Annotated in this window: 48 protein-coding genes and 11 pseudogenes (1 of these 59 only partly in view); 39 read left to right on the top strand and 20 right to left on the bottom strand. The window is 55.3% G+C overall.

Annotation, left to right across the window (positions count from 1 at the left end):
* Positions 1-880, bottom strand: the 5' portion of a protein-coding gene (locus HA48_RS03015) for a 2,5-dihydroxypyridine 5,6-dioxygenase (RefSeq protein ID WP_128599717.1). It extends 173 nt beyond the left edge of the window; the window shows 880 of its 1,053 coding nt (coding positions 1-880); its start codon is at positions 878-880; the stop codon falls past the left edge of the window.
* A 322-nt stretch (positions 881-1,202) separates the two neighbouring features.
* Here HA48_RS03015 and HA48_RS03010 point away from each other — a divergent pair, with 322 nt between their 5' ends.
* The 8 genes and pseudogenes from HA48_RS03010 (at position 1,203) to HA48_RS02975 (ending at position 9,518) form a co-directional block, all read left to right on the top strand.
* Entirely contained in the window at positions 1,203-2,351 is a 1,149-nt protein-coding gene (locus HA48_RS03010) for an FAD-dependent monooxygenase (RefSeq protein ID WP_128599716.1), read from the top strand.
* Complete coding sequence (locus HA48_RS03005) at positions 2,348-3,169, top strand: alpha/beta fold hydrolase (RefSeq protein ID WP_128599715.1); 822 nt, start codon at positions 2,348-2,350, stop codon at positions 3,167-3,169. Before HA48_RS03010 ends, HA48_RS03005 begins: the two co-directional genes overlap by 4 nt.
* Positions 3,166-3,918: a maleate cis-trans isomerase family protein gene (locus HA48_RS03000; RefSeq protein WP_128599714.1), complete on the top strand. Its 753-nt coding sequence runs from the start codon at positions 3,166-3,168 to the stop codon at positions 3,916-3,918. The genes HA48_RS03005 and HA48_RS03000 overlap by 4 nt, the downstream gene beginning before the upstream one ends.
* A 10-nt stretch (positions 3,919-3,928) precedes the next feature.
* A complete protein-coding gene (locus tag HA48_RS02995; RefSeq protein ID WP_128599713.1) occupies positions 3,929-4,567 on the top strand; it encodes an N-carbamoylsarcosine amidohydrolase in 639 nt (212 codons plus the stop codon).
* A gap of 104 nt (positions 4,568-4,671) precedes the next feature.
* Positions 4,672-5,982: an MFS transporter gene (locus HA48_RS02990; RefSeq protein WP_128599712.1), complete on the top strand. Its 1,311-nt coding sequence runs from the start codon at positions 4,672-4,674 to the stop codon at positions 5,980-5,982.
* A gap of 256 nt (positions 5,983-6,238) precedes the next feature.
* A pseudogene (locus HA48_RS02985) lies at positions 6,239-7,512 on the top strand (nucleoside permease).
* Positions 7,513-7,523: 11 nt separating this feature from the next.
* Positions 7,524-8,552: an ADP-ribosylglycohydrolase family protein gene (locus HA48_RS02980; protein WP_128599711.1), complete on the top strand. Its 1,029-nt coding sequence runs from the start codon at positions 7,524-7,526 to the stop codon at positions 8,550-8,552.
* Positions 8,539-9,518, top strand: a pseudogene (locus HA48_RS02975) (PfkB family carbohydrate kinase). The gene HA48_RS02980 and the pseudogene HA48_RS02975 overlap by 14 nt, the downstream one beginning before the upstream one ends.
* Here HA48_RS02975 and HA48_RS02970 read toward each other — a convergent pair.
* Positions 9,505-10,245, bottom strand: coding sequence for a GntR family transcriptional regulator (locus HA48_RS02970; RefSeq protein ID WP_128599768.1), 741 nt, complete (start codon positions 10,243-10,245; stop codon positions 9,505-9,507). The pseudogene HA48_RS02975 and the gene HA48_RS02970 overlap by 14 nt on opposite strands.
* Before the next feature lie 301 nt (positions 10,246-10,546).
* Between HA48_RS02970 and HA48_RS02965 the strand changes: the two genes are divergently transcribed.
* Both HA48_RS02965 and HA48_RS02960 read left to right on the top strand, forming a co-directional pair.
* Positions 10,547-11,524: a DUF1852 domain-containing protein gene (locus HA48_RS02965; RefSeq protein ID WP_128599710.1), complete on the top strand. Its 978-nt coding sequence runs from the start codon at positions 10,547-10,549 to the stop codon at positions 11,522-11,524.
* A gap of 26 nt (positions 11,525-11,550) precedes the next feature.
* Complete coding sequence (locus HA48_RS02960) at positions 11,551-12,582, top strand: methionine synthase (protein ID WP_128599709.1); 1,032 nt, start codon at positions 11,551-11,553, stop codon at positions 12,580-12,582.
* Between the two features lie 65 nt (positions 12,583-12,647).
* Here the strand turns inward: HA48_RS02960 and HA48_RS02955 are convergent, their stop codons facing one another.
* Entirely contained in the window at positions 12,648-14,606 is a 1,959-nt protein-coding gene (locus tag HA48_RS02955) for a sigma-54-dependent Fis family transcriptional regulator (RefSeq protein WP_128599708.1), read from the bottom strand.
* Positions 14,607-14,792: 186 nt separating this feature from the next.
* Here HA48_RS02955 and HA48_RS22850 point away from each other — a divergent pair.
* The 4 genes and pseudogenes from HA48_RS22850 (at position 14,793) to HA48_RS02935 (ending at position 19,045) form a co-directional block, all read left to right on the top strand.
* A pseudogene (locus HA48_RS22850) lies at positions 14,793-16,239 on the top strand (sugar porter family MFS transporter).
* Between the two features lie 12 nt (positions 16,240-16,251).
* A complete protein-coding gene (locus HA48_RS02945; RefSeq protein WP_128599707.1) occupies positions 16,252-17,265 on the top strand; it encodes a Gfo/Idh/MocA family oxidoreductase in 1,014 nt (337 codons plus the stop codon).
* Entirely contained in the window at positions 17,265-18,044 is a 780-nt protein-coding gene (locus tag HA48_RS02940; RefSeq protein ID WP_128599706.1) for a TIM barrel protein, read from the top strand. The genes HA48_RS02945 and HA48_RS02940 overlap by 1 nt, the downstream gene beginning before the upstream one ends.
* Positions 18,045-18,127: 83 nt before the next feature.
* Entirely contained in the window at positions 18,128-19,045 is a 918-nt protein-coding gene (locus tag HA48_RS02935; RefSeq protein WP_128599705.1) for a substrate-binding domain-containing protein, read from the top strand.
* A 194-nt stretch (positions 19,046-19,239) separates the two neighbouring features.
* Here the strand turns inward: HA48_RS02935 and HA48_RS02930 are convergent, their stop codons facing one another.
* On the bottom strand, positions 19,240-19,551 hold the full coding sequence (locus HA48_RS02930; protein WP_128599704.1) for a hypothetical protein: 312 nt from the start codon (positions 19,549-19,551) through the stop codon (positions 19,240-19,242).
* A gap of 565 nt (positions 19,552-20,116) precedes the next feature.
* Positions 20,117-21,106, bottom strand: coding sequence for an AI-2E family transporter (locus HA48_RS02925; RefSeq protein ID WP_158086954.1), 990 nt, complete (start codon positions 21,104-21,106; stop codon positions 20,117-20,119).
* A gap of 236 nt (positions 21,107-21,342) precedes the next feature.
* Here HA48_RS02925 and HA48_RS02920 point away from each other — a divergent pair.
* The 4 genes and pseudogenes from HA48_RS02920 to HA48_RS02905 form a co-directional block, all read left to right on the top strand.
* Positions 21,343-22,275, top strand: a pseudogene (locus HA48_RS02920) (ABC transporter substrate-binding protein); the annotation flags it as partial.
* A gap of 91 nt (positions 22,276-22,366) precedes the next feature.
* Positions 22,367-23,395, top strand: coding sequence for a FecCD family ABC transporter permease (locus HA48_RS02915; protein ID WP_128599702.1), 1,029 nt, complete (start codon positions 22,367-22,369; stop codon positions 23,393-23,395).
* Positions 23,395-24,150, top strand: a complete 756-nt coding sequence (locus HA48_RS02910) for an ABC transporter ATP-binding protein (RefSeq protein ID WP_128599767.1) — start codon at positions 23,395-23,397, stop codon at positions 24,148-24,150. Before HA48_RS02915 ends, HA48_RS02910 begins: the two co-directional genes overlap by 1 nt.
* Positions 24,151-24,252: 102 nt before the next feature.
* Positions 24,253-24,701, top strand: a pseudogene (locus tag HA48_RS02905) (anti-virulence regulator CigR family protein).
* 72 nt (positions 24,702-24,773) lie between these two features.
* Here HA48_RS02905 and HA48_RS02900 read toward each other — a convergent pair.
* The 4 genes from HA48_RS02900 to HA48_RS02885 form a co-directional block, all read right to left on the bottom strand.
* Positions 24,774-25,463: a DUF421 domain-containing protein gene (locus HA48_RS02900; RefSeq protein ID WP_128599701.1), complete on the bottom strand. Its 690-nt coding sequence runs from the start codon at positions 25,461-25,463 to the stop codon at positions 24,774-24,776.
* A 297-nt stretch (positions 25,464-25,760) separates the two neighbouring features.
* Positions 25,761-25,973, bottom strand: coding sequence for a transcription antiterminator/RNA stability regulator CspE (gene cspE, locus HA48_RS02895; RefSeq protein ID WP_128599700.1), 213 nt, complete (start codon positions 25,971-25,973; stop codon positions 25,761-25,763).
* Positions 25,974-26,314: 341 nt separating this feature from the next.
* The gene (locus tag HA48_RS02890) at positions 26,315-29,428 is read right to left on the bottom strand and encodes a multidrug efflux RND transporter permease subunit (RefSeq protein WP_128599699.1); all 3,114 of its coding nucleotides are present in this window, start codon (positions 29,426-29,428) and stop codon (positions 26,315-26,317) included.
* A 32-nt stretch (positions 29,429-29,460) separates the two neighbouring features.
* Positions 29,461-30,579, bottom strand: coding sequence for an efflux RND transporter periplasmic adaptor subunit (locus HA48_RS02885; RefSeq protein ID WP_128599698.1), 1,119 nt, complete (start codon positions 30,577-30,579; stop codon positions 29,461-29,463).
* Positions 30,580-30,724: 145 nt separating this feature from the next.
* On the opposite strand from HA48_RS02885, the gene HA48_RS02880 reads away from it, so the two are divergent.
* Both HA48_RS02880 and HA48_RS02875 read left to right on the top strand, forming a co-directional pair.
* A complete protein-coding gene (locus HA48_RS02880; protein ID WP_128599697.1) occupies positions 30,725-31,423 on the top strand; it encodes a response regulator in 699 nt (232 codons plus the stop codon).
* The gene (locus HA48_RS02875; RefSeq protein WP_128599696.1) at positions 31,424-32,518 is read left to right on the top strand and encodes an ATP-binding protein; all 1,095 of its coding nucleotides are present in this window, start codon (positions 31,424-31,426) and stop codon (positions 32,516-32,518) included.
* Between the two features lie 135 nt (positions 32,519-32,653).
* Here the strand turns inward: HA48_RS02875 and HA48_RS02870 are convergent, their stop codons facing one another.
* The 3 genes and pseudogenes from HA48_RS02870 to HA48_RS02860 form a co-directional block, all read right to left on the bottom strand.
* Positions 32,654-33,031, bottom strand: coding sequence for a RidA family protein (locus HA48_RS02870; protein ID WP_128599695.1), 378 nt, complete (start codon positions 33,029-33,031; stop codon positions 32,654-32,656).
* Between the two features lie 68 nt (positions 33,032-33,099).
* Positions 33,100-33,231, bottom strand: a pseudogene (locus tag HA48_RS02865) (VOC family protein); the annotation flags it as partial.
* Between the two features lie 160 nt (positions 33,232-33,391).
* Positions 33,392-34,345 carry a LacI family DNA-binding transcriptional regulator gene (locus HA48_RS02860; protein WP_128599694.1) on the bottom strand — a complete coding sequence of 318 codons (954 nt, stop codon included), beginning with the start codon at positions 34,343-34,345 and terminating at the stop codon, positions 33,392-33,394.
* Positions 34,346-34,634: 289 nt separating this feature from the next.
* On the opposite strand from HA48_RS02860, the gene HA48_RS02855 reads away from it, so the two are divergent.
* From HA48_RS02855 to HA48_RS02810, 10 genes and pseudogenes are all read left to right on the top strand, one after another.
* Positions 34,635-34,949, top strand: coding sequence for a PTS sugar transporter subunit IIB (locus HA48_RS02855; protein WP_128599693.1), 315 nt, complete (start codon positions 34,635-34,637; stop codon positions 34,947-34,949).
* A 12-nt stretch (positions 34,950-34,961) separates the two neighbouring features.
* Complete coding sequence (locus HA48_RS02850) at positions 34,962-36,290, top strand: PTS sugar transporter subunit IIC (protein ID WP_128599692.1); 1,329 nt, start codon at positions 34,962-34,964, stop codon at positions 36,288-36,290.
* Positions 36,291-36,305: 15 nt separating this feature from the next.
* A pseudogene (locus tag HA48_RS02845) lies at positions 36,306-37,705 on the top strand (glycoside hydrolase family 1 protein).
* Entirely contained in the window at positions 37,702-38,004 is a 303-nt protein-coding gene (locus HA48_RS02840; RefSeq protein ID WP_128599691.1) for a PTS lactose/cellobiose transporter subunit IIA, read from the top strand. The pseudogene HA48_RS02845 and the gene HA48_RS02840 overlap by 4 nt, the downstream one beginning before the upstream one ends.
* A gap of 160 nt (positions 38,005-38,164) precedes the next feature.
* Positions 38,165-39,547 carry a carbohydrate porin gene (locus tag HA48_RS02835; protein WP_128599690.1) on the top strand — a complete coding sequence of 461 codons (1,383 nt, stop codon included), beginning with the start codon at positions 38,165-38,167 and terminating at the stop codon, positions 39,545-39,547.
* 220 nt (positions 39,548-39,767) lie between these two features.
* Positions 39,768-40,330, top strand: a pseudogene (locus HA48_RS02830) (fasciclin domain-containing protein).
* A gap of 42 nt (positions 40,331-40,372) precedes the next feature.
* Positions 40,373-40,927, top strand: coding sequence for an RNA polymerase sigma factor (locus tag HA48_RS02825; RefSeq protein ID WP_128599689.1), 555 nt, complete (start codon positions 40,373-40,375; stop codon positions 40,925-40,927).
* Positions 40,924-41,571, top strand: a complete 648-nt coding sequence (locus tag HA48_RS02820) for an anti-sigma factor (protein WP_128599688.1) — start codon at positions 40,924-40,926, stop codon at positions 41,569-41,571. Before HA48_RS02825 ends, HA48_RS02820 begins: the two co-directional genes overlap by 4 nt.
* Positions 41,572-41,711: 140 nt before the next feature.
* Positions 41,712-42,568, top strand: a pseudogene (locus HA48_RS22905) (manganese catalase family protein).
* Positions 42,569-42,772: 204 nt separating this feature from the next.
* Positions 42,773-43,177 carry a cupin domain-containing protein gene (locus HA48_RS02810; RefSeq protein WP_128599687.1) on the top strand — a complete coding sequence of 135 codons (405 nt, stop codon included), beginning with the start codon at positions 42,773-42,775 and terminating at the stop codon, positions 43,175-43,177.
* Positions 43,178-43,301: 124 nt separating this feature from the next.
* Here HA48_RS02810 and HA48_RS02805 read toward each other — a convergent pair whose 3' ends face one another.
* Both HA48_RS02805 and HA48_RS02800 read right to left on the bottom strand, forming a co-directional pair.
* Entirely contained in the window at positions 43,302-43,859 is a 558-nt protein-coding gene (locus HA48_RS02805; RefSeq protein WP_244182786.1) for an NUDIX domain-containing protein, read from the bottom strand.
* A gap of 92 nt (positions 43,860-43,951) precedes the next feature.
* The gene (locus HA48_RS02800; protein ID WP_128599686.1) at positions 43,952-44,443 is read right to left on the bottom strand and encodes a glutathione peroxidase; all 492 of its coding nucleotides are present in this window, start codon (positions 44,441-44,443) and stop codon (positions 43,952-43,954) included.
* A gap of 291 nt (positions 44,444-44,734) precedes the next feature.
* Between HA48_RS02800 and HA48_RS02795 the strand changes: the two genes are divergently transcribed.
* Entirely contained in the window at positions 44,735-44,950 is a 216-nt protein-coding gene (locus HA48_RS02795) for a YdgH/BhsA/McbA-like domain containing protein (RefSeq protein ID WP_128599685.1), read from the top strand.
* A gap of 85 nt (positions 44,951-45,035) precedes the next feature.
* Here the strand turns inward: HA48_RS02795 and HA48_RS02790 are convergent, their stop codons facing one another.
* Positions 45,036-45,422, bottom strand: coding sequence for a VOC family protein (locus HA48_RS02790; RefSeq protein WP_128599684.1), 387 nt, complete (start codon positions 45,420-45,422; stop codon positions 45,036-45,038).
* 232 nt (positions 45,423-45,654) lie between these two features.
* On the opposite strand from HA48_RS02790, the gene HA48_RS02785 reads away from it, so the two are divergent.
* Entirely contained in the window at positions 45,655-46,104 is a 450-nt protein-coding gene (locus HA48_RS02785; RefSeq protein ID WP_128599683.1) for a carboxymuconolactone decarboxylase family protein, read from the top strand.
* A gap of 28 nt (positions 46,105-46,132) precedes the next feature.
* Here HA48_RS02785 and HA48_RS02780 read toward each other — a convergent pair whose 3' ends face one another.
* Positions 46,133-47,068 (bottom strand): LysR family transcriptional regulator, encoded by a 936-nt coding sequence (locus HA48_RS02780; protein ID WP_128599682.1) that lies wholly within the window; start codon positions 47,066-47,068, stop codon positions 46,133-46,135.
* Positions 47,069-47,164: 96 nt separating this feature from the next.
* On the opposite strand from HA48_RS02780, the gene HA48_RS02775 reads away from it, so the two are divergent.
* Positions 47,165-47,656 carry a GNAT family N-acetyltransferase gene (locus HA48_RS02775; RefSeq protein WP_128599681.1) on the top strand — a complete coding sequence of 164 codons (492 nt, stop codon included), beginning with the start codon at positions 47,165-47,167 and terminating at the stop codon, positions 47,654-47,656.
* Between the two features lie 222 nt (positions 47,657-47,878).
* Positions 47,879-48,604 (top strand): pirin family protein, encoded by a 726-nt coding sequence (locus HA48_RS02770; protein WP_128599680.1) that lies wholly within the window; start codon positions 47,879-47,881, stop codon positions 48,602-48,604.
* A gap of 107 nt (positions 48,605-48,711) precedes the next feature.
* Here the strand turns inward: HA48_RS02770 and HA48_RS02765 are convergent, their stop codons facing one another.
* The 4 genes and pseudogenes from HA48_RS02765 to HA48_RS02750 form a co-directional block, all read right to left on the bottom strand.
* On the bottom strand, positions 48,712-49,533 hold the full coding sequence (locus tag HA48_RS02765) for an alpha/beta fold hydrolase (protein WP_128599679.1): 822 nt from the start codon (positions 49,531-49,533) through the stop codon (positions 48,712-48,714).
* A 45-nt stretch (positions 49,534-49,578) separates the two neighbouring features.
* A pseudogene (locus HA48_RS02760) lies at positions 49,579-51,209 on the bottom strand (MFS transporter).
* Positions 51,196-51,617 (bottom strand): annotated as a pseudogene (locus HA48_RS02755) (DoxX family protein). The pseudogenes HA48_RS02760 and HA48_RS02755 overlap by 14 nt, the downstream one beginning before the upstream one ends.
* A 5-nt stretch (positions 51,618-51,622) precedes the next feature.
* On the bottom strand, positions 51,623-53,500 hold the full coding sequence (locus HA48_RS02750) for an amidohydrolase (protein WP_128599678.1): 1,878 nt from the start codon (positions 53,498-53,500) through the stop codon (positions 51,623-51,625).
* Positions 53,501-53,822: 322 nt separating this feature from the next.
* Between HA48_RS02750 and HA48_RS02745 the strand changes: the two genes are divergently transcribed.
* From HA48_RS02745 to HA48_RS02725, 5 genes are all read left to right on the top strand, one after another.
* Entirely contained in the window at positions 53,823-54,515 is a 693-nt protein-coding gene (locus HA48_RS02745) for a hydrolase (RefSeq protein WP_128599677.1), read from the top strand.
* Between the two features lie 55 nt (positions 54,516-54,570).
* Positions 54,571-54,813, top strand: a complete 243-nt coding sequence (locus tag HA48_RS02740; protein ID WP_128599676.1) for a DUF1427 family protein — start codon at positions 54,571-54,573, stop codon at positions 54,811-54,813.
* A 2-nt stretch (positions 54,814-54,815) separates the two neighbouring features.
* On the top strand, positions 54,816-55,070 hold the full coding sequence (locus HA48_RS02735; protein ID WP_128599675.1) for a DUF1427 family protein: 255 nt from the start codon (positions 54,816-54,818) through the stop codon (positions 55,068-55,070).
* Between the two features lie 43 nt (positions 55,071-55,113).
* A complete protein-coding gene (locus HA48_RS02730; RefSeq protein WP_128599674.1) occupies positions 55,114-55,500 on the top strand; it encodes a response regulator transcription factor in 387 nt (128 codons plus the stop codon).
* Positions 55,497-57,066 (top strand): serine/threonine protein kinase (locus HA48_RS02725; protein WP_158086953.1); only part of this gene is annotated, 1,570 nt, incomplete at its 3' end. The genes HA48_RS02730 and HA48_RS02725, both read left to right, overlap by 4 nt.

Raw genomic sequence — 57,066 nt, 5'->3', positions numbered from 1 at the left:
CGCGGGCATCCATACACATGCCGTCGTTTTTGTCGTGCAGACCCATAGCCGTCCACTGCGCGCGCGGCTGTAAACCCCAGCCGATGTGCGAAATACCATACACTTCCGGATCGTTGAAGTAGCGCATGTAATCGCGCAGATACTCCGCCTCAAAGCCACCGTGAATTTGGGTCACAAAGCCTTTCTCAATCTCCAGCGTAATGCGTTCGCGGGCATAAGATTTAAACGGCAACAGGATGTCGCCCACTTCCAGCACCAGCACACCTTCAGCCTGATCCTCGTTCGGCCAGGTGAAGAGAAACCCGCTTGGCCAGTGATCCCAGCGTCCTGGCTCATCGGCAAAACCGTATTCGGTCACGGTCGGATATTGACCCAGCGGCGCACGGAAATCGCTGCCCGCCTGCGACGTCACCGTCATCATGCGCGCTTTTTCCAGCACCGCCGCTGCCGCCAGCACGCGCGACTTATCCTCTTCACAAGGCAACATGCGTGCCAATACTTCCGGCGGTTCAACTGCCAGCAGGATGCGCGTGCCGGTTTTAAGGATCTGCTCCTGCTCCGGTGAGTGCAGCAACATCATGGTATCGACAATCAGGTCGGCCGCTTCCAGCGCGCGCTGGGCGGCAATATTACCGGTCAGTGCCGTATCGCCGCAGTAGGCGGTCATATCGTTACCCATCGCGGTCGGATGGTTAAACGCCGGAAGCTCAACGCTATACACCTTCGCGCCCAGTCGTAGTGCAGCATCGGTTGCCGCCTGCACGGTTCGTGCATCGGAATAGTGACTTTTCAGGATGGCGACGCTCTGGGTGGCATCGACGTTAGACAAACGCAAAACCTGCTCAAACATCTGCCCCAGCTGACTTTGATTCACTGCCATTGCGGTTTCCTCTCGGTGTGATGTCAGACATATGTGCCGGTTAAAAAACCAGCTTTTTATAGCGAATACGCTAGATATATTTGTTATAGACGTGTTGCAAAGAGGAGTGCAAGCATTTCTTTTTGTCATAAGAAAAGCCTATTTAACCTTGTTATCAGGCTGTGATTAACATCATATTATCCAGTTATTGCGGAAAATACGCTTGCAATTCATCCGCACCTGACCTCAATTAATAAAGTGTACACACTATAAAAACAGGCCGGCCATTCGGCAGCGAACGTGGCGTGTACTTTCAAATCAGCATCGGTTTTGAGAGGAAACTATGAGCAATATGAAACACATTGCAGTGATTGGCGCCGGACTGGGCGGCCTCGCTGCTGGTTCGCTGTTACAGAAAGCGGGTTTTAACGTTACGGTCTATGAGCAGAGCCCGGCCTTTGCGCGCCTTGGCGCCGGTATCCACATGGGGCCAAATGTGCTCAAAGTGTTCCGCCGCATGGGCATAGAGCAGCAGCTGGAGGATCTCGCTTCGCATCCGGATTTCTGGTTCAGCCGTGATGGCGAAACCGGTGATTATCTGTCGCGTATCCCGCTTGGTGCCTGGGCGCGCAAAGAGTATGGCGCCGCCTACGTGACCGTGCATCGCGGCGATCTGCAGGCCATGCAGATGACCAGCCTGCAGCCCGGAAGCGTGCAATTTGGCAAGTGCCTGAGCAGCGTGGAGGACAGCGGCAGTGATGTGGTGCTGCGTTTCCAGGATGGTAGCGAAGCGCGTGCAGACATTGTGATTGGCGCGGACGGCATCAACTCTAAGCTGCGTGAGCATCTGCTGGGGGTGGAAGCGCCCACGTACAGTGGCTGGGTCGCGCATCGGGCGCTGATTCGCGGCGAGCAGCTGCGCAAGTACAACCTCAGTTTCGAAGATTGCGTGAAATGGTGGTCGGAAGATCGCCATCTGATGGTCTACTACACCACCAAAGCGCGTGATGAGTATTACTACGTCTCCGGCGTGCCCCATCCGGCATGGGATATCAAAGGCAGCTTCGTTGACAGCAGCCAGCAGGAGATGCTGGAAACCTTTGGTCACTATCATCCGGTGGTGCAGGCCCTGATTGAGTGCAGCGAGTCAGTGACCAAATGGCCGCTGCTGAATCGTAAACCGCTGCCGGTCTGGAGCGAAGGGCGCATTGTCCTGCTCGGTGATGCCTGCCACCCCATGAAACCGCATATGGCGCAGGGGGCCGCAATGGCCATTGAGGATGCCGCAATGTTAACCCGCTGCCTGACAGAGACCGGTTTAAGCGATTACGCCACCGCGTTTCGTCTGTATGAAGCCAACCGCAAAGAGCGTGCCTCGCGCGTGCAGGCCGTTTCCAATGCCAACACGTTCCTGCGTGCGCAGGAAGATCCTGCCTGGGTTTACGGCTACGACGTATTTGCCGCGCCGCTGAAGAGCGAGGTGACATCATGAGCCGGCTCGTCTGCGGCGGCCAGGTGCAGGCTAATGGCATCCGCCAACACTATCTGCGCTACGGCGGAGCAGGGCCCACGCTGATTCTGGTGCCCGGCATTACCAGCCCGGCCATCACCTGGGGCTTTGTGGCTGAAATTTTTGCCTGCCATTTTGATACATGGGTGCTCGATGTGCGCGGTCGCGGTTTATCCGACAGCGGGGAAGGGCTGGATTACGGCATGGAGAGCTGTGCCGATGACATCAATGCTTTTGCAGAGGCGCTTGGACTGCACCGTTATCACCTGGTCGGCCACTCAATGGGTGCCCGGTTTATTATGCGGGCGGCGGTGAAGCAGCCTGATGGCGTGCTGTCGCTCTCGCTGATCGATCCGCCGGTGTCCGGACCCGGCCGTCGTCTCTATCCGGGCCAGTGGCCGTGGTATCAGGACTCGATCCGTGAAGCGATCAGCGGTATGGACGCCGAAGCGATGAAAAAATATTGCCCGAGCTGGAGCGAAACACAGCGCCAGCTGCGCGCCGAGTGGCTGCACACCTGCTATGAGCCGGCGATTCGCCGCGCCTACGACGATTTTCACCAGCTCGATATCCATCAATACTTCCGCCAGCTGCCGGCAAAAACGCTACTGATGGTGGCGGGTAAAGGCGGGGTAATTCAGCCGGAAGATGAAGCGGAGATCCGCGAACTCTGTCCGGATATCACCATTACACATGTGCCCGATGCGGGGCATATGATCCCGTGGGATGACTTCAGCGGGTTCTTCCAGGCTTTCGGCAACTTTCTTGGCGCACCTCTGCACACGGAGACCCAATCATGACGCGCACCTACCGTATCGGCCAGATTGTACCGAGTTCAAACATCACCATGGAAACAGAAATTCCTGCGATGCTGCAGGCGCGCCAGATGATCCGCCCGGAGCGCTTTACCTTTCACTCCAGTCGGATGCGCATGAAGCACGTTAACAAAGATGAGCTGGCGGCAATGGATAAGGAGTCCGATCGCTGTGCACTGGAGCTCTCAGATGCGCGCGTGGATGTGCTGGGCTACGCCTGCCTGGTGGCGATTATGGCGATGGGGCCGGGTTACCACCGTCAGTCGCAGCAGCGGCTCACCGCCGTCACGCGTGAAAACGCTGCGCTGGCGCCCGTGATCACCAGTGCCGGAGCGCTGGTTGATGCGTTACATATCATGGGCGCAAAAAAGATCGCGCTGGTGGCGCCCTATATGAAGCCGCTTACCGAACTGGTGGTCGATTATATCCAGCGTGAAGGGATTGAGGTGAAACAGTGGCGCGCGCTGGAAATTGCCGATAATCTCGCCGTCGCTCAACACGATACGGCAAATCTGCCCGGCATTGTTGCCGATATGGCGCTGGACGAGGTGGATGTTGTAGTGCTTTCAGCCTGTGTACAGATGCCGTCGCTGGCGGCTGTGGCCCGCGTCGAAGCGCAAACCGGTAAACCCGTGATCACTGCGGCGATCGCCACCACCTATGCGCTGCTGAAAGCGCTGGAGCTGGAGCCGGTCGTGCCGGGCGCAGGCGCGCTGCTCTCCGGTGCCTGGTAAGGAGCACGCAATGAGCCAGAGTGTGAGTGACAACTACGCCGGCGTCTGGGGCAACCGCATCGGTTTTGGACAGCGTCCGGCCCTGCTGATGATCGATTTTCTGCAGGGTTACACCACGCCAGGGGCTCCGCTGTATGCGCCCGGCGTGACAGAGGCTGTGGTGCAGGCTGAGCAGTTGCTGGCGGCTGCGCGCCAGTGCGGTATCCCGGTGATCCACACGCAGATTCGCTATCACCCTGGGCACCAGCGGGATGGCGGAATCTGGGTGCAGAAAGCGCCGGTTATGCGTGACATGGTTGAAGGCAATCCGCTGGCGGATTTTTGCCCTGGCGTACAGCCACTGGCAGAGGAAGTGGTAATCACAAAACAGTACGCCAGCGCATTTTTTGGCACGTCTCTGGCATCGCTGCTGGTGGCGGAGGGCGTTGATACGGTACTGATGGCTGGCTGTTCCACCAGCGGCTGCATTCGTGCCAGCGCAGTGGATGCCCTGCAGTATGGCTTCCGCGCCATGGTGGTGCGTGAATGCGTAGGCGACCGTCACGATGCGCCGCACCAGGCCAATTTGTTTGATATCGACAGTAAATATGGCGATGTGGTGAGTAGAGCCGCAGCGCTGGAGTATCTCGGGAAGTTTAGCGCCCGCTGAGGGCGCGTTTCACCTGCACGGAGTGCGCACCCATAGCCCGTTTCGGCGCAGGCTGAAACGCATAACAACATATCCTGACGGGGTTATTGCGCCCGGAGAACACCATGACTGACGTTTCAACCCGTCCTGCTGCGCTGGCAGCTGAGGACACTGCTTCGATTTATCGCAAAATCACCTGGAAGCTGATCCCATTTCTCTGTCTGTGTTATCTCGCAGCCTATCTCGATCGCATTAATATCGGGCTGGCGAAGCTGCAAATGGCCAGCGATCTGGCGCTGAGCGAAACGGCATTTGGCTTAGGTGCCGGACTGTTTTTTGTCGGTTACATTCTGTTTGAAGTGCCGAGTAACCTGATTCTGCAGCGGGTAGGGGCGAAAATCTGGATTGCCCGCATCATGATCACCTGGGGATTGCTCTCTACCGCCACGCTGCTGGTACAAACCGCCACCCAGTTCTACATCATCCGCTTCTTCCTGGGTGCCGCCGAGGCGGGTTTTCTGCCGGGCGTACTGTTCTACCTGACGAAATGGTTTCCCTCCTGGCGTCGCAGCCGCATCATCGCGCTATTTATGATCGGCCTGCCGCTCTCCAGCCTGATTGGCGGACCGCTTTCCGGCTGGATCATGGGGCATTTTCACGAGGCTTACGGCATGCGCGGCTGGCAGTGGTTATTTTTACTGGAAGGCTTGCCCAGCGTGCTACTGGGGGTAATGACCTTCTGGCTGCTGCCTAACAGCGTTGAGAGCGCCAGCTGGCTGAGTAGCAGTGAAAAGCAGGCGGTGCTGCGTGAACTGGAGAGTGATGAGAGCGAAGCCAAAGGGGTCAAACACAGTCTGCGTGATGGGCTGCTGAATATCCGGGTGGTGATGCTGGGCGGCATCGATTTCTCCATTCTGCTGAGCGCATACGCGATGGGCTTTTGGATGCCAACCTTTATAAAAAATGCCGGCACCACGGATATCACCACTATTGGCTACCTGACGGCCATCCCCAGTCTGGCGGCGCTGATTGGCATGCTGGCGATCGGCGCCAGTTCTGACCGTATGCGTGAACGCCGCTGGCATATTATTGTGCCCTTTATCATCGGTGCGATAGCGATGGGGACCAGCACGTTCTTTTCACATAACGTCGCGATCACCGTGCTGCTGTTCTCCATTGCCCAGGCGATGATCATTGGTGCCGTGCCGGTATTCTTCAGCCTGCCCGCGACCTTCCTGAAGGGCACCGCTGCTGCAGCGGGATTTGCACTGGCCTGTTCCATCGCAAACATTGCGGGCCTGGTGAGTAACTCCGTCATGGGCGTGGCGCTGGATCTGACCGGCAGCAGTAACGGCGCGCTGTGGTTCTTTGCGGTTTGCCTGCTGCTCAGCTCTCTGCTGGTGATTGCGCTGCCGGCAAAACTGGTGAACCGGTAACGCTCCTCCAGGCCGCCTTTCCGGACGGCCGCTGTAAAATATCCTCTCCTGCGTCATGGCGGCCCGTCAGGGTCGCCAGCCATGCCTGCCAACACGCTCTGCTGAACAGCCGCCAGCAACACCCTAATCCGCGCTTGTATCCGTTAACCATAGGTTAAAAATATTGCGGCACAGCTCAAACTATCCGCTAAAGGTATTATAAAGGTATTGTTTATGGTGTTAGATTGGGCTCACCAACACCGGGGAGTACTATTCAATGAAAACTATAATTCCAAAGCTTTCTTTTATGATGTTCCTGGAGTGGTTCATATGGGGGGCATGGTTTGTGCCGCTGTGGGCATTTCTCAGTAAAAACGGTTTTTCGCCGGTTGAGATTGCCTGGTGCTATGCCTGTACCTCCATTGCTGCCATTCTGTCGCCGATTCTGGTGGGATCGCTGGCTGACCGCTTCTTCCAGGCGCAAAAGGTCCTGTCACTGCTCACCCTTGCCGGCGCGGTTCTGATGTTTTTCGCCGCGCAGCAGACTCACTTCAGCGGCTTCTTCCCACTGTTGCTGCTCTATGCGCTCACTTACATGCCCACCATTGCACTCACCAACAGTATCGCTTTCTCACATGTGGGTGACGTTGAGCGCGACTATCCACGCATTCGCGTGATGGCACTTTAGGCTGGATTGCCTCGGGTATCGCCTGCGGTTTCCTGCCGCCTCTGCTCGGCTTCGGCGATATCTCGGCCAGTAATGTACCTTTGCTGATTACCGCAGCCAGCTCGCTGTTACTCGGCCTGTTCGCGCTAACGCTACCCGCTACCGAGCCGAAGAGCACCGGCAAATTTAGCCTGCGCGTTGCGCTGGGGCTGGATGCGCTGCACCTGTTGAAAGATCGCAGCTTCCTTGTATTCTTTGTCTGCTCGTTCCTGTTCAGCATGCCGCTGGCGTTCTATTACATCTTCGCCGAGGGCTATCTGACCGAAGTGGGACTACCGCACGCAACCGGCTGGATGACGCTGGGGCAGGTCTCGGAGATCTTCTTCCTGCTGGCGTTACCGTTCTTCATCAAACGGTTCGGCATTGGCAAAGTTCTGCTGCTGGGCCTGGTAACCGCGGCACTGCGCTATGTGTTCTTTGTCTTCGGCAGCGATCAGAACATCCTGACGTTTGGCTTGCTGTTCATGGGCATACTGCTGCACGGTGTCAGTTACGACTTCTACTTCATCACCGCCTATATCTATGTTGATAAGAAAGCACCTGTGGCGATGCGCAATGCTGCCCAGGGACTGATTACCCTGGCCTGTCAGGGGATTGGCAGCCTGCTGGGCTACCGTCTTGGCGGCTATCTGATGCAGGAGATGTTCGCTTACGATCAGCCACGTAACGGCCAGACCTTCAACTGGGCAGGGATGTGGATGTTTGGCAGCGTAATGATTGTCCTGATTACCCTCGCTTTCATAGTGCTGTTCCGCGACGGTAAAAAACGCAGCGATGAATTAACCGCATTCGAAAATTCAGCTCCCGCTGAAAGCCATAAATAAGAGATGTAACCATGACGATGACTCACCAGGAAAAACGGATTTTAGGCGCGTTCTATGGCCAGGCGTTGGGCGATGCCATGGGCATGCCCTCGGAGCTGTGGCCGCGCAGTCGGGTAAAACAGCACTTTGGCTGGATTGACCGCTTCCTGCCGGGACCGGCAGAGAACAACGCAGCCTGCTACTTCGGGCGGGCGGAATTTACGGATGACACCTCAATGGCGCTGGCATTGGCAGATGCCATTGTCAGTCACGAGGGCGAAATCAACGCTGAAACCATCGGCGCCAATATTCTGCGCTGGGCTGAAGCGTTCGATGCATTCAATAAAAATGTGCTGGGCCCGACATCGAAAATCGCCCTCCGGGCGCTGCAAAACGGCACGCCCGTGGCAGAGCTGGAGAACAATGGCATGACCAACGGTGCCGCAATGCGCGTGTCACCGCTGGGTTGCCTGCTGCCCGCCCGCGATCTTGATGCATTCATTGAGGCCGTGGCGCTGGCATCCAGCCCGACGCACAAATCGGATGTCGCCATTGCCGGTGCGACAGCCATCGCCTGGGCCGTATCGCGTGCCATCGAGGGTGCCAGCTGGCTAACGATTCGCGACGAGTTACCCGCCATTGCGCGGGCGGCACAGGAGAAGCGCGTGACGACCTTTAGCGCGTCGATGGCAGCCCGCATTGAGCTGGCGCTTCAGGTGGCTACGCAGGGCAGGGGCGTCGAATCCACCCTGCAGCAGATTTATGATCTGGTGGGCACCGGCACCGGCACCATTGAATCAGTGCCGGCGGCCATTGCGATGGTGGAGCTGGCAGCAACCGATCCCAATCGTTGCGCCATTCTGTGTGCCAACCTCGGTGGTGACACCGATACCATCGGTGCGATGGCGGTTGCCATTTGCGGTGCGCTGCAGGGCATTGATGGCATTGATCCACAGCTGAAAGCGGAGCTGGATGCGGCAAATGGGCTGGACTTCACGCACTACAGCCGTGCGTTTGTGCGTTTCCGCCAGCAGCGCGAGGCTGTTTATGCTGACGCCTGATGATTTGGACCGGCTAACGGGTCATCTGCCGGTTTGCGTGGTTGGCGCAGCGTGGTCGATGTGATTGCCGATGCGTACTCGCTGCCGCACCGCGGCAGTGATATTGAGCTACATCAGCAGGGCGTTAACGTCGGCGGCTGCGCGCTCAATGTCGCGATTGCGCTGCACCGCCTCGCGATCCCGTCAATCAATGCGCTGCCGCTGGGGAGTGGCATCTGGGCGACTATCGTGCGGCAGAAACTGAACGAATATGGCATCCATAGCGTGCTGGAGACGGCGAAAGGGGATAACGGCTGGTGCCTGGCGCTGGTCGAACCGGATGGTGAACGCACATTTCTGTCAGTGAGCGGTGTGGAGAACCAGTGGGATGCGGCGCTGCTCGGCACGCTGCCGCAGCCCGCCGGACGCTGGATCTATCTCTCAGGCTATCAGCTCACCAGTAAGAGCGGTGAGGTGCTGATTGACTGGCTGGAGCAACAGGTGCAGCCGTATCAGCTGCTGGTAGATTTTGGTCCCCGACTGGCGGATATTGGCCAGCCGGCGTTCAACCGGATTATGGCCCTGCAGCCACTGATTACAGTGAACAGGCAGGAGGCCGAGCTGCTTTGGCGCGAGCGCTTATGCCGGCCCGAGCCTTTTGATGCGCAGCAGCTGATGACCGAGTGGCAGCGCCGTTTTGGCGGTGCGATGGTCGTCCGACTGGACAGCGAGGGCGCGGGCTTCGTCAACGGGCACGAACAGCGCTGGGTGCCGGCGCTGCCCACGACGGTAGTGGACACGATTGGTGCCGGTGACAGTCATGCCGGTGGCGTGCTGGCGGGGCTGGCATCCGGCTGGTCACTCGGAGAGAGCGTGGCGCTGGGCAACGCGGTGGCTTCTTATGTGGTGTCGCAGCGCGGCGGCGACTGTGCGCCGGATCGCGCGACGCTAAAAAGCTACTGGCACCAGCGGCTCACTCAGCAATAAACACGTACATATCGCTACGGCAGTAGCTGATGCTGTACTCCAGCGGATTGCCCTGCGCATCAAGCGCCAGCTGCTTTATCACCAGCACTGGCACCGTGGCGGGCAGGGCGATTTGCTGCTGCAGCGCCTCATCGGGCATTCGCGCGCTGACTCTGCTTTGCGAGGTCACCGGCATGATCTGCCGCTGACGAAAGTAGTCATACAGGGAGATGCCGATCTCATCAGCATCGGCAATATAGCGTGCCGGAACCCACGACTCCTCCACTGAGACTGCCTGTTGGTCAACATACCGGATACGTTTCAGCAGCCAGACATCGCTGCCCGTGCTCAATCCCAGCTTCTCACCAATTTCGGCGTTGCAATGAATTTTGCTTTTATTGATCCACACCGTATCGGGCTTTTTGCCGCGCAGGACGGCTTGCTGTGACAGGCCTTTTGGCTCTTTCAGCGAGTATTCGAACTGGCTGCAAATTTGCGTGCCGTAGCCGCGTGAGCGAAACACCACGCCCTCCCGCTCCAGCTCATCCATCGCTTTACGCACGGTAATGCGTGAAATGCTTAGCGACTGACTGAACTCACGCTCGCCCGGCAGAATCTCTTCGTGCACCAGCGTGCCGTCGCGCACCGCGTCTTTGATGGCGCTGGCGAAGCGTTTGTACAGCGGCGTGCGGCTCGCTTCTGCCAGCGTGGTGGTAAGCCGTGAAAACAGGGCGTTGTATTCGGTCATAGCAGCAGGATACTCAGTCAGGTAAGCGGCAGAAGGGCTATGATACTGAATTTTCGCCGGCCGCGTAGTGAGTTCAACATGCGCTTTGTGGTGGGCGATCACGTGAACGTGACAAAACATGAAGATGACTCATGCTGCATTGAAATTTAATCACTTTAACTCAACCTGTGACTCAGGCATAAAAGATGCATTGTTTATAACTTTAAACAACCTGAAAACGATTGAGTAACTCACTCAGAACATGTTTAACCGCTTCACACAGTTTCAGGTTGCCGATCAAATCTCAGGATGCCAGAACGCAATGAACAACGATTTCAGCTTTACCGTTAAGAGCTCGGTTTTCGACGAAAATTATAACCCTTCCGGGAATACGCGTATCACCACTAACTTCGCCAACCTTGCCCGTGGTCAGAACCGTCAGGAGAACCTGCGTAACGCACTGACCATGATCGATAATCGTTTCAACGCGCTGGCAAACTGGGATAACCCGCAGGCGGATCGCTATGCTGTCGAGCTGGAGATCATCTCTGTTGAGCTGGATATCGAAGGCAAAGGCAACACCTTCCCGGTTATTGAAATTCTGAAAACCAATATCGTTGATAAAAAAAGCAGCCAGCGCATTGAAGGTATTACCGGCAACAACTTCTCCTCCTACGTGCGCGACTACGATTTCAGCGTGTTACTGTCAGAACACAATAAAGATCGTACCGCGTTTACCACGCCTGATGATTTCGGCGATCTGCACGGCAAGTTATTCAAACACTTCGTGAATTCCGATGTGTATAAAAGCAACTTTAAAAAATCGCCGGTTATCTGCCTGAGTGTCTCAAGTAAAAACATTTACCGCCGGACCGGTAATCAGCATCCGGTGCTGGGCATTGAGTATCAACAGGATGAATACTCAATGACCGATCACTATTTCAATAAAATGGGCTTAAAAGCGCGCTACTTTATGCCTGCAAACAGTGTCGCGCCCCTGGCCTTCTACTTCACCGGGGACCTGCTGAGCGACTACACCAATCTTGAACTGATCGGCACCATCAGCACGATGGAGACGTTCCAGAAGATTTACCGCCCGGAGATTTACAACGCTAACTCAGCGGCCGGACTGTGCTATCAGCCCAGCCTGAATCATCAGGACTACTCACTCACACGCATTGTTTACGATCGCGTAGAACGTAGCCAGCTGGCTGTGGAGCAGGGAAGGTTTACGGAAGAAAACTTCATTAAACCCTATAAAGCGATTCTGGAACAATGGTCCGCTAATTACGCTCTTTGATTAAAAAAAAGATAAGGTCACCTGTTATGAAAAGATTATTACCCACGTCCACCGCCGGCAGCTTACCTAAACCTTCGTGGCTGGCCCAACCTGAAACGTTATGGTCGCCGTGGAAATTGCAGGATCAGGAGTTGATCGATGGCAAACATGATGCCCTGCGCTTAACCCTGCAGAACCAGCTTCAGGCCGGTATTGATATCGTCAGCGACGGTGAGCAGACGCGCCAGCACTTTGTCACCACCTTTATCGAACACCTTGATGGCGTCGATTTTGAAAAACGTCAGGTAGTCAAAATTCGCGATCGCTACGATGCGAGCGTACCGAGCGTTGTCGGGGCGGTAAGCCGTCAGAAGCCTGTGTTTGTTGAAGATGCTAAGTTTCTGCGCCAGCTTACCCAACAGCCGATCAAATGGGCCCTGCCTGGCCCGATGACGATGATCGATACGCTGTATGACGGTCACTACAAAAGCCGTGAAAAACTGGCGTGGGAGTTTGCCAAAATTCTCAATCAGGAAGCCAAAGAGTTAGAAGCCGCCGGTGTGGATATTATCCAGTTTGATGAGCCTGCTTTTAACGTATTTTTTGATGAGGTGAATGACTGGGGTATCGCTGCGCTGGAGCGCGCCATCGAAGGACTGAAGTGCGAAACGGCAGTGCATATCTGCTATGGCTACGGCATCAAAGCCAATACCGACTGGAAAAAGACGCTGGGCACCGAATGGCGTCAGTATGAAGAGGTGTTCCCGAAACTGCAGACCTCGGGTATCGATATCATCTCTCTGGAGTGCCAGAACTCGCGTGTGCCGATGGACCTCATTGAGCTGATCCGCGGTAAAAAAGTGATGGTAGGCGCTATCGATGTGGCAACCAATACGATTGAGACGCCAGAGCAGGTCGCAGATACCCTGCGCAAAGCCCTGCAGTTTGTGGATGCCGATAAGCTCTATCCATCCACCAACTGCGGCATGACGCCTCTCTCCCGCCAGGTGGCGACAGGCAAGCTGCACGCCCTGAGCGCCGGCGCTGAAATCGTTCGTCAGGAACTGCTGGCGAAATAACGCTGCGCGTGATGGAAGAGTCTGCATCAGGCAGCCGACAGGCTGCCTTTTTTATTGCGGATTGGTTATTCAGCGCGTCTGCGCGCACGGTAGTCGATACCCCATACGTTCAGTTTGTTATACAGCGCGGTACGGGAGATCCCCAGCTGCTGAGCTGACTGGCGCAGGTTGCCCTTGTGCTCATCAATCACGCGTAATATGTGTACGCGCTCCAGATCGTGCAGCGACGCAGGCGTCTGGCCGGGTGCGCGACTCTCCGGCACACTCTGCAGCGGCTCAGGCAGATCGGCACGATTGATCTCCAGCCCTTCACAAAGACTGACGACCCGCTCGACCACATTCTCCAGTTCCCGCACATTACCCGGCCAGCTCCACGCCTGCAGACAGGCCATCGCCTCAGAAGAGACGGTTGGCGGAATGCGTTTCTGACGGGCGCAGAGAGACTGAATAAAGGTATTAATCAGCTCCGGAATATCCTCCAGACGGTCGCGCAGTGGCGGGATCGCCAGTGAAATAACGTTCAGGCGATAGTAGAGATCGCGCCGGAACGCACCTTTTTCCACGGCGTCCGGCAGGTTGCAGTGGGTCGCGGCAATAATGCGCACGTTGACCTTAAGCGGATGCGCCGCACCGATACGCAGCACTTCACCCTCCTGCAGGACCCGCAGAAGACTGGTTTGCGCTTCCAGCGGCATCTCAGCAATCTCATCAAGGAACAGCGTGCCGCCGTCAGCCAGCTCAAATTTACCTGCCGAGCCGCCCCGGCGCGACCCGGTAAACGCGCCGTCCGCATAGCCAAACAGCTCGCTTTGCACTAAATCACGCGGCAGCGCCCCGCAGTTCAGGGCGATAAACGCCTCCTGCTGGCGCGGGCTGGCGTTGTGAATCGCCTGCGCAAACAGCTCTTTGCCGGTGCCGCTTTCGCCGCTGAGCAGCACCGTGCTGTCGCTTCGGCTGCTGGTTCGGGCTTTCTGAATCGCCTGCTGCATGGCGGGGGCGTGGCCGCGAATCATATCAAAGGTATAGCTGGCGTTAACGCCCATCACGCGCCGGGTAATAGCACGAATACGCTGATTTTCGCGCAGCGACAGCACGCGTCCGCCATCCGGTGCAGGCATCAGAGAGATCAGGCAGGAGAGGGGCGCCAGGCCGGCCGGCATAAACTGCAGCTCGCGGTCGTTGCAGAACGGCATGGTCAGCAGCGATCCGCCCTGCGGCTGCAGCAGCACATCAATGGGCGCAGCGTGAGGATCGAGCGTGCTGAAGATCTGCCGCGCATAGCGATTGAGCGTTTTAATGCGCCCGTGTTTATCGCACACAATTACGCCTTCATTAAGCGTCTCCAGAATGGACTGCTGCTCAGCCAGCAGACGCTGCAGCGCCAGCTGCTGGCCGACCGCCTCCGCTGCCGCCTGTACCGTGCCCAGGGTATGCGCGTTGAAATTATCCGGCGTAGCGGTCAGCGTCAGGACACCAATCAACTGACCGCTGGCATCGCGCACGGGCGCGGCCGCGCACTGACGATGGCGCTTACGCAGAGCGATCTTCCAGTTCTCGCCGCTCAATACATACACCAGACGCTGCTCAATCAGGCAACGCGCGGTGCAATTGGTGCCGAGTACCTCTTCCCGCAGAATGCTGCCAACCGGCGTCAGATCCGCGCCGCAAAAATGCAGCGTCACGCCCTGCGCATCGGTGAGGTTGATGTGCCCATCCGGATTGTAAGCCAGCAGATTCTCCATGATGCTGCGCGCCACCCGAATCAGTTCAGCGTTGTGTTCCAGAATGGCGTGCAGTTCAGGTTCTGGCGGTGAGATATAGACAAACTGATTGGGGTCGATACCGCGCTGCTGCGAACGTTGCCACGACTGCAAAATACTGCCGCGCAGCGATGGCGGCTGTTCGCCCTGACTAAAACGCTGCCAGCTCTGCCACAACAGGGCATCCCAGCTGGCAACTTCCGCGCTGTCCGGCAGGCTGAAAATAGCATCACTCTCTTCTTTTAATGGCAGACGCTGGTTCATCACGTACTCCGGATAAATGGAGTGTTCATTTTATTGACATGTAAAGTTGACATGTAAATTTTATTGCCGCTTTGTGACTTATCCCTGTGTTCGCGATCACAAAATTACCCTGTTTTCAGTTGGCATCGCCTTTGCAATAGAGCATTCAGCGATACGAAACGAACTTACAAAGGGAAATAAGCTGTTATGCGGAAACACAATTTACGTTTGATTCTGTTTGTCTGTGCCATCGCTTCGCTCAGCGGCGTTATCCTGGGTTATGACGCCTCCGTCATCTCCGGCGTGATTGATCCGTTGACGGAACATCTGCATCTGACGCCGTGGGAGAGTGGTTGGGCCGTTTCAAATGTCATCCTCGGCTGCATCGCGGGGGCATGGGGCGTGGGCTATATCTCTGACCGCATCGGCCGTAAAGCCACCCTGATTATCACCGCCGTGCTGTTTGTGGTGTCAGCGGTAGGATCGGCGCTGGCGAGCTCGCTGACGGATTTCGTGATCTGGCGCTTAGTGGGCGGTCTGGCTGTTGGCATGGCATCCGCGATTACGCCGCTCTATATCGCCGAAGTTTCCCCGAAAGACTGGCGTGGACGCATGCTGGGCCTGCAGCAGATGCTGATGGTTGGCGGCCAGGTAGCGGTGTATATCGTGAATTACCTGATTGCACGCGGTATGCCGCATCAGTGGATCGTCAGTGAAGGCTGGCGCTGGATGCTGGCCTCCGGCGTGGTGCCGTGTGCGCTATTTTTGCTGCTGGTGCCGTTCATGCCAGAGTCGCCGCGCTGGCTGGCTCTGAAAGGGAAAACCGATCGCGCCCGGGCGGTGCTAACGCGCCTGTCCAATGCCCGGCATGCTGAGCATCTGCTGGCTGAAATTCTCGCTTCAAAACAGCCTGAGAACGACCAGGCACAGCATAGCGGTATGCTGCGTGATGCGCGTGCGCGCTACATCCTCCTGATTGGCTGTGCCATTGCCATTCTGCAACAGATATCCGGCATCAACATCCTGCTCTATTACGCCCCGTCGCTGCTGCAAAACATCACAGCCAGCACTCAGGCTTCACTGTTCCAGAGTATCTTCCTTGGTCTGGCGCTGCTGGTAGGCGTGGCGGGCTGCCTGTTCACCATTGACCGCGTCGGCCGTACGCCGCTGCTGCGCTGGGGGCCTGGGCTGCGCGCTGTGCCTGGTGTTTACCGCGTGGGCCTTTATTGCACAGGTTGGCGGCGTGCTGCCGGTTATCGGGCTGGTGGCATTTGTGCTGATTTTTGGTCTGTCCTGGAGTCTCGGCGCCTGGCTGCTGATCTCCGAAATCTTCCCGAACCGTATGCGGGCTGTCGCGATGGGCTTTGCGTTTGCCTCAATGTACGTCGCGAATTTCATCGTGACGCAAAGTTTTCCCATGATGAACCGCAGCAGCGTGCTGATGGCCAATTTCCACGGCGCGTTCCCGCTGATGCTGTGCGCAGTGGGTTGTCTGGTCGCGTTCTGGTTTGTACGCCGATTTTTGCCGGAGACCCGTGGCGTCTCCCTTGAACACATTGAACCGCTGATGCTCTCCAAATCCCGTCGCTTTGCCGCTGAGGCGAAACGCGCTGATGAACACCCCTCTTCGCCTGCGTGGGCGAAAGCAAAATAACAAGGAGTCTTTATGAATAAGCAAACAGTCCGTATTGGTTTAATTGGCGCAGGGCGCATGGGCAGCTTTCATGCGGAGAACCTCGCGTACCGCGTGCCCGGTGCCACGCTGGCGGCAGTAGCCGATCCTCTTCCGGGTGCGGCAGAGAAGCTTGCCAGCCGCCTGGGCGTGAGCAAAGCCTATAGCGATCTGCAGGCGTTATTACAGGATCCGGAGATCGATGCGGTAGCCATCGCCGCACCGGCGCGCACCCATGCTGAGTGGGTGATTGCCGCGGCTAATGCCGGCAAGCATGTGTTCTGTGAGAAACCAATGGCCGTCACGCTGGAGGAGGCCGACCGCGCTATCGCGGCTGCCCGACAGGCTGGCGTAGTGCTGCAGGTGGGTTTCAATCGCCGCTTCGACTCCGGTTTTGCTGCGGCGATTGAGGCCGTAAAAGCCGGCGAGAACGGCACCACTCAGCTGAGCCGTTCGGTAACACGCGATCCGGGGTTACAGGATCCGGCACCGATTCCGCAGTGGACCATCTTCTTTGAGACGCTGATCCACGACTTTGACACGCTGCTGCACTTTAACCCTGGCGCAAAACCGGTTGAGGTGTATGCACTGGCGGATGCGCTGGTGCGCCCTGATTTTAAAGACAGAGGGCTGCTGGATACGGCGGTTGTCACCCTACGCTTTGATAACGGAGCAATCGCCATTGCCGAAGCGAACTTCCAGGCCGTGTATGGCTATGACGTACGCGGCGAAGTGTTCGGCAGCAAAGGCATGCTGCAGGCGGGCCATATCAACGCCAACCACTGCGTGCGCTATACCGCCAACGGTATTGCAGTAGACACCTCACGACTGGATTCGGATCTGCTGCGCGAAGCCTACGTGGCGGAGATGGCGGAGTTCGCCCGCTGTATTCGCAGTGGTGAAACGCCGCGCGCTACGGGTGAAGATGCCCGCAACGCACTGGCGATCGCTCTGGCCTGTATTGAGTCAGTACAGCGCAACCAGCCTGTCAAACTGGAGGCACGCTAATGGCCGGTTATCAACTCTCGGTGTGCGCCGAAATGGTGTTTCTGGATCTGCCATTGATTGAGCGGGTAGCGCGTATTCATGAACTGGGGTTTGGCGTCGAGATCTGGGGATGGGCGGACAAAGATATTGATGCGCTGGCTGCCACCGGTGCACGTTTTACCTCAATGACCGGCTATCTCAGCGGCAATCTGACTGACGATGAAGAGATCGCACAGCTTCTGCAGAGCGCCGAAGCCTCTCTGGCCGTGGCCGCACGGCTTAACTGCCCGGTGCTCAACCTGCACGGTACCGGGCTTAATGATATAGGCCTGCCGGTGAAACCCGTCCAGGTGGTAACCGGCGCGATGTGGCTGAAAGCGGCGGATACGTTGCGCCGCGTGGCGCAGCTGGGCGAGCGAGCCGGACGCGTGTTTACGCTGGAAAACCTTAATCTGCCGGTTGATCACCCCGGAACGCCGTTTGCGCTGGCCGCCGATACGCTGGCGCTGGTAGAGGCCGTGAACAGCCCGGCGCTGAAGATGAACCTCGACCTTTACCATGCGCAGATTGGCGAAGGTAACCTCATCGCGCTGATCGGGCGCTGCGGTAAGGCGATTGGTGAGGTTCAGGTCGCTGATGTACCGGGCCGCCAGCAGCCGGGGACAGGCGAGATCAACTATCGCGCAATCGCCCGTGCGCTGCAGGAGGCAGGCTATCAGGGCACCGTGGCAATGGAGGGCTGGGCCAGCGGCGACAGCACAGCGGCGCTGCAGCAGTTCCGCGAGCACTTTACCGTATAGCCTTACCACGTCGGGTATTTGCCTGTTGCCCGACGTGAAAAACCCGACAAGAAAAATACCCTCAACCCTACAGGATAAAAACGATGAACATCAGACCCCTCATCATTGGCGTGTGCGCACTGCTCCTGAGTATGAGCGTCAATGCGAAAACTTTTACCGTTGGCGTGGCGCTGGCCAATTTTGACCTGAATTTTGTCTCTATTTTACGTACGCAGATGCAGCAGGAGCTCAAGGCAAGCCAGCTCGACAGCCAGTTTGTTGATGCAAAGGGTGATGTCGCGCTGCAGGTGCAACAGGTCGACGATTTTATCAACCAGGGCGTTGATGCCATCATCCTTAATCCGGTTGATACCCAGGGCGTGTTGCCGATGATCAATGCCGCTAAGGGCGCCGGTATCCCGCTGGTGTTTGTGAACCGTAAACCGGAGGTGAAGCTGCCGGCAAACATGGCTTATGTGGGCTCAGATTCGGCGCTGGGCGGTGAGATGCAGATGGAAGCGCTGGCGAAGAGGATGAATTTCAAAGGCAATGTGGCCATTCTGATGGGCGCGCTCTCCAACGAAGAGGCGCGCGAGCGTACCCGTGCGGTGGAAGCGGTGATCGCCAAATATAAGAATATGAAGGTGATTGAGAAGCAGAGCGCAAAATGGCAGCGCAATGAGGCGGTAGATGTGGTCTCCAGCTGGCTGCTCAATCAGCGGCCGATTGACGCTATCGCGGCTAACAATGATGAGATGGCGATTGGCGCTATCATGGCGCTAAATCAGGCGAAAAATGAGAAGATCCTGGTCGCCGGTATCGATGGAACACCAGATGGACAGCAGTTTGTGAAGAGCGGCAAGATGGCACTCACCATATTTCAGGATGCCAAAGGGCAGGCAACGGGCGCGGTTCAGGTGACCAAAGCACTGCTGAACAAGCAGCAGGTACAGGCGTATAACTGGGTGCCGTATCAGGTTATCACTCCGCAGAGCGGCAACGCGCCTGCCGCAACACAATGATTATTCGCTGCCGGCTGCTAACGCCGGCACTTTTTTACACTATTCCGGCCTGGGCGCATAACACTGACGTCAGGGGGGATAGAGGAACACGCGCTTTTTACTGCCTGCGGCATACATCAGGCAATTTACGCCACCAAAGAAATAGGTTCATGCACGCTCCTGATTGAGGGCTGTGTCCGCTTAATGCGCGGCGATCACTCCTCTTCCACGCTACGCAGCGGGGCACTCTTATCGCTTGCGGAAGTCAGCGCCGACGCGGTTATCCAGCTTTTCGCTGTCTGATAGCGGTGACCGGCATTAAGGTGATCCTTCAGCCAGTAGCGGGCATCTGAAATCAGCGAAAGGCGCTCGTCGCACGCTTCATGCTCGGACATCGCAATCAGCTCTTCAATCAGATTGACAACGGTAACCTGCTGAGCCTGGGTAATGAGGCGAAAGGCAGCCTCGCCAATTATTTTATGGCCTTGCACATCGTCGTGATAAAACATCGCGTTTTTTATTCTCATATTTTGAGCGGATGAGGACATTGTATTAAACCGCTTAAAATCAACAAGCGTAACGGCAACGGGCTGAGGGAAAAAGCGAAAAAGTGCTGAAAGAGTGCCGTAAAGTGCAGAGATTTTGATTGATATCTAATGTGATCTGGCACAGAAGATGAAAAATACCCTCCTCGCGTTACTTTATCAATAAGCCTGAATCTGTTTACTGCCAATCTTTCAGCGTAAATATTTGGCAGATATTCTGCTCAAACTTATTGAACAATTTTTATCCGCAGTGATTAAGTTAGTGATTAGTAAACGTAACAGTGAGGTATATGCAGAACTGCAGATATTGTCACACGACTGATTGACGCTCTATTCTGTTTTTGAAAGGGAGAATTGATAAGAAACATGATACTGTTCTCCGTGGGTTGCATATCGGAGTGCGCTATACTGCAGCCAAAGATGAAATTTTCTTAACTAAGTAAATTGAGTATCAAACAGTAACAACTTGCCGCGCTCATAAAGCACAGTTTATAAACCAGGCCACCAGAAGCGGAGACCCTTACTGGCCTCCTCCCGCGTAGCGCATCTAAATAAGCTGCTTCCGAACCAGTTCAACCTTAAGCCAGGCGTAAAAGATTGGTGCAGCGACCACGCCTGCAATACCAAACAGGGATTCGAAGATCAGCATGGCCAGCAGCAGCTCCCAGACGGAAGACTGAATCTTTGCACCAAAGATGCGGGCATTAATAAAATACTCCGCCTTATGAATCAGGATCAGGTAGATGATCACAACGATAGCCGCCTGCAGGCTCACCGAGAGTGCAACCAGGGTTACCAGCGTATTGGAGATCAGATTCCCCACAATCGGCAGCAGGCTGCAGAGAAAGGTGACAAACGTCAGCGTCTTGGCATAGGGCAGGTGATAGCCCAGCAAAGGCATTACCAGATAGAGGAATACGCCGGTGGCAAGGGCATTAAAGGCAGCCACTTTCACCTGGGCGGTGACAACGGCGCTGAATACTTCACGGAAGGTTCTGAGGCGCTGCAGCAGATGATATTTCAGACAGGGCGCCGTGCGTGCTTCATTGCCTGATGCGAGAGAAACCAGAATCGCCAGGAAGATGCCGACAAAGGTGACGGCGAAAAAGTGCAGGGTTTTCTGCCCGGCGTTTTGCAAAATATAGATATGCGTCTGCAGCCAGGTGAAGGCGGTCGTTTCGATGTCCTGATAAGTTCTGGGCATGTAATCACCCAGCACCGGATAGAGTTTGTCATGCGCTTCCCGGACAACGTCATTCAGCTTGCGATAAAAATCGCCTTCGCTGGTAAAGTCCAGGGTAAACACGTTGTAGAGCAACATAAAGAGGCCAAAAACGGCGGCAATTACCACCAGGCTGATAAACATCACAGCCAGCCAGCCGGAAACCTTTGAGCGCAGATATCCCTGAGAACGGACCCGGAAAGCATCAATGATCTCAAATGTCACCATGCCCGCCAGCAGGCAGGGCAGCAGCCTTAGCGGAAAGATCAGTATCGCGGCTGTAGCAGCGATAAGATACGAAGCGAGGACGCACATGGCCTCCTTCCTTGATTCAACATTCATTATTTACTAAGCCCTATCTCTCTTCATTTGTCAGCTGCGTGCGGTTGTCACACCAGCCCGAAAGTTTGCACGTCCCGATCATTCTCTCGCATGCCTGCACATCACTCCACTGCATTTTGTTGCGCCCGGGTTAGGGTACTTGCTTCATTCCGCAATGGATTGACAACAAAACATGAAATGCGCATATTGTTACGTTATAACATATCAATATGAAGTCAGTAATGAAACGAACGATCAACCTCTTTATCTGCGCCATGCTCTCTCTTCCCGTGCTCAGTACTCACGCCGCGAACTGGCCATTCACTGTGGAGAACTGCGGGATGTCTGAAACCTTTACGCATGTGCCGGAACGCGTCGTCACGGTAGGACAGCATGAAACGGAGCTGATGCTGGCGCTGGGACTGGGTTCAAAAGTAGTCGGGACCTCAGTCTGGTTTGGTGCTCTGCCGGATGAACTGAAGCAGCAGGGGCAGCATCTGAAGCGCCTGACGGAGAACGCGCCGGGATTTGAAGCGGTGGCGGCACAGCGGCCCGAACTGGTGCTGGCGCAATATAGCTGGCATGTGGGGCCGCAAGGGGAAGTGGCCACGCGCCAGCAGTTTGAACAACTCGGGATTAACACCTGGATCTCGCCTGCGGACTGTACTGCGAAAGCCGTGACCGCGACCTCCAACGGCGACGGGGCACGTTCCGCGCCGTACTCGATCAACGTTATCTACGATGAGATCACCACGCTGGCGCGCATTTTTGATGTCGCAGTACGCGGAGAGGCGTTAAAACAGCAGCTGGCCAATCGTATCACCGCCGCGCAGCAGCATCTGAATACCCACCGTTCAGCGCCGCTTAAAGTGGTGTACTGGTTCTCCAGCCCGCGTTTAAAAGGTGATCCATGGGTAGCAGGCAGCAAAGGTGCGCCGGGCTGGATCACACGTACACTTGGTTTGACGAATATCATCGCTTCCGATGAAGAGTGGCCAGCGGTGACATGGGAGCATATTGTCCAGGCGCAGCCGGATGTGATTGTTATCGCCAGCATGGAGAGACGGCTCTATCCCGCAGATGATGTCGCCGTTAAAAAAGCGTTTCTGGAGAGCGATCCGGTAACCCGTGAGATGCCGGCGGTGAAGCAGGGCCGTATCGTGGTAGTGCCGGCGATGTCGCTCAACCCCTCACTGCGTAATGTGGAAGCGGTAGAGCTGATCGGTCAGCAGATCAGCGCCGGTAATCAGCCTGATGGTTACACACGGTACGGGTTACTGGCCTGGTTTTATCATTATCGTCGGTTTGCTGAGCCTGCCGTTGATGATTGTGCTGGCCGCGGCCACCGGCGATATGGCCATCTCATTCGCAGATACGGCGCGGGCGATCGCGAATGGCCTGGGTATCGCGCATTACGATCTGCCTGCGGTGGAGGCCGGCATTGTCTGGCAGTACCGCATGAGCCGGGCATTAATGGCGGCCAGCAGCGGCGGCGGTCTGGCGCTGTGCGGACTGGTACTGCAATCGCTGCTGCGCAATCCGTTGGCCGATCCCTATCTGCTGGGTATCTCTGCCGGCGCTTCAACCGGTGCAGTAAGCGTCATGTTGCTGGGTTTGGGCGGCGGCGCGCTTAGCGTGGGCGCCGGGGCATTCTGCGGTGCCTGCCTCGCGTTCGCGCTGATTGTGCTGCTCTCCGGCGGGATGCGTGAGAACACGGCACGCATCATTCTCGCCGGTATCGCCGGTACTCAGCTATTCAATGCGTTGACGTCGTATATCGTGAGTACGGCGGCCAACGCTGAGCAGTCGCGCGGCGTGATGTTCTGGCTCTTGGGCAGCCTGAGCGGCGTGCGCTGGCCTGACGCGCTGCTCTGTTCGGCGGTGACGGTTGCCGGATTGCTGGTAGTGATCTGTTACGCTCGCTCACTGGATACCTTCACCTTCGGCACGGAGGTCTCGGCTACGCTGGGCACGCGGGTCTTGCGGGTGCGCATTGTACTGCTGTTGATCACGGCGCTGGTGACGGCGGTCATTGTCAGTGCAATTGGCGCGGTCGGATTTGTGGGTCTGGTGATCCCGCATATCACGCGTATGCTGGCCGGGCATCGTCACCTGATTAGTCTCCCGTTAACCTTTCTTGCCGGTTGCCACTTCATGATCCTTGCAGACCTGGTCTCACGCACGCTTATCAGCCATCAGGTGCTGCCGATTGGCGTAGTGACCGCGCTGGTGGGTGCGCCGGTATTCGCTTTTATTCTCTACCGCAACCGGGAGAAGTCGTGATGCATGTGACAATCGATAATCTGAGCGTGACGCTTCAGGCGCGACGGGTGTTATCAGATATCAGTTTTGCTGCGCCGCGCGCGCAAACGGTGGGGCTGCTTGGCCCCAATGGCTCCGGTAAATCAACGCTGATTCGCGCAATGGCAGGCGTGCTGCCCTGCGCCTATGCGGGGGTGAAAATCGGTGGTAAATCAACGGGTGAAATGAGTCGGCGGCAGCTCTCACGCACGCTGGCATTTGTGCCGCAGCATGCGGAATCCGAGGCCGGGATGACCGTTGCAGAGATTGTCCGGCTTGGGCGATCGCCACACCGTAGCGCATTCAGCACGTGGCGCACGGGGGATGAGCAGGCGGTTCAGCAGGCACTTTCGCTGATGAAGCTGGATGCGCTGGCCAATCGTCCCTGGCAGCGCTTATCCGGTGGCGAGCGGCAACGTTGTCAGATTGCGCGTGCGCTTACTCAGCAGCCCGATATCCTGCTGCTGGATGAACCAATTAATCATCTGGACATTCAGTTTCAGCTGGAGCTGATGCGGCTGATCTCCTCGCTGCCGGTTACGGTGATTGTGGCGCTGCACGATCTCAACCTGGCCGCCAAATATTGCCAGCAGCTAGTGGTGCTCCATCAGGGGCAGGTAGTGGCTTCAGGCGCGCCCGATAGCGTCTTAACCCCTAACCTGATTAAGCGCACATGGCAGGTTGATGCCACCATTCATCGCACCGGACGCGGCGATATGAACATCCTGTACGCCTAAAAATGCGTGATGCGAACCGACTTCAACAACGGCTGTGATGGTAGAGATGCGGGCTTTGTCATATGTTTAAATTGGGTCTTCTTTCCATAAGGGATAAACAACATGTTCAAACGTCGCATTTCTGTAGCTGCACTGGCGGCGGTTCTCTCCTGCAGTTTTATTGCTGCGCCGGCACTGGCCGATCCGGGTAACGGCCACGGCGGTGGCCATCCGGGAAACAGTGGTCACCACGGCAATAAGGGGCAGGGCAAACACTCGCACGCTGGCAAACCGGACCAGATCAATGTTGATATCAGTTTCTCGCGGGCGCGTTCACTGGCGGTGAATCATGGCCTGGTAGGATATCAGGCGCTTCCGCCAGGCATCGCTAAAAATCTCGCGCGTGGAAAACCCCTGCCGCCGGGGATTGCGAAAAAAACCTTGCCGGCATCAATGATCAGGGATTTGCCCTACTATCCGGGCTACGAATGGCGCGCGTGGGGGATGATCTGGTGCTGATTGCGTTGAGTACGGCGGTTGTCACGGCCATCATCAATGGTGTGTTTGATTAAGCTGCGCTTCTTCGGTAAGCCTCGCACCGGCGAGGCTTCGGTTGAACAAAATGATGAACGGCAAGCGGTGAATCAGGTGCGAACCGAGCGCAACGCTCGCGACCACACGTTACGGTCACACTCCGGGCAGCGGCACTGTTCGCCGCTACGCAGATTTTTAGTCAGGCCACAGCGGTTACAGGCATACAGATCATCATCGGGCATTACCGTAAAGCAGGGGCGATGTTCGGCTGGCAGCACCGAAAGGCCGGGCACAACATCTTCGTCTTGATAGAAGTAGAGACTCAACTGACCATCGACTTCCACCAGCCCGAGGCGAATCTGACCGAGGTGTTCAGCACCGTCATGCCGCAGCTCCATCAGAAACTCATCTTCAGAGATATTGAGTTTGTCGAGATTGGCGGACACGTATTTACCGTGGGCAATCAGCGTGACCACTTCCCCTTCAATCAGCTTTGACAGCGCAGGGGATTTTGACATCGCCAGGGTTGTAAGCCGGTAGAGCATCAGCAGTACAACGAACACCAGAATAACCGGTAGCACCGGTACATCATCATAAAACGTGACATCACCGGATGCCGACCCCAGCGTCAGAATGATCACCACCTCAAACAGTGACAGCTGCTGCACACCCCGCCGGCCAGAAATTTTGAGAAAGGTGAACACCACAATATAAGCAATAAAGACGCGAACGATGACTTCAAAAAGGAAAGTATAGGGCTGGTCATTAATCAGAAATTTATGCAGGTCGAAGTCGGCCATAAGTGCTCCTGGAGTGTATGCGCATGCGTTATTGGTTTTCCCTTAAAAATGAGTGTAGACCAGGCAGTGGAGCGGGCTGTTTTTAACAATAAAAGAGCGGGGAATAGCGTCTCGCTTGCGAAAGCGTTATTAAAACAGCACCGTTACGCGCGGGGGAAATAAGCAAAGCGCAGAACTTCCGGAATATTAAAAAGCAAAAAACCCGCACAGGGCGGGTTTTTTCATTATCAGCAGAGCTTAGCTGCTCAGACTACTGTCTTCATCGCGATTGTAAGTGTCGCTGATAATTAGCGCGACTTACAGAGCGGTAACGTTCGCAGCTGCAGGGCCTTTAGCACCATTTTCGATGGTGAAAGAGACCTGCTGACCTTCGTCCAGCGTTTTGTAGCTGTCGCTCTGGATTGCAGAGAAGTGTACGAATACATCTTTGCTGCCGTCGCTTGGAGAGATAAAGCCGAAGCCTTTATCAGAGTTGAACCATTTTACTAAACCAGTCATTTTGTTAGACATAGAAAATTCCTTAATTGATGAGCCACAGAAGCGGCAATAATGGCCTGTAATTAGATTTGCTTATTGGGCAATTAGGAGGAGGCTCTCGAAGAAGGATATCTTTGGATAACACTTGAACTGAGGACTGCTTTACTAAAACTGCTTTCATAAGGTCTGTATTCCAAACCGATGGCGTTATTAAGACACAGCTGATTTTATTACGCAAACTTTAATTAATTTATTTTAAGCGCCTATACGTTCAGACGGCTGTCCGGGCAACGATAAGCACTGCCGAAACCGGCTGCGGCAGTGCGTTGTGATACCGCATTGTAAGCCTGTAACCGGCGCACAATGAGGCCTCTTCACCGTTTACATCGGCGCAGACGCTGCTTAATCTGCTCATTCAGCGTCATAACGAAGATAAAAAAGGCCGGGACAAATATCACGGCCAGTATTGTACCGCTGATCATCCCGCCGAAAACACCCGTACCAATAGCATGTTGCGTGGTCGCGCTGGCACCGGTTGCCAGCATCAGCGGCACCACACCCAGCGTAAACGCCAGCGACGTCATCAGAATAGGGCGCAGACGCATGCTGGCCGCCTTAAGGGTCGCGCGGATCAGGTTGCCCTCCTGTTCATAAATCTGCTTCGCAAATTCGATGATCAGTATGGCGTTCTTAGCGGACAGCCCGATGATGGTGATCATGCCCACTTTGAAAAAAACATCGTTAGACATGTCGCGCAACATCACGGCGGCCACGGCGCCCAGCAGACCAAGCGGCACTACCAGCATCACCGAGAACGGGATGGTCCAGCTCTCGTACAGCGCCGCCAGTACTAAAAACACCACCAGCATGGATAACAGCATCAGCATCGGTGCCTGTGAGGCGGACGCCTTCTCCTGCAGGGACTGGCCCGTCCATTCGATGGCAAAACCAGCGGGCAGCTGTGTGGCCAGCTTCTCCATCTCTGCCATCGCCTGGCCTGTGGAGTACCCGGGTGCCGCGTCACCGGTTATGCGAAATGCCGGATAGCCCTGATAACGCAGCAGCTGCAGCGCCGAGGTTTGCCACTCGCCTTTAACAAACTCCGAGAGCGGCACCATGCCGCCATGTTTATTTCTGACGTACAACGCCAGCACGCTCCGGAGCTGCATACGGTAAGGTGCATCCGCCTGGACGATCACCTGCTGAATGCGACCGTTATTGGGGAAATCATTAACGTACGTCGATCCCATCGCGCCAGATAGCGTCTGGCTGATATCGCTGAAGGAGACGCCCATGGCCTCGACTTTTTCACGATCGATGGTGAGATTAATGCTGGTGCCATCAGGCAGGCCATCCTGATAAACGTCCCGTACAATGCTGCTCTGCGCAGCGGCTGCAAGCAGGGTTTGCAGCGCTGCCTGCTGGGTTGGGTAATCATGGCCGGCGCGATCTTCCAGCTGCAACGTAAAGCCTGATGAGTTCCCCAGCTCGGCGATCGGCGGAGGAATCAGGCTCATAACGGTGGCATCGGGGACGGACGCCATCGCCTGCTGGACCCGCGCGGCTTCATCCCGTGCGGTCGCGCCGTGGCGGTTATCCCAATCCTTAAGCAGCGTGAACGCCAGCGCAGAGTTGGAGCCGGAACCGGCAAAACTAAAGCCAAGGATAGAGAGGTTACGATCAATGCCGGCACGATCGGCGACCACCGCTTCATACTGCTTGATCACATCTTCGGTGCGCTCAAGCGTTGCATCAGCCGGCAGCTGAATTGACGAGATAAAATAGCCCTGATCCTCTTCGGGCAGAAAAGCTGACGGCAATTTGCTGAACCCAAAGGCCAGGACGGCACAGAGGACGACGTAAACCAGCATCATCCGGCCGCTCTTTCTGACCAGCCGACTCAGGCCTGAGGTATAGCCGGTGGTTGCGCGCGCCAGATTGTGGTTAAACCAGCGGAAAAAACGGTTTTTGCGGTGCGCGTCGCGCGTCGCCGGCTTAAGCAGCGTGGCGCATAGCGCGGGGGTCAGCGTGAGCGCAAGCAGGGCAGAGAACAGGATCGATACCGCCATTGAGAGCGTGAACTGGCGGTAGATGATGCCTACCGATCCGCTGGCCAGCCCCATCGGTATAAATACGGCCGTCAGCACCAGCGTGATGCCTGTAATGGCGCCGGTAATTTCATGCATCGCTTTTTCGGTGGCTTCGCGCGGTGAAAGACCCTCCTCTTCCATCAGCCTCTCCACGTTTTCGACCACCACGATGGCGTCATCCACGATGATGCCAATCGCCAGCACCATGCCGAACATGGTCAGCACGTTGATGGAGAAACCACACAGCAACATAACGGTAAATGTCCCAAGCAGCGCAACAGGCGCCACGATCGCCGGAATAAAGGTGTAGCGAACGTTTTGCAGGAACAGATACATCACCAGGAAAACCAGGATCATCGCCTCGATAAAGGTATGAATAACCTTTTCGATGGAGATCTTCACAAAAGGAGAGGTGTCAAAGGGCACCGAATAGTGCATACCTGCAGGCATTGACTTCGCCAGCTCCGCCAGCCTGGCCTGTACCGCTGCCGAGGTTTTCACCGCGTTGGCACCCGGTGCCAGTTGTATGGCAGCGGCGGTTGAAGGGCGGCCGTTTTCACGCGTCGCAAACGAGTAAGTCTGTAAACCCAGCTCCACCCTGGCGACGTTGCCGAGCGTCACCTTCGCCCCATCTGTGCTGGCTTTCAGTACAATACGGCGGAACGCTTCCGGTGTGCCCAGCTGTCCGGTTACGGTCAGCGGGTAGGCGGATCGCTGCCCGCTGGTGGCAGGGGCGTCCCCAATACGCCCTGGCGCTATCTGGGCGTTCTGCTGACTAATCGCGTCTGTAACATCGTTAACCGTCAGGTTCCAGGCGATGAGCTTTGCCGGATCCAGCCAGATGCGCATCGCTTTTTCGGCACCAAATGATTGAACCTTACCCACGCCCTCTACACGGCGCAGCTCTTCGGTCATATTGCGCGCAAAGTAATCACTGAGATCCGCCTCCGTAAAGGCCGACCCTGACGCGTTCAAGCCAACAATCATCAGAAAGTTGGAGGATGCGGCTTCAACCGTCAGGCCATTTTGCCGTACCGTCTGCGGCAGACGCGACTCCACAATTTTGATCTGATTCTGAACATCCACCTGTGCCAGCTTGATATCCGTGCCCGGTTTAAAGTTGACGGTGATGGTCGCCATGCCGGAGGTATCGCTGGAGGATTCAAAATAGAGCAGGTCATCCACGCCGGACAGTTCACGCTCAATCAGGGAGATCACCGATTCATTCATCATCTGCGGCGTAGCGCCCGGGTAGCTCACCGAGATAGAGACGCTGGGCGGTGCCACCGGGGGATATTGCGCAATCGGCAACTGCGGAATGGCGAGGGCGCCGAACAGCACAATAAAGAGCGCGATGACCCAGGCAAAAATGGGGCGCTTAATAAAAAAATGCGACATGATTAAATCCTGTTTAATGAGGCGGAGCGGCATTACGCGCCGGATTTCCACGGCTTAGCCTGCACGTCTGTGCCGTCCTGCAGCTTCTCCTGACCCTCCACCACCAGCTTCTGCCCGGCCAGCAGGCCGCTGCCGACAACCTGTCCACTGGCCGTCTGCCCGTTCAGATGAACCTGAACGCGCTGCGCTCTGCTGTTTTCATCCAGCGTCCAGACAAAGGTTTTTCCGTCCTGATGCTGGATAGCCTGTTCCGGAATCACGATGCCGCTGTCGCTGAGGTGACGCGTAATCTTCACGCGTACGAACATGCCTGGCATTAGCAGGTGGCGGGGGTTTTCTGCTTCGGTTCGCAGTACCACATCTCCGGTTTCGTCGCTGACGCTGGCGCCGGAGAAGAGCAGGTGCGTTTTCACGTCATAAGGCTGGCCGCTGTCATCCAGAAGCGTCAGCGTTAGCGCGGCACCGCTTTTTTGCCCATCCAGAAGAGGGCGCACTTCAGAAGCGGGTAAGCGGGCATCGACATAGACCTTATCCGTTTGCTGCACAATCGCCATCGCCTGAGAATCTGCCGCGCTGACCAGTGCGCCTTCAGTTACGTACTGCTGGTCAATGCGCCCGCTGACCGGGGCGCGTACCGTGCTATACGCTAAATCGAGTTTTTTACGGTTCAGCGCTGCTTTCGCTTCTGCCACGCCGGCTGCCGCCTGTGCAGCGTTAGCCCGTGCATCGTCATAATCCTGGCGACTGATCGCGCCGGTTCCCTCCAGCTTGCTCAGGCGCTGGCTGCGCAGGTTCAGCTGGCGGAAAGAGGCTTCGGCGCGGGAGAGTGCCGCTTCAGCCATCTCCACATCTGCTTTGAAAGGTGCCGGGTCAATCTGAAACAGCGGCTGCCCGGCAGAGACCTCCGACCCTTGAGAAAAGAGGCGTGCCGTCACGATACCGCCCACCTGTGGCCGTATCTGCGCTGTTCTCAGCGCGATCACCCGGGCGGGCCAGGTCTGCGCGATCCCGACGCTCTGCGGCGCCAGGGTGACGATCGCTACCTGCGGTGCTGCCGACACCGACGCCTGCGCAGCTTCATCGCTCTCTCTGCAGCCGTTGAGCAGCATCAGGGCTAATGACAGCGCAACAGCCACCCCGATTGGTTTCATATTGGTTCTTCCTGGTATCAAAATTAAACCGGCAGGTTACTGTGTCTCTATTGAGGAACGGTGGATGTTTTGTGGAGGGCGTATGGAGATGAAAAAAATAAAAAATCGCTTTAACAGGCGGATCGCGATGCAATAAGGTACAGCCATGAACAGTCACTTCTTGATTCTTGTTGTTGAAGACGATGCTGAAATTGCCGCTATCGTCACGGCCTATCTGCAGCGCGACGGCTTTCGCACCCGCCACGCTGCCGATGGTTTGCAGGCGCTGGAGCTTTACGCGCAGGAGGCGCCTGCGCTGGTGATTCTGGATATTCGTATGCCGGGCATGGATGGCTGGCAGGTGTTGGCCGAGCTGCGCCGGCGTGGCAATACGCCGGTATTGATGTTAACCGCCAGCGATGACGTTACGGATAAACTCTCCGCCCTGCGCATTGGCGCAGATGATTATGTCATCAAGCCTTTTACTCCGGCAGAAGTGGTGGCGCGTACGCACGCTATCCTGCGCCGCGCGAGTTCGCAGGCCATGCCTGCCGAACCGGGCGTGCTGGTCAGTACGCGGCTTAAGGTCTACAGCGATGAGTTCCGCGTGGTTGATCCCCGAACGGAGCAGGCGATCGCCCCCGGCCTGACCACCACCGAATTCCGCTTACTGGCCTGGCTGATGCGCTATCCACGCAAAGTGTTCAGCCGCCAGGCGCTGCTGGAGAACTGTCTGTCCGAGGGGGAAACGCTGGAGCGGACGGTAGACAGCCACATCAGTAAGCTCCGCCGAAAACTGGAAGAGGCGGGTATCACGGGCGTGCCGGAGAGTGTGCGCGGCGTCGGTTATCGGCTGGGGGATTAAGTGAATAACGCAGGATTAAGCCGCCACCTGGCGTGGCTTCTGGTTCATGTCACGGCCGCCTCGATTGTGCTGTCGTTTTTGGTCTATTACGTCTGGGACGCTATCTCGTCGCTGATTGATCCGGCAACGATCGAAGGCAATGAGGCGACCACCAGAGACTGGATCATGTTCGCTATCTCCACGCTGCTTTCTCTGATGGTGGCGGTGTTTGCCGCCATGCGCTTTGCCCGCAAGCTGTTACTGCCGCTCAATTCGCTGGCGGAGAGCGCCCGTAAAATAGCGGGAGGCGAGCTGAGCGCCAGGGCGCACAACGGCGATCACCGCCTGCGGGAGATCTCGGCGATGGTGGCGGATTTCAACTCCATGGCCGCACAGCTGGAAAAAACATCGGGTGAAATAACCACCTGGAACGCGGCCATCGCGCATGAGCTGCGCACACCCGTAACTATCCTTCAGGGCCGGCTGCAGGGCCTGGCAGACGGTGTATTTACCCCCGATCATGCGCTGTTTGTTAACCTGGTTAAACAGACCGATGGGCTCGCCCGTCTGATTGAAGACCTGCGCACGCTCAGCCTGGCGGACAGTGGCCACATGCTGTTGCATCCCGAATACGTTGTACTGGACAGAGAGATCCGCGCGGTAGCCGAGCTGATGCGCGCCTCACTGGCTGAGCGCAATCTCTCTCTGGTGCTTGAGCTGGACGATGTCACGCTGCATGGTGACGCCGCGCGTATCCGGCAGGCGCTGCTGGCGTTACTGGATAACGCCCAGCGCTACGCCACGCCGGGCATCGTCAGAATCGCCTGTTATCAGCAAAAAGCGTGCATAGCAATCAGCGTGGAGGATGAAGGTCCGGGCATCCCCGCAGAGATTGAGACATCGCTGTTCGATCCCTTTACACGTGGCGATCGATCGCGCTCTCGCGCCAGCGGTGGCACGGGCCTCGGGCTGGCGGTGGTTAAAGCGATTATTACCGCGCACGGTGGCGCTATCACTTGCAGCGCGGGCATAATGGGCGGCACACGCTTTACGCTGCTGTTACCCTGTGATCATGATGGCAGCGAAAGAGGCAGCGCAATGCCGGACGGGCGTTAAGCATAAAGCTGCATGTCTTTTCAACGCATTGAGATAGTCGTTTTTCGCCGCAGTATCGGGTGGCGGACCTGTTCCGGCACACAGCCGTGAACCTGATTGCCGGAATCATTGATAAGGCGGCCATGATGCAAACGTTCAGAGCCCTAAAATAGCCTCAATCTCAATTTTAAGATCAGGTGAAAAGAGACGGCTGACTTCCACCAAAGAGCTGGCAGGTAAATGTTCACCATAGTTGCGATAGAGTACCTGCCGCAATTCAGTGATTTCATCGAACGACGTGATGAATATTGTCACTTTAATCAGCGCCGAAAAATCTGTGCCCTCAGCCCGGGCAATCTTTTTCATCTGGCTAAATACCTCCTCAGCCTGCACGGTAATACCAGCAGACTGAGCAGCAGTGCCAAACGCGGTTAATCCGGAAATATAGAGTGTATTACCTTGTTTTACTGCATGCACATACGGGGCTTTAACTTGACCTAATTCCGGATAATTCTTTCGTACTAAGTCCTTCATACCGAACTTCTAATAAGAGAGCACGCCAAAGCTTAAGTAATTTATTCCTGTGTATTTTGGTAAAGATCCCAACGTTTACCCGGTTGTGGGGTATCTTCGACGAGGGTAAAGCCCAGTTGGTTTGTGTAATATTCAATGGCCCGATCGTAATCATCCACCACGATGGCAACATATCCCATACACCTTTTTTGCGTTCTCATTCTTTGCTCCTTCAGGTTTCAGGCATAAGCCTGGATTACCCTTTTAGCACAAATGCCCTTTATGTGCCGTCACAGTCTTCTTTCACATACGCTTTAGCCAAGCCTGAAATTTACGCATCACTCTTTTGCGAATAACGGTGGTTTATTCCGCCAGCGCCCGTTAGCGCTTACGCATATCCGGAATAATTAAATCACCCCGCAGCACGGACGATCCCAGCATCGTCTGCGTTTTCGTCGTCAGCCAGTTCACAATCCTTGCCGCCATCGCATCCATGGAGTACTCAATCGCAGGAATCACAGGCACACCGGGCAAATTCAGCGAACCGGCCAGGCTAAATACCATGATGTCGGTGGGGACGGATTTATTGAATGCCTGTAACTGGGCGATGACGTTTTGCGCTTCCTGTTCATTGGCCACCAGCAGGGCGTTGAAATTCCGGGTGCTGGCGTTGTTCAGCAGCATTTGGATAGCAACAGAGGAGGAGACGGAGTCTGTGATCACCAGATTACGGTTGAAGGGCAGAAAATTCTTCTCCAGCGCCAACTTGTAGCCATGTAACACCGGCTCGGCCGAGCCATGCTCTTCCGGATGGATAAGTGCGATCTGGCGCTTACCCTGATTGATCAAATAATTACAGGCCGTTTCGGCGGCAAACGCGTGATCAAACTGAATGCTATTTGGGCCTTCCGCTTCAGCGCAATCCACCAGCACCACATTTTCATCTTCAAGGTTCAGCGGCAAGCGTGCGCCAATGATCAGCACGTCGTCGCACAGTCCGCAGTTGAGTTCATCCAGCGCATTCATGATCTCCGCTTTGCTATTGGCAAAGCGCAACAGCAGATGTTTCTGATGCTGGCTTAACTGCTTCTCCAGTGCGTAAAGGTAAGCGGTGGTCTGGTTAATATTATCCTGCGCGCAGATAACGCCAATGCAGTTAGTGGTCTGGCTATACAGGGATTGCGCGATAACGTTAGGACGGTATTTCAACTCTTCCGCCGCTTTTAACACAGCAAGACGGCTGGCTTCCTTAACGCCGCGCGAGCCACTCAACACCCGTGAAACTGTGGCTTTTGACACCCCAGCCAAACGCGATACATCGTTGATAGTAGACATCTTTCTCCCGTAAAACCTGCGTGTGACTTCAAGATAGTAATGCTGGCATTCGTGCATTTATTCACCGCAGAAGTATAGCCAGTTTTCCTCAATCCTGGAAACAGATTTTCCATATCGCTGCTTACGCTATCCATAAAGCCCGAAATTTTGTGACTCAAATCGTATTAAGAACTGCCCTTAACCCCAGATATTGATAAGCATCACAGTTCTATCCTTCACTCATGAAACGTTCCATATGATATCCAATCGTCGCCACACTAATACGTAAAACCCTGAGGATTGGATGGCGATGTACAAGATAATGTTGTGTTGCTCGGCAGGGATGTCCACCAGCATGCTGGTGCGGAAAATGGCTGACGTAGCTCAAGAGAGAGGCTTAGCGGTTGAAATTAAAGCCTTTGGCGTGGCGGAGTTTGACGAGCAGTTCCCGCTTTATCAGGTGGTACTGCTCGGACCGCAGGTGAAATACATGCTGAAAGCGCTGGCAGAAAAAGCAGCCACCCGTGGCATCCCCGTTGAGCCCATCGACATGATGGACTACGGCATGCAACGCGGTGATAAGGTTCTGGATTACGCTCTGTCGCTCATTGAAGCGGCTAACTAAAAAGGTGCGCTTATGAGTTCGTTATATCAATCAATGGTTGCGGTTATTGAGCACTCCATCACCCCGCTGGCGGGTCGGCTTGGGCAGCAGAAATACGTCATCGCTATCCGCGATGGCTTTACCGCTGCACTGCCGTTTATGATTATTGGCTCTTTTATGCTGGTCTTTATCTTTCCGCCCTTTTCGGAAACGACAACGAACAGCTTTGCCCGCGCCTGGCTGGACTTCTCCATTACTTACCGCGAGCAGCTCATGCTGCCGTTCAATCTGAGCATGGGCGTGATGACGTTCTTTATCTCAGTAGGAATTGGCGCCAGTCTGGGCCGGCAGTTCTCGCTTGACCCGGTGATGTCGGGTTTGCTGGCATTTATGGCCTTCCTGCTGGTTGCCGCGCCTTACTCTGACGGCACGATTTCCACGCAATATCTCTCCGGACAGGGAATTTTTACCGCGCTGATCACCTCAATCTATTCAACACGTATCTACGCCTGGCTTAAGCAAAACAACATCACCATTCGGTTACCTAAAGAGGTGCCAACCGGCGTTGCGCGCTCGTTTGAGATCCTTATTCCGGTAGTGGTGATCATCGGCACGCTGCATCCGCTGAACTTATTGATCGAAGCGAAAACCGGCATGATTATCCCGCAAGCTATCATGCATGTGCTGGAGCCACTGGTCTCGGCGTCAGATTCGCTGCCGGCTATTTTGCTCTCCGTCCTGCTGTGCCAGATCTTCTGGTTCGCCGGCATCCACGGCGCGCTGATTGTGACGGGCATCATGAACCCGTTCTGGATGGCCAACTTATCCGCTAACCAGGCGGCGCTGGCGGCGGGCAGTGCACTGCCGCACATCTATCTGCAGGGGTTCTGGGATCACTTCCTGCTGATTGGGGGCGTAGGTTCCACGCTGCCGCTGGCCTTTCTGTTACTGCGCAGTCGCGCGACGCATCTGCGTACCATCGGCAAAATGGGCATCATCCCCAGCTTCTTTAACATCAATGAACCGATTCTGTTCGGTGCCCCGATCATCATGAACCCGCTGCTGTTTATCCCGTTTGTCTGCGTGCCAATGATTAACGCTGTTTTGGCCTATACCGCAACCAAAATGGGCTGGCTGGCTCAGGTCGTCTCCCTCACGCCCTGGACAACACCTGCGCCCATTGGTGCCTCATGGGCGGCCAACTGGGCGATCAGCCCGGTCGTGATGTGCCTGATTTGTATGGTGCTCTCTGCCCTGATGTATCTGCCTTTCCTGCGTGCTTACGAACGCTCTCTGATGAAAACCGAAGAGCAGAAAGCACAAAATCGCAGCCCCGTTGCTGAAACCCTTGGCACGCATTGATGCCGGAGAGAAACCATGAAGTATGTATTTCCTGAGAATTTCTGGTGGGCAGTGCCAGCTCCGCGTTACAGACCGAAGGTGATAGCCTGGCGGGTGGCAAAAGCGCCACCACATGGGATGTCTGGTATGCGCAGCAGCCCTGGCGCTTTCATCAAAATATCGGGCCGGCAAATACCTCCACCTTTTACCAACACTGGCGGCAGGATATCGCCCTGCTAAAGCAGCTCAACCACAACAGCTTTCGGACTTCACTGAGCTGGTCGCGGCTGATTCCGGACGGCACCGGTGAGGTGAATCCGGAAGCGGTCACCTTCTACAATAACGTGATTGATGAACTGCTGGCGCAGGGCATCAAGCCCTTTATTACGCTGTTTCACTTTGATATGCCGATGGTGATGCAGCAAAAAGGCGGCTGGGAGAGCCGCGAAGTGGTGGCTGCCTTTAGCCGTTATGCCCAAATCTGCTTTGACCTGTTCGGCGATCGCGTGCTGCACTGGTTCACGTTTAACGAGCCGATTGTGCCGGTTGAGGGTGGCTATCTCTATGATTTCCACTATCCCAATGTTGTCGATTTCAGGCGTGCGGCAACGGTGGCGTATCACACGGTGCTGGCGCACGCGTCGGCGGTGCGCGCGTATCGGGCAGGGCAGTACCGCGGTGAAATTGGTATCGTGCTGAACCTGACGCCCTCTTATCCACGTTCGCAGCATCCGGCGGATATCACTGCCGCCCACCATGCCGATCTGCTGTTTAATCGCAGCTTCCTCGACCCGGTTTTACGCGGCGAATATCCGGCGGATCTGGTGGCGCTGCTGCGCCAGCACGATCAACTGCCTGTCACGCAGCCAGACGATTGTGCGCTCATCGCCGAGGGTAAAATCGATCTGCTGGGCGTCAATTACTATCAGCCACGCCGGGTGAAATGCCGTGACAGCGCGGTTAATCCTGAATCGCCATTTATGCCGGAATGGTTTTTTGAAAACTATGAGATGCCTGGCCGCAAAATGAATCCGTATCGTGGTTGGGAAATTTATGAACCCGGCATCTATGACATCCTGACCAATTTACGGGTTAATTACGGTAATCCGCGCTGTTTTATTTCAGAGAACGGCATGGGCGTTGAAAATGAGCAGCGCTTTGTGCAGGAGGGCATAATTGACGATCAATATCGGATCGATTTTATTACTGAGCATTTAAAATGGCTGCATAAAGGCATCAGTGAAGGTGCACATTGCCTTGGCTATCACATGTGGACCTTTATCGATAACTGGTCATGGTGTAACGGTTATAAAAACCGTTATGGCTTTGTGCAGCTTGATTTAGCCACTCAGCAGCGCACCGTGAAAAAGAGCGGTGCATGGTTTGCCGCGACGTCGGCTAATAATGGTTTTAGTGAGCAGGAGCAGAGCAGATGATTGATTTAGAAGAAGCGGTGATGGAGATCATTGTGAACTCAGGGCACGCCAGAAGCCTGTGCTTTGAGGCGCTGCAGGCTGCGCGTCAGGGAAGTCCTGAAGAGGCGCAGAAACTGTTACAGGAGTCGGATACCTTTGCCCGGCAGGCGCATAAAATGCAGACAGCATTAATTGAGCAGGATGCAGGCGAGGCAAAACAGCCGATGACATTAATTATGGTGCATGCACAGGATCATTTAATGACGTCGATACTGGCGCGTGAATTATCTGCTGAGATTGTTCATCTCTATCAGCGTTAATAGATTATTCGCGGGCCGGATGAATAAGCAGTACCCAATATGTAATGACGAAACCTCTGTGAGTTAAAAAATAAACTGCGCTCCCGGGCGACGGCATGCTTTTGTGCTGCGTCCGGCGAGAACGCGATGACCTGAAATAACTGATGATATCGGGACAACAATGAAAAAGAATATAAAGCTGCCGGCGTCGCTGCTGGCTATAGCTTCGCTTTGCTCTGGAACGGTAGCGGCACAGGAGTTCACGCAGGAACAAATTGACGCCATTGTGGCAAAAGCCGTTGATAAAGCCCTGGCCGAACGGCAGGCCAAATTGGATACCGCAGTAAATAAACAGGCTGATGTTATTAATGAACCACAAAGTCCGGCGCAATCTCCGGATCTGGCTATTCCCTATGGGGTGAAGTTCACGGGCTATGCCCGTTACGGCGCGCACTTCCAGAGTGGCGATCAGAAATATGTGGGTGTAGACGGCTCTTACAATGGCGCTTCGGCCATCGGGCGTCTGGGTAATGAAGGCAATGGCGGCGAATTCCAGCTTTCCAAAGCGTTTAAAGGGGATAACGGAGCCATCTGGGACGTCAACGTGATGATCGATCACTGGGGCGACGAGGTTAACCTTAAAAAAGCCTATGCCGGCGTAACTAACATTCTCGCCTCCAATCCCGACGCCTATATCTGGGCGGGACGCGATTTCCACCAGCGTCCGCAGCAGGGCATCAACGACTATTTCTGGATGAACCATGATGGTCAGGGAGCGGGGATTAAAGACTTTGATCTGGGTGGGGTGAAGTTTGACGTTGCCGCTGTCGCTGCTGTGGAGTCGTGCAGCCCGGAAGTGATGGAGGATGAAGCCAATCCGTCGCGCATTACCTGTACCGGGGGCTCAGGCACCGGTGATAAAGGCAACTATGCGCTGACATCAAAAATTCACGGTATGAAGGTGGGTCCGCTGGATCTGGAGATCTATGCAAACTATGGCTTTGACTCTAAAGCGGTTGAAGATCAGGAGCGTCTGAAAGCCTGGCAAGGCGCGTTTGTATTAAGCCATACCGGGGATAACAGCGTAAATAAAGTGATCGCCCGCTACTCTGATAACGCCGATAACAGCGTTTACAATAAAACCGACGACTTAAAAACACTATATGCCAGCTTTGAGGGTAGCTATAAATTTACGCCACAGGCGCAGGTGGAATATCTGCTCGCTTTCCATGATTACGACAACAGTGCCGATCAGAGTGAAAACCGTAAAAACTACGGCGCCATTGTACGGCCGATGTACTGGTGGAACGATGTGCACTCGACCTGGCTGGAAGCGGGTTATCAGCGCGTTGATTATGATATGGGCGGTGATAACCACGGCTGGAAGCTGACGTTATCGCAAAATATCTCTATCGCCATGGGACCAGAGTTCCGTCCGATGCTGCGTTTCTACGTCACCGGCGGTGAAGTGGATAACAAGCGTACCGCACGCGTGCAGGGCAGCAATGATAATACGCAGCTGGATTCATTCAACGTTGGCGCAATGTGGGAAGCCTGGTTCTAATCTGCAAGGTGAAAAAACAGGCAGCAGCTAAGAGGTCGCTGCCGGTTGTAAACCATAGATGTTACAGCCACTTAGCAGTTTTTGTGGCGCGCTCATTTCTGGTGCCGTCGGGGAAAACAGCTATATTTAAAAATTTTCGCGATCCGCTGCATCCGTTTACGCTGCTTTTCCGTATATCCCATTGTGAGCAACTTCATTGCTCCTTAATCGAGGATATATGATGAAAAAGTTAACCCGCCTTTCCGTTGTATTCGCCGCACTTTTCGTCTCAGCAGGCTCCTGGGCCGCCATGAACAACAACACTGTCATGGTAGGTGGCGCGGCAATGTATCCGCAAAAAGATATCGTTGAAAATGCTCTCAACTCTAAAGACCACACTACGCTGGTCGCGGCCGTGAAGGCAGCGGGGCTGGTTGAAACACTACAAGGTAAAGGTCCGTTTACGGTATTTGCACCGACAAACGCTGCGTTTGCCAAATTGCCGGCGGGCGCGGTTGATACACTGCTTAAACCGGAAAATAAGGCGAAGCTGAGCAGCGTACTGACTTACCATGTGGTTGCCGGCAAATATGACATGAAAGCGCTGGACCAAAAGATTAAACAGGGCGGTGGTCATGCCGAACTAAAACGGTAAACGGTAAGCCTTTATGGATCATGAATAACGGTCCGCACAATATTCAGCTCAAAGATGGGCAGGGTAATATTGCCAATATCAGCACGTATGATGTGTACCAGAAAAATGGTGTTATCAACGTCATTGATACTGTTCTGATGCCTGAATAAGTGCCTATACTCGGATTGGATTTACACCCATCCGGACACTCTATGGACGCAGCCCAGGCGCAAGAGCTTAATACTTTGATCAAGGCGGTCGTGAATGGCGACCGCCGTGCCTTTGAACGGCTCTACCGGCTCACATCGCCACAGCTGTTTGCTGTGGCATTGCGCACCTTGGGTAATCGCGTTTGGGCGGAAGATGTTCTGCATGACTGCTTTATTACGGTGTGGAACAGTGCCCCATCGTTTAACCCTGCGCTAAGTTCCCCTATGACGTGGATGACGCACATCGTGCGCAACCGGTGCATTGACTGGCTGCGGAGCAGCTATATCCGACAGGTACGTAACAGCGAGCCGATTACTGATGAAGGGTTTAAACCCTCAGGTGACGAGCAGAATGACGCACGCGATAAAAATCAGGCTGAGCGTTTACATCACTGCCTGCAAAATTTAAGCAGTGAACAGCGGCAAAGTATCTCTCTGGCCTACTATCAGGGGATGTCTCACAGTGATATCGCTGACTGGCTGCAGCAGCCTGTCGGCTCGGTTAAAAGCTGGATTCGCCGGGGTCTGGCGCATCTGCGGGAGTGCGTGGGCTTATGAACACACATCAACAGCGCGATGAAGCTCTGGCTGCGGAGTATGCGCTGGGTACACTGCGCGGTGCGGCCAGGTTACGTTTCCAGCGAAGGTTAAAAACGGAGCCTGAACTGGCCGCTGCAGTGGCGCGCTGGCTAAATCTGTTGAGCGGTATGGATAATCATCTGCAACCGATCGCGCCGCCTGAACGCGTATGGAAAAAAATCGCGCTCGCGCTGCCGGAGAAAGCCCCCACGCATCACTATCCGCGTTCACTTCCCTGGCTTACCGCGGCCGGGCTGGTCTTCGCTGTACTTCTCTATACCTTTGTCATCCGTCCGTCTGCGCTTGCGCCATTGACGGTGCTCAATGGCGAGCAGCATAGCGGCCAGTGGGTTGTTAGCGCCAGCAGTACGCGCGATCGCCTCGAGCTTACACCGGTAAATGTTACGCGTGTCGCTTCAGACAAGAGTCTTGAGCTATGGGTGATTCCGGCCGGGCGCGCTCCGGTTTCACTGGGCCTTATTGAGGGTGGATCAGCCCGCACCATTGAGATTACAAAAGCGATCTCTATGGAGAATGCTGTGCTGGCCGTGAGCCTGGAACCCAGGGGCGGATCAACAACCGGGCAGCCCACAGGGCCGGTGTTATACAGTGCCAAACTATAGGTCTGCCGGAGCATAACCAATAAAAGGCGCGACCGGTCGCGGTGCGCTTATTGAAAATGATTCTCGTTACGCTTTATTTATCCGGTTTCACCAGCCAGGCTTTTTCCTGCCAAGATATTTAAATCTACCAGGAGAAAGTCATGTTTCATCACTCATCTAAAATGCAATTCCCCGTTCGGGTTGAAAAGGCAGATCCTGAATTCGCCATGCTGCTGCAACAGGCTATCGGTGGCGTAGAAGGGGAGATTCGTGTAGCAATGCAGTACTTCTTCCAGGCGATGGGCGCGCGTGGCGATGCCCGCATCAGAGATCTGTTAATTTCCACGGCAACCGAAGAGCTTAGCCATATTGAGATGCTGGGCTATGCCGTTGCCCTGAATCTTGAAGGCGCGCCGCTCTCCTATCAGGAAGCGTCGGCAAAAGATCCATTGTTAACGCGATTCTGGGGGGCATGAATCCTCGTCATATTCTCTCTTCGGGATTGGCAGCAATGCCGGTCAACGCCAACGGCATGCCTTTTGATATGAGCCATATCTATGCCTCCGGTAACGTCGCTGCGGATATGCTGGCCAATGTCACGGCGGAGGCAACCGGGCGCGTACTGGCGACCCGACTGTATAACCTCACCGAAGATAAAGGCATGAAAGATTTCCTCTCATTCCTTATTGCCCGCGATACCATGCATCAGCAACAGTGGCTGGCAGTGATTGAGGATATGGGTGGCCTGAACGCCTCACTGCCGATTCCAAACAGCTTCCCGCAGGAGAGTGAAGCGCAGGAGCACTCATACTATTGCCTGAACACCTCCCTGGATAAACCACTGCCAAAAGGTCGCTGGAGCGAGGGCCCGGCGTTTGACGGACGCGGCGAATTTACCGCTAAAGAGCAGCCTGACATTTTAGGCCAGGAGCCTGTACTGGGCCCTGCACGTCCGGGATCCGGTGCACAGCAGGAGCAAATCGAGGGAGTTGTACCACCGGTAAACGGACCGGTTTAAAGCTCTTCTGCTCTAAGCTGAACAGAGCCAGAGCACGTTATCCGCAGGGGCTTTATATCAGGCCCCTGTACTGTTTTTTGTGCGGGTGAATAATAAAGGGTTGAGCCCGGTAGAATTTCTTAATACACCCCTCAGTAAGCCGATATGCCTGCATCAGCTACACTTCCGCCTGACAATACAGAGATCTAACGAGCAGGAGGAGTCATGACGGACGATAAGCGGTCATCAAATGAAGGCACCACAGAGATTGAGCATAAGCGGGTACTGCAAAGCGGAACCGCATGGAACGGACAACCCTATACGAAGTATCCGGAAGGTAAGCCCTCAATATCTGTCATGCGCATGTCTTTGCCTGCGCACAGTGAACTGCCGTGGCACATCCATGCTATGCCGAATACAGCCTATGTTCTGTCCGGCCAACTGACCATCGAAGACAAAGAGACGGGAGCTACCTGCTGCGTTAAAGCGGGTGAGGCCGTAAATGAAACCGTCAACAGTGCGCATCGTGGTTATACGACTGAACAGGCGACGGAGCTGGTGATTTTTTATGCCGGTTTCGAAGGGCAGGAACTCTCTGAGCCGCTACCCGGTGAAGAACCTGAATTTTAATCCTGACAGGCTCAGGAACAGCAATATCAGGCGTTATCTGTCCGCTTTATAAGAGAAGCGGGCATGATACTCTTCATTAAAAAGGAAGATATCCATACTGTGAAACCTAACCTTTTCATCTCGTTTATTTTGAGCCGCTGCATGAGAGCATATTTTTTGCCGTCGCCAGCAGGAAAGCGGTCACGGAAGTCGCATCAGTGATTTCGCCATCACATATCAATTGAGAAAAGACACTGATTTTGATTTTTTTCACCGTCAGGTCGTACTCTTCTTCGTCAAGTTGCTGTCCGGTAAACGTTAGCTGTGTGGCAAGGTAGATATGATAACCCTGCGCTGAGTAGCCCTGTGCGAGCTTCTGATATCCGACATACGTCATTTTACCCGCGCTCAACCCCGTTTCTTCTTTTAATTCGCCTCTTGCGATGTCTTCAGGCGCAGCATCGGGAGAGCACTCCCAACTTCCCTGTGGCAGTTCTGTGGTTCTCTGGCCCAGCGGATAACGGTATTGCTCAACCAGATAGATTTCATCATTCTCAACCGGAATAACAACCACGAAATCATCTTTTTCAATCACGGAGTAGAGCCCCTCGCTACCGTCGGCTCTTAAAATGCGATCTTCCTTAAGCGTCATCCAGCGGTTGCGGTAAATTTGTCTGGATGCCAATGTTTTTATCTCTCTCACTCTATCCTCCTTATTTCGGGAGATTGTTAGTCACCATGATGCAATACGATCCCGGGGAAAATGCCCGCGCAATAGCAGCCTGGTGGTTCCTGTCAGGCTTCCTCAGTTTTAAGTGTTGCAAGTATTGCAGTTTCTATTTTCTCGGGTGTAGAGATCGGGGCAAAACGTTTAAGTGGTTTGCCATCACGCCCGATCAAAAACTTTGTGAAGTTCCACTTGATTCGGCCACCCAGCACACCGGGCAGTTCATCTTTCAGATAACGAAACAGCGGGTGCGCTGCGGGACCATTTACCTCCACTTTTTCGAACATCGGAAAGCTCACCCCGTAGTTAATGTGGCAAGTCTGCGCGATTTCATCAGCATTGCCGGGCTCCTGCTTACCGAACTGATTGCAGGGAAACCCAAGCACCACTAAACCCTGATCAGCGTACTTCTTGTAGAGGGATTCAAGTCCCGCATATTGAGGTGTGAACCCACAATGGCTGGCGGTATTGACGACCAGAATGACTTTGCCAGCGTAGTCTGCCATAGAGATTTGCTGGCCCCGTAGGCTGGAAGCGGTAAGTTGGTAAAAGGTGCTCATAGCGGAATCCTCAGAACAGAACCAACCGAACTTCAATGTGGTCAGGTAGCGCGAGTTGGCGGTTTAGAGCCATGATAATCACTTTTTATTTACGAAGGCAGGCCTGAAAAGCGTTATCTGTGATGCACTAAAGCATCGGTTCTCAAATTGATATCGGCAATGCTATTAACGTGATAGTTAGCATGAATACAATGTCGGCACTTATTGTTAATTTGTTAATAGTAACCTTGGATATCATTACCTCATCGAAAGCAAATATGCTTTCAACTACACAAACCAAGGATAAAGACCATGAAAACTATCAAAGCAATGTCAATCGCCGCTGTTGCCGCTCTTTCACTGATGTCAGCTGCCAGCTTCGCGCAAACCGTTACCGCTACTTCTCTGACTCTTGACGGTGCGGAAGCGAAAATCGCCGCGCAGGCTCAGCAGGATGGTGCTCAGTACAAAATTATTGAAGCGAGTAACGGCAACGTTGTACATATGACCGCTGAATTATACAAATAAGAAGTGGTAGCAAAAATCAGTGCTGAAGACGGTCGCCCATCGGGCGGCCTTTTTGCATCTGCGCTCGCAATATTTGCGGAGTCGCTCAGGCCCATGCTCTGTTCTGCAGCACAACTCTGTATCCATCGTGGTCAGCGAACGTTTTTCCATTAATCGCCCAATAAGGGTTAAAAGACCGCACTTCAATGAAACCTGCAGCGAGCATCTTTTCACCGGTATTACGCCACGCCTGTTCGTCAGAAAAATAGAGCACCAGTAAATCCTCTTCCGTTGGCAAAGGCTTCACCGGATGATCCTGGCAATGGGTAAACTCCAGATGCCAGCCGAGATCCGCCCGACCCAGCATGATTCCATCGAAACCCGCATGATCGTTAAAGGCACCCAGCTTTTGCAGCCCTAGTCCGTTGCTATACAGCAAAAAGGAGCGGTCAGGATTAGTCACGGGTCTGGCAATGCGCATATGAGTAAACATCAGGGGCTCCAGTCAATAAGCTGTTGTAATCTTCAGGAGTCTATCGCGAATCAGCGCGCGCATTTGTTCCTGAGAGCCTGGCATATTTGTTCTTCTGTGCGTATTTGCAAGCTGCGACATCGCCCGGTTGCTGCAAGGGCGATGTCCTACCTGTTTTTTCAGTTTTTGCATCTTTTTTATCAATCCTGAGCCGCTAATATCGCAGCAAACGATCTCACAAAGGAAAAACGCTATGACCCGTCCAAACTGGTTTCAGGTATCAACGGAAGGTGCAAAAGCGCTGGGCGCACTGCATCACTACGCCACCACCGGAACAAACCTGCCTGATCAGTTAGTGCACCTGGTATTTTTAAGAGCTTCACAAATTAACGGCTGCGCACACTGCATTGATATTCACACGCGGGATCTGATCAAAAGCGGCATGTCGGTAGACAAGATAGTACTGATACCGGTCTGGGAGGAGGCGGCTTATCTCTTCTCTGAGAGGGAGAAGGCGGCACTGGCCTGGACAGAAGAGGTCACGCGCGTCAGTGAAACCCACGCGTCAGATGAAGCCTATGCCGCTGCGCTATCGGTATTTGGGGAAAAGGAGCTGGTCGAACTTACTATCGTTATTGCTACCATGAACGCCCTTAATCGTATGGGGATTAGCTTCAGAATGAAGCCGTTGGCAAAAGCCTGAATCCGGGCAACAGGTGCCCTTACCGCGGTCAAGCAATATCAGAAAGAGTACGTCCCTGACAATTTTTAACGTTACTCACCATAATGGTTTTTAGCCAGTCAGCGGCTTCGCGTTTGCCGCTGCGCTTATGCGAATAGATCTTTACGGTAAAGCGTGGGGCTTTAAACGGCAGATCAAATATTTTGACGCCTGCAATCTGTGCAAACTTATCGGCAACGAAGGTCGGAATAGCCATTAAGAGATCACTTTCAGCGACGATAAACGGTGAACTCAGCATTGATGGCGTTTTTATTACGATGTTACGTTTCAGCCCCAGGCGTTCAAGATGGGAATCCAGCAAACCCTGTTTCTCATTCCAGGGGGTAACTACCAGATGGCCGGCTGCAAGATAAGCCTCCAGCGTCAGGCTGGTTCTCTGCATATTACTGGCCACAACAAACTCATCGCTGAAGAGATCTGTCTCCTCCATCTCCGGGTGCTTATCATCGCCTGGCTCGCTAAAGCTCAGGGCCAGATCGACTTCCCCCGCTAAAAGCTCCGTAAGTGCCGGATTGTGCGGCAAATGGCACAGTTCAAAGCGCAGGTTGGGCGCTGATGCATTAAGGGCCTTCATCAGGCCGGGAAATACGCAAAAGGCCGTGTAATCGGTCACCGCGATTTTGAAACAGCCATCGTTTAACATCGGGTTAAACGGCTCTGCCGGGCAGAGGTGTTTATTCAGTGATGCCAGCGTCTCAGCAATGAATGGCGCAAGCTCACAGGCGTAGACGCTCGGACACATTTTATGGCCGTCACGGTAAAACAGCGGATCTTTCAAGAATTCACGCAAACGCGATAGCGCATGGCTAAGCGCCGAGGTACTCAGGGAGAGTTCAATCGCCGCCAGCCGGACCGAGCGATGCCTGAACACAGCATCGAAAACCGGCAATAAGTTCAGATCCAGCCGGCGTAATACATGATGCATGAAATTCACCTGTTGTTGATTTTATTGCAATTCATTCACGCAACATTAACGATTATTATCAACTGCTACAATCCCCTGCAGAGAAAGAACCCCCTTATGACCCTGACTGTCCGCCAGGCATGCCCGGAAGATGCTGAAGCCATCTACAACATGATTGCTGAACTGTCGGTGTATAAACAGGGATTACAGGATTCACTGACCAGTCCAGAACAGATCAGAACCATGCTGTTCAGCCCGGAGAGTAATACCGAGGCATTCATCTGCGAAATGGGCGGCTTTATCGCCGGCTATGCCGTTATCACCAGCAGCTACTCCGCGTGGCTGGGCCGCCGTGGCATCTACATGGAAGATCTCTACTTCTCGCCCGATTACCGTGGTCTGGGCGTTGGGAAAGCGCTGCTTAAATTCATTGCTCAGGAAGCGGTAAAGCGACAGTGCGGCCGCATTGAGTGGAGCGCGCTCAGCTGGGATCAGCCTGCGAAAGAGTTTTATCAGAGCATTGATGCGTTGCCCCTGAACGAATGGGTGCGTTACCGGCTTGATGGTGCCGCGCTGCACCGGTTTGCCGACGGTCGTTTCAGTGAATAAAGGTTAATCTTTCGGTCGCGCATGCCGCCTGGCGACCATCCTCACGCTATGTCTTTCACTCAATCAGCATCACTGCTACGTAACTTCTGCTACAGGCTAATTGACAACTAAATTGATACATTCTTTGCCAAATCAGCTTATTGTAGCGCAAATGGGTTTACGATAATTTCTCTCCTATCGGAAAGGCGATAACGCCTGACCCCACTTTCAGGAGAAAATATCATGATTGAACAACGCTTAGCTGACTCCCGCGGATTAGGCGATCACGGCTGGTTGCACTCACGTCACACCTTTTCGTTTGCCAACTACTGGGACCCGAAGCAGACCGGCTTCTCCGATCTGCTGGTCATCAACGATGATAAAGTGGCGCAGGGCCGTGGCTTTGGTGCTCACCCACACAGCAATATGGAGATTATCTCTTATGTGCTTGAGGGTGCGCTGGAGCATAAAGACTCCATGGGTACCGGCTCGGTGATTGTGCCGGGCGATATCCAGCTGATGAGTGCCGGTACCGGCGTGACGCACAGTGAGTTCAACCACTCGCAGGAGCAGGGCGTTCATTTCCTGCAAATCTGGGTGGTCCCTGCTGAAAAAGGTGGCGCGCCCGCTTATCAGCAGACCCGCGTCACCGCAGCGGAGAAGAGAGGCAAATTTAAACTGGTGATTTCGCCGGAGGGTGAGAGCGGCTCACTGAAAATTCGCCAGGATGTGCGTATCTACGCTGGCCTGTTTGACGGTGCAGAGCAGGAGACCATTACGCTGGATAAGGATCGCTATGCTTACATCCACGTTGCCCGAGGCAGTGTAACGGTGAACGGCATGGTGTTTAACGCCGGCGATGGTGCGCGCGTGCGTAACGAATCGGCGCTGACGTTCAGTCACGGCGAGCAGGCCGAAGTGCTGCTGTTTGATCTGCGCCCGTTAGAGACGAACCATCCGTCACGCTAAAAAAAAGACCGGCTGCTTAGCCGGTCAGAGACACAGGTCGAAATAGAGAGCTACACGATAATAAACGGCCAGCATGAGGGAGCGGGCCGTTTATTTCTGCTATCCGCTTACAGCGATTGCAGGAACGCCAGCAGATCGGCATTCAGTTCATCGCTGTGCGTCACGGCAAAACCGTGCGGCGCATTGTCATACACTTTCAGTTTCGCGCCAGCGATCATCTCTGCGGCCACTTTTCCGGTAGACTCAAAGGGTACAACCTGATCGTTGCTGCCGTGAATCACCAGCGTCGGCACGTCGATTTTCGCCATATCCGGACGGAAATCGGTTTCTGAGAACGCCGTTACGCAATCCAGCGTGCCTTTAAGCGATGCCAGCAGCGCGATATTCAGCGTCTGCGTCAGCACGCCCGCAGAGACGGTCTGTCCCGCATTAGTGCCGTAGAACGGCGCGGCAAAATCACTGATAAACTGTGCGCGATCTTTGCGTAATCCCTGACGAATTCCCTCGAACACGCTGAGATCCACACCCGCCGGATAATCTGCCGCCTTGCCGAAGATTGGCGTAACGGCACCCAGCAGCACCAGACCATCCACGCGGCCAGTACCATAGTTGTTGATGTAGCGCGTCACGTCGCCACCGCCCATAGAGAAGCCGACCAGCGTCACGTCCTGCAGGTCAAGGCAGGTGATGAGATCGTTAATGTCTGACGCGAACGTATCGTAATCGTACCCGGTCCACGGCTGGTCAGATCGACCAAAACCACGGCGATCAAACGCGATAACACGGTAACCGTTCTCAGCCAGGAAGTTCAGCTGGTTGTCCCACATGTCGCCATCCAAAGGCCAGCCGTGGCTGAACAGCACCGGCTTACCTTTGCCCCAGTCTTTGTAATACAAGCATGTACCATCTGCGGTCTTGATTGTGCTCATCGTCTTTTCCTTGCCTTAAGTAAAACATCATTGAGAGAGTGATTTTTACACCGGTGCCACCAGATAGCGGGCCTGCGGCAGATTTTGCCCTGATGGAATGCGTAAACCCGCGTCTGAATTTTTTGATCGTTCATGGTGTAGCGCTCAAGCTGGCGCAGATGCTCCATCCACGACCCCACCACAAAGGTTTCAACAAAGATGCCCGGCTGGAGGATATCCTCGTAAACGGCCCAGTTATCGCCACCGCCACGGCGACGCACGCGGCGCATGTCCTGCATACACAGGATAAAGTCACGCGCATCCTCTGTGCGAATCAGGTACTCATAGCTCACGCGCACCGGGCCACGATCGTGATGAATCTCCAGTGCCGGCACGGCTTCACTGCTGTCGCTCACATCCAGGTTGAGATCCGGGTCCTGATCCAGGCGCCAGCGCAGCACGGTCAGGCAGGCCAGCGCCATGCCACCGGTGGCCACGCAGAGTGAAACCGGAATACCGTAATGTGAGGCCAGCTGGCCCCAGATGGCGCTGCCCACGGTCATTGAGCCGAAAAACACCGTCAGGTAGACCGCCAGCGCACGGGCTTTAACCCACTTTGCCGCACTGCGTTGCGCCCCGACGTTCAACGTAGAGAGCACGGCAATCCACGCAAAACCGGTAAAGAACTCAAACGCATTCAGCAGCCAGAAGTGGCGCACGAAGGCCAGCGCCAGCATGGTAGCGGCGAACATCAGGCTGGCCAGCACCATCAATCGATCCGGATTGAAGCGTTTACGCAGGCGCGGCAGCATAATGGCACCACAAATGGCCCCCACGCCGATGAAAGCCAGCATGATGCCGTAACCGCCCGGTCCTAATCCCAGCTCGCGACGCGCCACCAGCGGTAGCAGGGCCCAGCCGGCGCTACCGAACACAAAGAACGCCACGGTACGCACCAGGACATTACGCAGCACCGGCGCCGCATGCACATAGCGCAGGCCGGCGCGCACGGCGGAAAAGAAGTGCTCCGGCGGCAGACGCTGTACGGTGGGTTCCGCTCTCCAGCGGTAAAGCACCCACGCCACGCCCAGTACGGACAGCGCGTTCAGCATGAACACCATCCACGGGCCGGCAAAGGAGAGGATCAACCCGCCCAGCGCCGGACCGATGGCACGGCTGATGTTAATTCCCAGCGAATTCAGCGCGATAGCCGGGCTGAGTTCACTTTTATCAACCAGATCCGGCACGATGGCCTGAAACGGCGGTGAGCTCATGGCGGCACCGGCGCTCATCAGAAAGGCCGCAATCAGCAATACCAGCGGCGTGACGTGGCCGGTAAAGGAGAGCACGGTCAAGCCTGTCGCCGCGATAAACACCCATAGCTGTGAAAACAGCAGATATTTGCGCCGATCGATAATGTCCGCCAGCACGCCGGAGGGCAGGGCGAACAGGAACATCGGCAGGCTACTGGCGGCCTGCACCAGCGCAACGTTGAGCGGGTCGGCGCTCAATGTCAGCATGGTCCAGTTGACGCCAACATCGTTCATCCATGAACCGATGTTTGACACCACCGTGGCGATCCACAGCATGCGAAAGACCGGCTGGCGCAGTGGCTGCCAGGGTGAAGCCGCTGCCGCAGGCACCGGCGCAGCCTCTTCGTCCTGCGTAGCGGTATGGATATCGTTAACCTGCGCCATATCTGATCCTCTGCTGCGGGGCCGCGCCGACGCGCCATCTGCCCGGTCCGGTGATGGCCAGCGTGGTGAAGATAATCAGCAACAGCCAGCCAAACTGGCCCTCGGCGATGCTCCAGTCAGGATGGACAAACACCATCGCCACCAGCAGCACACCGATGATCGGCAGGCAGGCGATACGCGTAAACACACCCGCCAGGATGAATAATGGGCAGATCACCTCGCAAAAATAGCCGGTAGCAGGCTCATATAAGGACCAAGGCCAAACGGGTCTTCGATCCGCGTCAGTTCTTCGCTGAAGTGAAACACCTTGGGTAGCCCGTGCACGTACAGCAACAGTAGGCAGCCGGTCAGGCGCAGGAAGAACAGCCCCGCATCAACGCGGGGCGGCTGAGAAAATTGACTCTTCATGGCGATCAGAACGCGAAGCAGCTGCAGCCGAGCGCGCCCCAGAAGGCGTTCTCCTCGGACACTGGCAGGTTGGCGCCGCGTGCGACATCATGCGAGTGGCTGTGTACGCCGCACGGGCCACTGCACTGGTGCGGCATCTGCTGCATGCCGACGCGGGTTTGTGCGGTTGGCGGGGCACTGCGGAAGTGGCCCGGCACCTTCACGACCGGTGACCACTCCGGTAAAACCGGAATCGACGGCGGGGCTTCGCCGCTGAAAGCGCCGGCTGCGTACACAATGTTGCCATCCACGACCGTCAGCACAGATTCGATGCCTTTGATCTCCTCTTCCGGTACGCTGAAGTAGTCTTTACTCAGCACTACCATGTCCGCCAGCTGGCCGGCTTTAATCTGGCCCTTTTTACCCTGCTCGCTGGAGAACCAGGCGCTGCCCTGGGTCCACAACATCAGCGCGGTGTCACGATCCAGACGTGCATTGACGTCATACATCTGCATGCCGCCAACGGTACGACCGGAAACCAGCCAGTAAAGTGCGGTCCACGGGTTATAGCTGGCGACGCGCGTTGCATCGGTTCCCAGACCCACCGGAACGCCGGTCTCCAGCATGCGCGCCACGGGCGGTGTGTGACGGGTCGCTTCAATACCGTAGCGCTCAGCAAAGTATTCGCCCTGGAATGCCATACGATGCTGCACGGCGATGCCGCCGCCCAGCTCTTTGATGCGATCGATGTTGCGCTGAGTCACGGTCTCCGCATGGTCAAAGAACCAGTGCAGGCCATTAAACGGAATCTCGCGGTTAACTTTCTCAAACACATCCAGCATGCGGCTGATCGATTCGTCGTACGTAGCATGCAGGCGGAACGGCCAGCGGTGTTCGACCAGATGGCGCACCACGCGCTCCAGCTCATCTTCCATGCCTGGTGCCAGATCGGGACGCGGCTCAAGGAAATCTTCGAAATCAGCTGCGGAGAACACCAGCATCTCGCCGGCGCCGTTGTGGCGGAAGTAATCACTGCCCTGGCCTGGGGTCAGCATGTCCGTCCACTTCTCAAAATCCTCCAGCTCATGCCCGGGACGCTGCGTAAACAGGTTGTAGGCAATACGGAGGGTCATCTGCTTCTTCTCGTGCAGCTCTGCGATGACTTCATAATCTTCCGGGTAGTTCTGGAAGCCGCCGCCGGCATCAATGGCGCTGGTCAGGCCAAGACGGTTCAGCTCACGCATAAACTGACGGGTTGAGTTCACCTGCTGTTCCAGCGGCAGTTTTGGCCCTTTCGCCAATGTGGCGTAGAGAATCATCGCGTTCGGACGGGCAATCAGCATGCCGGTCGGGTTGCCATTACTGTCGCGCTGAATTTCGCCGCCCGGCGGGTTTGGCGTGTCTTTGGTGTAGCCCACCACTTTCAGCGCGGCACGGTTGAGCAGGGCGCGATCGTACAGGTGCAGAACGAAGACCGGCGTATCCGGCGCGGCTTCGTTGATCTCGTCCAGCGTTGGCATGCGGCGCTCGGCAAACTGGAATTCGGTCCAGCCGCCCACCACGCGCACCCACTGCGGCGATGGCGTGCGCAGCGCCTGCTCTTTCAGCATCCGCAGGGCGTCCGCAACGGAGGGTACGCCTTCCCAGCGCAGTTCGAGGTTATAGTTCAGACCACCGCGAATCAGGTGCAGGTGCGAATCGTTCAAACCGGGGATCGCCGTGTGGCCCTTCAGATCGATCACTTTCGTGCCGTCACAGTGATACTGCATCACCTCTGCCTGCGTACCGACGTGCAGAAATTTTCCGTCACGAATGGCGACGGCATCAGCAATCGGATTGCCGCGATCGACCGTGTGGAACCGGCCATGAGTCAAAATGACGTCTGCTTTACCTAACGTAACCATAGAACCTCCTGAAAGGGGCTGTCCGGAACGGCGATGAGCGCCGTGGACAAAAAGATCTCCTGCAAAGACGCAGGGTAAGTAAGTGGCGGGATTATGATCAGGCGTAGCGGAAAGCGTCTAGTTATACAAAGGGATAGTTATACCTTCGTATAGTTATACCTAAAGATAATAGTGAGAAAAATCAAAGGTTCATACACTGCTCCCCAGACAGTCATCCGGCGGGCAGCGCATGAGCCGCTCTATCTGGCCTGCGGTGCCTGTCCCTGATATGCCATTTGTTATTTCACGAAACCTCATAACATCAACCTCAATGGGCACAAACATGACCACTCGCAAACTTGAAGTACTGACGCCGCAGAATTGCCAGATCATCTTTATCGACCAGCAGCCACAGATGGCGTTTGGCGTGCAGTCTATTGACCGCCAGGTGCTGAAAAATAACGTTGTTGCGCTGGCGAAAGCCGCCAAAGTGTTCAACATCCCAACCGTACTGACTACCGTTGAGACCGAAAGCTTCTCTGGCAACACGTTCCCGGAGCTGCTGGACGTGTTCCCGGGCCAGGACATCCTTGAGCGTACCTCCATGAACTCCTGGGATGACCAGAAAGTGCGTGACGCGCTGGCCGCCAACGGCAAGAAGAAGATCGTCGTCTCCGGCCTGTGGACCGAAGTGTGCAACAACACCTTCGCACTGTGCGCGATGCTGGAAGGCGATTATGAGATCTATATGGTCGCGGACGCATCGGGCGGCACCACCAAAGAGGCCCATGACTATGCCATGCAGCGCATGATCCAGGCGGGTGTGATCCCGGTAACCTGGCAGCAGGTGATGCTGGAGTGGCAGCGTGACTGGGCGCACAAAGAGACCTACAACGCCGTTATGGATATTGCGAAAGAGCACTCTGGCGCTTACGGCATCGGCGTTGATTACGCTTATACCATGGTGCATAAAGCGCCTTCACGTCAGAAATCTGAGCACCGTACCCTGGCACCTGTACCGGCTCCGGTTCGCTAATCTGTGCGGCCGATCTGCCCCCGTGGCCGATCGGCCCTCCTGCTAAGGAGGACCTGTGAGTCCTTTACTCATCTCTCTGGGTGCCGGTGTTGCCGCAGGCCTGATCTATGCGCTGCTGAAAGTGCGTTCTCCGGCCCCGCCGGCCGTGGCGCTGATCGGGCTGCTGGGCATGGTGATTGGCAGCTCGCTGGGCGGAACGCTCTTTAATCACGATTCGGCCGCTTCGCTGCCGGCCAGTAACGCCACGGCCGATCAACGCCCGGCCGCGCCGCACTTACTGCCGAAACAGGCGGGCTAACTATGTTGAAAACCTATATTTTATCGCTGCTGGCAGGCATACTCATCGGCGTCTTTTATGCGGTGATCGATGTCGGCTCGCCAGCGCCGCCTGTCATCGCCTTACTGGGCCTGTTAGGCATGCAAATCGGTGAGCACCTTATCCCGGTAGGCAAGCGACTTCTCAATCGCGAGAAGCTTCATCACTCCTGGTTCCGCCACGAATATCCGTCAGGCGGCATCGACACGCCAGCGTCGCCGCGCGACAAAACCTCCTAAGGATGCGCCTCAGGGAGTTGTGAACATTATTAAGGAATACAGCATGCAGCTGTCACAGCGCATCATTGTTATTGATGATGACCGTTCTGTTCGCAGTGCCCTGACTAACCTGCTGCAGTCTGAAGGTTATGCCACGCTGGCATTTGAATCAGCAGAAGATCTACTTGGTGATGACGCAGCGCTCAGGGAAGCCGCGCTGTTTATCATTGATGTTGAGCTCAAGGGAATGTCAGGTTTTGAACTCTTCAGGGAGCTGATCAACCGGCTGAAAAATCCACCCGGCATCATCATCTCCGGCAATGGCGATGACAACATGCTGTGGTACGCCATCAACCTCGGCGCGCTGGCGTTTATGCGTAAGCCTATTGATATTGATGTTTTGTTCGATCATATTCGGTGTGAGTTATCCGCCCGGACACTCCGCCCATGAGTTCTCTTTTTCTGTCGTTGAATGTCTCTGACGAAGCCGCTTTTGTCCTGCATAACGAGCTGGAATTCAGCCCGCTGGCGCATGAAGGCAATGTGGAGTGGCTGCTTGGCAGACATACTGTTTCGGATGAAACCTGCGTGCTGGCGACAGCGGCCAGTGAAGACGCCCTCTACCAGGTTACCCAGCGGCTGAAAAATGAGTATGCCATACGCGGCAGGCTGGCGGAGAGCTGGGCGCTGAAACCGCTCTGCTATACCTCCTGGCACGGGCGCTACGCTCTGATTTATCCCCCGTTTCCTTACCAGACGCTGGCCGGCCAGCTGCGTATGCCGCCGTGCAGCCTGAAAACATTCTTCCTCACTGCGACAAAGCTGTGCGAGGCGCTGGGCAAAATGCACCGGCAGGGTTTGGTACATGGTGACATCAAGCCCGCTCACCTCTTCTTTATGGAGAACGATGTGGTGCGACTGGGTGGCTTCGGCCTCTCACAGCTGGAGTCCGATCCGCAGCAGCATATGCGTATGCCGGTGCCGGGCGGCACGCTGGCGTATATGTCACCGGAGCATACCTCGCGTACTGCGCATCCGGTGAGTCGCGTCAGCGATCTCTACAGCCTCGGCATCGTGCTGTATGAACTGCTGACGGGCCGGTTACCTTACGGTAATGCCGGAGGATGCGTATCGGAGTGGGTGCACCACCACATTGCGTCAGAAGCGATCCCACCGCATAGCCTGCGCGACGATGTGCCGGTGGTGCTCTCCTCGATCATTTTGCGCCTGCTCGCCAAATCGCCGGAGAACCGCTACCAGACGGTTGAGGGCGTGCTGGCCGATCTCAAACGCTGTGCGCATCGCCTGATGCCGGATGGCCTTGTCGAATCTTTCACGCTGGGGCAGCAGGATATGCGGCCGCTGGCGCTATCCGCGGACGCGCTCTTTACGCATCATCGTCAGGCAACGGATATACTGGCCGCCTTCGATGAGGTGAGCCGCAGCGGTAAACACAGCCTGGTGTCGATCTGCGGTGCGCCAGGATCAGGAAAATCGGCGCTTATCGCGTCATCCTTGCGGGTTCTGCTAAAGAAAAAAGCGCTGCTGACCATGGTGAAGGCCGATCAGCACTCGCCGGTTTTGCCCTTTTCCGTGTTTGCCGCCGCGTTCCGTACCCTGACGCTGCATCTGCTTGGGCTACCGGCAGAGGAGATGGCGCGCTGGCGCGCGCATATTGCCCGCCTGCTGGGTAACTTTGCCGGACTGGCGGTCAGCCTGGTGCCTGAACTGAGCGTGCTGCTGAATCAGAAAGCCGTGGTACAGGCGGATGCGAGCGCGCCCGACGCGCGCGATCGCTTAAACCTGGTGGCCTGTAATCTGGTCAGAGCTTTTACTTCGCCCGCCAGGCCGCTGGTGATATTGATTGATGACGTACACTGGGCCGATCAGGCCACCGTCCAGCTGTTGCAAAATCTGCTCAGCCTGAACGAGGATATTCCGCTGTTGCTGGTAGTGAGTCACCGTGATAACGCGACGATTCCCTGCCCGGATGCCAGGTCCATGCCTGCACGTCTGT

The organism is Pantoea wallisii (assembly GCF_002095485.1).
In the GTDB taxonomy this organism is placed as follows: Bacteria; Pseudomonadota; Gammaproteobacteria; order Enterobacterales; family Enterobacteriaceae; genus Pantoea; species Pantoea wallisii.
Note: the sequence above shows the minus strand (reverse complement) of the source record. Positions and strands in the feature narration are given on the sequence as shown.

What these genes read in the sequence shown, in the direction of transcription:
- HA48_RS02930 (WP_128599704.1), bottom strand. Translation starts at nt 19,551, where the DNA reads ATGAGAATAAAAAACGCGATGTTTTATCACGACGATGTGCAAGGCCAT.
- HA48_RS02940 (WP_128599706.1), top strand. Translation starts at nt 17,265, where the DNA reads ATGGCCGGTTATCAACTCTCGGTGTGCGCCGAAATGGTGTTTCTGGAT.
- HA48_RS02735 (WP_128599675.1), top strand. Translation starts at nt 54,816, where the DNA reads ATGTTGAAAACCTATATTTTATCGCTGCTGGCAGGCATACTCATCGGC.
- HA48_RS02835 (WP_128599690.1), top strand. Translation starts at nt 38,165, where the DNA reads ATGAAAAAGAATATAAAGCTGCCGGCGTCGCTGCTGGCTATAGCTTCG.
- HA48_RS02995 (WP_128599713.1), top strand. Translation starts at nt 3,929, where the DNA reads ATGAGCCAGAGTGTGAGTGACAACTACGCCGGCGTCTGGGGCAACCGC.
- HA48_RS02885 (WP_128599698.1), bottom strand. Translation starts at nt 30,579, where the DNA reads ATGAAACCAATCGGGGTGGCTGTTGCGCTGTCATTAGCCCTGATGCTG.
- HA48_RS02860 (WP_128599694.1), bottom strand. Translation starts at nt 34,345, where the DNA reads ATGTCTACTATCAACGATGTATCGCGTTTGGCTGGGGTGTCAAAAGCC.
- HA48_RS02730 (WP_128599674.1), top strand. Translation starts at nt 55,114, where the DNA reads ATGCAGCTGTCACAGCGCATCATTGTTATTGATGATGACCGTTCTGTT.
- HA48_RS02775 (WP_128599681.1), top strand. Translation starts at nt 47,165, where the DNA reads ATGACCCTGACTGTCCGCCAGGCATGCCCGGAAGATGCTGAAGCCATC.
- HA48_RS02820 (WP_128599688.1), top strand. Translation starts at nt 40,924, where the DNA reads ATGAACACACATCAACAGCGCGATGAAGCTCTGGCTGCGGAGTATGCG.
- HA48_RS02890 (WP_128599699.1), bottom strand. Translation starts at nt 29,428, where the DNA reads ATGTCGCATTTTTTTATTAAGCGCCCCATTTTTGCCTGGGTCATCGCG.
- HA48_RS02765 (WP_128599679.1), bottom strand. Translation starts at nt 49,533, where the DNA reads ATGAGCACAATCAAGACCGCAGATGGTACATGCTTGTATTACAAAGAC.
- HA48_RS02910 (WP_128599767.1), top strand. Translation starts at nt 23,395, where the DNA reads ATGCATGTGACAATCGATAATCTGAGCGTGACGCTTCAGGCGCGACGG.
- HA48_RS02955 (WP_128599708.1), bottom strand. Translation starts at nt 14,606, where the DNA reads ATGAACCAGCGTCTGCCATTAAAAGAAGAGAGTGATGCTATTTTCAGC.
- HA48_RS02870 (WP_128599695.1), bottom strand. Translation starts at nt 33,031, where the DNA reads ATGAAGGACTTAGTACGAAAGAATTATCCGGAATTAGGTCAAGTTAAA.
- HA48_RS02935 (WP_128599705.1), top strand. Translation starts at nt 18,128, where the DNA reads ATGAACATCAGACCCCTCATCATTGGCGTGTGCGCACTGCTCCTGAGT.
- HA48_RS03005 (WP_128599715.1), top strand. Translation starts at nt 2,348, where the DNA reads ATGAGCCGGCTCGTCTGCGGCGGCCAGGTGCAGGCTAATGGCATCCGC.
- cspE (WP_128599700.1), bottom strand. Translation starts at nt 25,973, where the DNA reads ATGTCTAACAAAATGACTGGTTTAGTAAAATGGTTCAACTCTGATAAA.
- HA48_RS02785 (WP_128599683.1), top strand. Translation starts at nt 45,655, where the DNA reads ATGACCCGTCCAAACTGGTTTCAGGTATCAACGGAAGGTGCAAAAGCG.
- HA48_RS02980 (WP_128599711.1), top strand. Translation starts at nt 7,524, where the DNA reads ATGACGATGACTCACCAGGAAAAACGGATTTTAGGCGCGTTCTATGGC.
- HA48_RS02840 (WP_128599691.1), top strand. Translation starts at nt 37,702, where the DNA reads ATGATTGATTTAGAAGAAGCGGTGATGGAGATCATTGTGAACTCAGGG.
- HA48_RS02790 (WP_128599684.1), bottom strand. Translation starts at nt 45,422, where the DNA reads ATGTTTACTCATATGCGCATTGCCAGACCCGTGACTAATCCTGACCGC.
- HA48_RS02965 (WP_128599710.1), top strand. Translation starts at nt 10,547, where the DNA reads ATGAACAACGATTTCAGCTTTACCGTTAAGAGCTCGGTTTTCGACGAA.
- HA48_RS02850 (WP_128599692.1), top strand. Translation starts at nt 34,962, where the DNA reads ATGAGTTCGTTATATCAATCAATGGTTGCGGTTATTGAGCACTCCATC.
- HA48_RS03010 (WP_128599716.1), top strand. Translation starts at nt 1,203, where the DNA reads ATGAGCAATATGAAACACATTGCAGTGATTGGCGCCGGACTGGGCGGC.
- HA48_RS02855 (WP_128599693.1), top strand. Translation starts at nt 34,635, where the DNA reads ATGTACAAGATAATGTTGTGTTGCTCGGCAGGGATGTCCACCAGCATG.
- HA48_RS02745 (WP_128599677.1), top strand. Translation starts at nt 53,823, where the DNA reads ATGACCACTCGCAAACTTGAAGTACTGACGCCGCAGAATTGCCAGATC.
- HA48_RS02945 (WP_128599707.1), top strand. Translation starts at nt 16,252, where the DNA reads ATGAATAAGCAAACAGTCCGTATTGGTTTAATTGGCGCAGGGCGCATG.
- HA48_RS02915 (WP_128599702.1), top strand. Translation starts at nt 22,367, where the DNA reads ATGGTTACACACGGTACGGGTTACTGGCCTGGTTTTATCATTATCGTC.
- HA48_RS02795 (WP_128599685.1), top strand. Translation starts at nt 44,735, where the DNA reads ATGAAAACTATCAAAGCAATGTCAATCGCCGCTGTTGCCGCTCTTTCA.
- HA48_RS02770 (WP_128599680.1), top strand. Translation starts at nt 47,879, where the DNA reads ATGATTGAACAACGCTTAGCTGACTCCCGCGGATTAGGCGATCACGGC.
- HA48_RS02750 (WP_128599678.1), bottom strand. Translation starts at nt 53,500, where the DNA reads ATGGTTACGTTAGGTAAAGCAGACGTCATTTTGACTCATGGCCGGTTC.
- HA48_RS02880 (WP_128599697.1), top strand. Translation starts at nt 30,725, where the DNA reads ATGAACAGTCACTTCTTGATTCTTGTTGTTGAAGACGATGCTGAAATT.
- HA48_RS02990 (WP_128599712.1), top strand. Translation starts at nt 4,672, where the DNA reads ATGACTGACGTTTCAACCCGTCCTGCTGCGCTGGCAGCTGAGGACACT.
- HA48_RS02960 (WP_128599709.1), top strand. Translation starts at nt 11,551, where the DNA reads ATGAAAAGATTATTACCCACGTCCACCGCCGGCAGCTTACCTAAACCT.
- HA48_RS03000 (WP_128599714.1), top strand. Translation starts at nt 3,166, where the DNA reads ATGACGCGCACCTACCGTATCGGCCAGATTGTACCGAGTTCAAACATC.
- HA48_RS02810 (WP_128599687.1), top strand. Translation starts at nt 42,773, where the DNA reads ATGACGGACGATAAGCGGTCATCAAATGAAGGCACCACAGAGATTGAG.
- HA48_RS02780 (WP_128599682.1), bottom strand. Translation starts at nt 47,068, where the DNA reads ATGCATCATGTATTACGCCGGCTGGATCTGAACTTATTGCCGGTTTTC.
- HA48_RS02900 (WP_128599701.1), bottom strand. Translation starts at nt 25,463, where the DNA reads ATGGCCGACTTCGACCTGCATAAATTTCTGATTAATGACCAGCCCTAT.
- HA48_RS02925 (WP_158086954.1), bottom strand. Translation starts at nt 21,106, where the DNA reads ATGTGCGTCCTCGCTTCGTATCTTATCGCTGCTACAGCCGCGATACTG.
- HA48_RS02970 (WP_128599768.1), bottom strand. Translation starts at nt 10,245, where the DNA reads ATGACCGAATACAACGCCCTGTTTTCACGGCTTACCACCACGCTGGCA.
- HA48_RS02825 (WP_128599689.1), top strand. Translation starts at nt 40,373, where the DNA reads ATGGACGCAGCCCAGGCGCAAGAGCTTAATACTTTGATCAAGGCGGTC.
- HA48_RS02800 (WP_128599686.1), bottom strand. Translation starts at nt 44,443, where the DNA reads ATGAGCACCTTTTACCAACTTACCGCTTCCAGCCTACGGGGCCAGCAA.